The organism is Haloarcula litorea (genome assembly GCF_029338195.1).
Lineage (GTDB): Archaea > Halobacteriota > Halobacteria > Halobacteriales > Haloarculaceae > Haloarcula > Haloarcula litorea.
Window position 1 is genome coordinate 2683733 of record NZ_CP119779.1, and the last position, 56106, is coordinate 2739838.

The 56106-nt window shown below is 71.0% G+C and carries 54 protein-coding genes (2 of these 54 only partly in view); 23 read left to right on the forward strand and 31 right to left on the reverse strand.

All coding sequences use genetic code 11. The annotated features are described in order from the left end of the window. Window positions 1–647, forward strand: the 3' portion of a protein-coding gene (locus P0592_RS14510) for a PQQ-dependent sugar dehydrogenase (protein WP_276271620.1). It extends 670 nt beyond the left edge of the window; 647 of the gene's 1317 nt are visible here — the last part of the coding sequence; its start codon lies beyond the left edge, outside the window; it ends in the stop codon at window positions 645–647. A gap of 24 nt (window positions 648–671) precedes the next feature. Here P0592_RS14510 and P0592_RS14515 read toward each other — a convergent pair whose 3' ends face one another. The 8 genes from P0592_RS14515 to P0592_RS14550 form a co-directional block, all read right to left on the reverse strand. Further along, window positions 672–1262 (reverse strand): DJ-1/PfpI family protein, encoded by a 591-nt coding sequence (locus P0592_RS14515; RefSeq protein WP_276271621.1) that lies wholly within the window; start codon window positions 1260–1262, stop codon window positions 672–674. Window positions 1263–1324: 62 nt separating this feature from the next. Further along, the gene (locus P0592_RS14520; RefSeq protein WP_276271622.1) at window positions 1325–2113 is read right to left on the reverse strand and encodes an HAD-IIA family hydrolase; all 789 of its coding nucleotides are present in this window, start codon (window positions 2111–2113) and stop codon (window positions 1325–1327) included. A 57-nt stretch (window positions 2114–2170) separates the two neighbouring features. After that, window positions 2171–3565, reverse strand: coding sequence for a hypothetical protein (locus tag P0592_RS14525; RefSeq protein ID WP_276271623.1), 1395 nt, complete (start codon window positions 3563–3565; stop codon window positions 2171–2173). Continuing rightward, window positions 3562–4287 carry an ABC transporter ATP-binding protein gene (locus P0592_RS14530; RefSeq protein ID WP_276271624.1) on the reverse strand — a complete coding sequence of 242 codons (726 nt, stop codon included), beginning with the start codon at window positions 4285–4287 and terminating at the stop codon, window positions 3562–3564. The genes P0592_RS14525 and P0592_RS14530 overlap by 4 nt, the downstream gene beginning before the upstream one ends. Before the next feature lie 27 nt (window positions 4288–4314). After that, a complete protein-coding gene (locus tag P0592_RS14535; protein WP_276271625.1) occupies window positions 4315–4962 on the reverse strand; it encodes a DUF998 domain-containing protein in 648 nt (215 codons plus the stop codon). A 159-nt stretch (window positions 4963–5121) separates the two neighbouring features. Then, entirely contained in the window at window positions 5122–5598 is a 477-nt protein-coding gene (locus P0592_RS14540; RefSeq protein WP_276271626.1) for a hypothetical protein, read from the reverse strand. A gap of 118 nt (window positions 5599–5716) precedes the next feature. Continuing rightward, entirely contained in the window at window positions 5717–6409 is a 693-nt protein-coding gene (locus tag P0592_RS14545; RefSeq protein WP_276271627.1) for a DUF2071 domain-containing protein, read from the reverse strand. A 40-nt stretch (window positions 6410–6449) separates the two neighbouring features. Beyond that, entirely contained in the window at window positions 6450–7136 is a 687-nt protein-coding gene (locus P0592_RS14550) for a YqjF family protein (RefSeq protein ID WP_276271628.1), read from the reverse strand. Window positions 7137–7253: 117 nt separating this feature from the next. Here P0592_RS14550 and P0592_RS14555 point away from each other — a divergent pair, with 117 nt between their 5' ends. The 3 genes from P0592_RS14555 to P0592_RS14565 are packed head-to-tail and all read left to right on the forward strand — an operon-like array spanning window position 7254 to window position 8324. Continuing rightward, the gene (locus P0592_RS14555) at window positions 7254–7754 is read left to right on the forward strand and encodes a macro domain-containing protein (protein ID WP_276271629.1); all 501 of its coding nucleotides are present in this window, start codon (window positions 7254–7256) and stop codon (window positions 7752–7754) included. Beyond that, window positions 7751–8026, forward strand: coding sequence for a DUF8145 family protein (locus P0592_RS14560; protein WP_276271630.1), 276 nt, complete (start codon window positions 7751–7753; stop codon window positions 8024–8026). The genes P0592_RS14555 and P0592_RS14560 overlap by 4 nt, the downstream gene beginning before the upstream one ends. Window positions 8027–8081: 55 nt before the next feature. Continuing rightward, complete coding sequence (locus tag P0592_RS14565) at window positions 8082–8324, forward strand: hypothetical protein (protein ID WP_276271631.1); 243 nt, start codon at window positions 8082–8084, stop codon at window positions 8322–8324. Window positions 8325–8335: 11 nt separating this feature from the next. Here the strand turns inward: P0592_RS14565 and P0592_RS14570 are convergent, their stop codons facing one another. From P0592_RS14570 to P0592_RS14590, 5 genes are all read right to left on the reverse strand, one after another. Next, window positions 8336–8758 (reverse strand): DUF7522 family protein, encoded by a 423-nt coding sequence (locus P0592_RS14570; RefSeq protein ID WP_276271632.1) that lies wholly within the window; start codon window positions 8756–8758, stop codon window positions 8336–8338. A gap of 155 nt (window positions 8759–8913) precedes the next feature. Further along, window positions 8914–9891 carry an aldo/keto reductase gene (locus P0592_RS14575; protein WP_276271633.1) on the reverse strand — a complete coding sequence of 326 codons (978 nt, stop codon included), beginning with the start codon at window positions 9889–9891 and terminating at the stop codon, window positions 8914–8916. Between the two features lie 42 nt (window positions 9892–9933). Then, window positions 9934–11019: an ABC transporter permease gene (locus tag P0592_RS14580; protein ID WP_276271634.1), complete on the reverse strand. Its 1086-nt coding sequence runs from the start codon at window positions 11017–11019 to the stop codon at window positions 9934–9936. Next, entirely contained in the window at window positions 11012–12916 is a 1905-nt protein-coding gene (locus P0592_RS14585) for an ABC transporter permease family protein (RefSeq protein WP_276271635.1), read from the reverse strand. Before P0592_RS14585 ends, P0592_RS14580 begins: the two co-directional genes overlap by 8 nt. Next, the gene (locus P0592_RS14590) at window positions 12917–13819 is read right to left on the reverse strand and encodes an ABC transporter ATP-binding protein (protein ID WP_276271636.1); all 903 of its coding nucleotides are present in this window, start codon (window positions 13817–13819) and stop codon (window positions 12917–12919) included. It lies immediately after the preceding gene. 60 nt (window positions 13820–13879) lie between these two features. Here P0592_RS14590 and P0592_RS14595 point away from each other — a divergent pair, with 60 nt between their 5' ends. Next, on the forward strand, window positions 13880–14305 hold the full coding sequence (locus P0592_RS14595) for an SRPBCC family protein (RefSeq protein ID WP_276271637.1): 426 nt from the start codon (window positions 13880–13882) through the stop codon (window positions 14303–14305). 35 nt (window positions 14306–14340) lie between these two features. Here P0592_RS14595 and P0592_RS14600 read toward each other — a convergent pair whose 3' ends face one another. From P0592_RS14600 to P0592_RS14620, 5 genes are all read right to left on the reverse strand, one after another. Continuing rightward, window positions 14341–14574, reverse strand: coding sequence for a transcriptional regulator (locus P0592_RS14600; RefSeq protein WP_276271638.1), 234 nt, complete (start codon window positions 14572–14574; stop codon window positions 14341–14343). 150 nt (window positions 14575–14724) lie between these two features. Beyond that, a complete protein-coding gene (locus P0592_RS14605) occupies window positions 14725–15711 on the reverse strand; it encodes a sensor histidine kinase (RefSeq protein ID WP_276271639.1) in 987 nt (328 codons plus the stop codon). Between the two features lie 48 nt (window positions 15712–15759). Then, window positions 15760–16632 (reverse strand): succinate--CoA ligase subunit alpha, encoded by an 873-nt coding sequence (gene sucD / locus P0592_RS14610; RefSeq protein WP_276271640.1) that lies wholly within the window; start codon window positions 16630–16632, stop codon window positions 15760–15762. Continuing rightward, complete coding sequence (sucC, locus tag P0592_RS14615) at window positions 16629–17777, reverse strand: ADP-forming succinate--CoA ligase subunit beta (RefSeq protein ID WP_276271641.1); 1149 nt, start codon at window positions 17775–17777, stop codon at window positions 16629–16631. Before sucC ends, sucD begins: the two co-directional genes overlap by 4 nt. Window positions 17778–17896: 119 nt before the next feature. Then, the gene (locus P0592_RS14620; protein ID WP_276271642.1) at window positions 17897–18175 is read right to left on the reverse strand and encodes a hypothetical protein; all 279 of its coding nucleotides are present in this window, start codon (window positions 18173–18175) and stop codon (window positions 17897–17899) included. 108 nt (window positions 18176–18283) lie between these two features. On the opposite strand from P0592_RS14620, the gene P0592_RS14625 reads away from it, so the two are divergent. Further along, the gene (locus P0592_RS14625; RefSeq protein ID WP_276271643.1) at window positions 18284–19066 is read left to right on the forward strand and encodes an NAD-dependent deacylase; all 783 of its coding nucleotides are present in this window, start codon (window positions 18284–18286) and stop codon (window positions 19064–19066) included. Window positions 19067–19181: 115 nt separating this feature from the next. Next, the gene (locus P0592_RS14630; RefSeq protein ID WP_276271644.1) at window positions 19182–20702 is read left to right on the forward strand and encodes a PAS domain-containing sensor histidine kinase; all 1521 of its coding nucleotides are present in this window, start codon (window positions 19182–19184) and stop codon (window positions 20700–20702) included. Between the two features lie 78 nt (window positions 20703–20780). Here P0592_RS14630 and P0592_RS14635 read toward each other — a convergent pair whose 3' ends face one another. After that, on the reverse strand, window positions 20781–21212 hold the full coding sequence (locus P0592_RS14635) for a DUF5793 family protein (protein ID WP_276271645.1): 432 nt from the start codon (window positions 21210–21212) through the stop codon (window positions 20781–20783). 119 nt (window positions 21213–21331) lie between these two features. Between P0592_RS14635 and P0592_RS14640 the strand changes: the two genes are divergently transcribed. The 6 genes from P0592_RS14640 to P0592_RS14665 all read left to right on the forward strand — a co-directional run bounded on the left by P0592_RS14640 (window position 21332) and on the right by P0592_RS14665 (window position 29521). Further along, the gene (locus P0592_RS14640) at window positions 21332–21832 is read left to right on the forward strand and encodes a DUF7549 family protein (protein WP_276271646.1); all 501 of its coding nucleotides are present in this window, start codon (window positions 21332–21334) and stop codon (window positions 21830–21832) included. A 93-nt stretch (window positions 21833–21925) separates the two neighbouring features. Continuing rightward, window positions 21926–23548 (forward strand): type II/IV secretion system ATPase subunit, encoded by a 1623-nt coding sequence (locus tag P0592_RS14645; protein WP_276271647.1) that lies wholly within the window; start codon window positions 21926–21928, stop codon window positions 23546–23548. A gap of 1 nt (window position 23549) precedes the next feature. Further along, window positions 23550–25988: a type II secretion system F family protein gene (locus P0592_RS14650; RefSeq protein WP_276271648.1), complete on the forward strand. Its 2439-nt coding sequence runs from the start codon at window positions 23550–23552 to the stop codon at window positions 25986–25988. 50 nt (window positions 25989–26038) lie between these two features. After that, window positions 26039–27694 (forward strand): ATP-dependent DNA ligase LigA, encoded by a 1656-nt coding sequence (gene ligA / locus P0592_RS14655; protein ID WP_276271649.1) that lies wholly within the window; start codon window positions 26039–26041, stop codon window positions 27692–27694. A gap of 76 nt (window positions 27695–27770) precedes the next feature. Next, a complete protein-coding gene (locus P0592_RS14660) occupies window positions 27771–28661 on the forward strand; it encodes an EamA family transporter (RefSeq protein ID WP_276271650.1) in 891 nt (296 codons plus the stop codon). Between the two features lie 113 nt (window positions 28662–28774). Continuing rightward, window positions 28775–29521 (forward strand): MBL fold metallo-hydrolase, encoded by a 747-nt coding sequence (locus tag P0592_RS14665; protein WP_276271651.1) that lies wholly within the window; start codon window positions 28775–28777, stop codon window positions 29519–29521. A gap of 15 nt (window positions 29522–29536) precedes the next feature. Here the strand turns inward: P0592_RS14665 and P0592_RS14670 are convergent, their stop codons facing one another. Then, window positions 29537–30868, reverse strand: a complete 1332-nt coding sequence (locus P0592_RS14670; protein WP_276271652.1) for a hypothetical protein — start codon at window positions 30866–30868, stop codon at window positions 29537–29539. Continuing rightward, entirely contained in the window at window positions 30865–31446 is a 582-nt protein-coding gene (locus tag P0592_RS14675) for a hypothetical protein (protein ID WP_276271653.1), read from the reverse strand. The genes P0592_RS14670 and P0592_RS14675 overlap by 4 nt, the downstream gene beginning before the upstream one ends. Window positions 31447–31558: 112 nt before the next feature. Here P0592_RS14675 and P0592_RS14680 point away from each other — a divergent pair, with 112 nt between their 5' ends. Continuing rightward, on the forward strand, window positions 31559–32266 hold the full coding sequence (locus P0592_RS14680) for a DUF8071 domain-containing protein (RefSeq protein ID WP_276271654.1): 708 nt from the start codon (window positions 31559–31561) through the stop codon (window positions 32264–32266). Between the two features lie 33 nt (window positions 32267–32299). Here P0592_RS14680 and P0592_RS14685 read toward each other — a convergent pair whose 3' ends face one another. The 3 genes from P0592_RS14685 to P0592_RS14695 all read right to left on the reverse strand — a co-directional run bounded on the left by P0592_RS14685 (window position 32300) and on the right by P0592_RS14695 (window position 34840). Beyond that, entirely contained in the window at window positions 32300–32968 is a 669-nt protein-coding gene (locus tag P0592_RS14685) for an AIM24 family protein (protein ID WP_276271655.1), read from the reverse strand. Between the two features lie 70 nt (window positions 32969–33038). Further along, the gene (locus P0592_RS14690; RefSeq protein ID WP_276271656.1) at window positions 33039–33455 is read right to left on the reverse strand and encodes a type IV pilin domain-containing protein; all 417 of its coding nucleotides are present in this window, start codon (window positions 33453–33455) and stop codon (window positions 33039–33041) included. Window positions 33456–33520: 65 nt separating this feature from the next. Then, complete coding sequence (locus tag P0592_RS14695; protein WP_276271657.1) at window positions 33521–34840, reverse strand: MFS transporter; 1320 nt, start codon at window positions 34838–34840, stop codon at window positions 33521–33523. Between the two features lie 132 nt (window positions 34841–34972). On the opposite strand from P0592_RS14695, the gene P0592_RS14700 reads away from it, so the two are divergent. Further along, a complete protein-coding gene (locus P0592_RS14700) occupies window positions 34973–35200 on the forward strand; it encodes a HalOD1 output domain-containing protein (RefSeq protein WP_276271658.1) in 228 nt (75 codons plus the stop codon). 5 nt (window positions 35201–35205) lie between these two features. Here P0592_RS14700 and purB read toward each other — a convergent pair whose 3' ends face one another. Genes purB through P0592_RS14715 form a run of 3 tightly spaced genes read right to left on the reverse strand, consistent with a single transcriptional unit; the run spans window position 35206 to window position 38188 of the window. Beyond that, window positions 35206–36597: an adenylosuccinate lyase gene (purB, locus tag P0592_RS14705; RefSeq protein ID WP_276271659.1), complete on the reverse strand. Its 1392-nt coding sequence runs from the start codon at window positions 36595–36597 to the stop codon at window positions 35206–35208. 39 nt (window positions 36598–36636) lie between these two features. Beyond that, on the reverse strand, window positions 36637–37596 hold the full coding sequence (locus P0592_RS14710; protein WP_276271660.1) for a PrsW family intramembrane metalloprotease: 960 nt from the start codon (window positions 37594–37596) through the stop codon (window positions 36637–36639). A gap of 43 nt (window positions 37597–37639) precedes the next feature. After that, on the reverse strand, window positions 37640–38188 hold the full coding sequence (locus P0592_RS14715) for a hypothetical protein (protein WP_276271661.1): 549 nt from the start codon (window positions 38186–38188) through the stop codon (window positions 37640–37642). Between the two features lie 147 nt (window positions 38189–38335). Between P0592_RS14715 and purH the strand changes: the two genes are divergently transcribed. From purH to P0592_RS14730, 3 genes are read left to right on the forward strand one after another with little or no spacing between them, the layout of a single operon-like run. Next, complete coding sequence (gene purH, locus P0592_RS14720; protein ID WP_276271662.1) at window positions 38336–39916, forward strand: bifunctional phosphoribosylaminoimidazolecarboxamide formyltransferase/IMP cyclohydrolase; 1581 nt, start codon at window positions 38336–38338, stop codon at window positions 39914–39916. A gap of 25 nt (window positions 39917–39941) precedes the next feature. Then, window positions 39942–40898 (forward strand): formate/nitrite transporter family protein, encoded by a 957-nt coding sequence (locus tag P0592_RS14725; protein ID WP_276271663.1) that lies wholly within the window; start codon window positions 39942–39944, stop codon window positions 40896–40898. A gap of 39 nt (window positions 40899–40937) precedes the next feature. After that, window positions 40938–41459: a hypothetical protein gene (locus tag P0592_RS14730; protein ID WP_276271664.1), complete on the forward strand. Its 522-nt coding sequence runs from the start codon at window positions 40938–40940 to the stop codon at window positions 41457–41459. Here P0592_RS14730 and P0592_RS14735 read toward each other — a convergent pair. After that, the gene (locus P0592_RS14735) at window positions 41456–42061 is read right to left on the reverse strand and encodes a hypothetical protein (protein ID WP_276271665.1); all 606 of its coding nucleotides are present in this window, start codon (window positions 42059–42061) and stop codon (window positions 41456–41458) included. The two genes, P0592_RS14730 and P0592_RS14735, sit on opposite strands and share 4 nt — an antisense overlap. Before the next feature lie 140 nt (window positions 42062–42201). Between P0592_RS14735 and P0592_RS14740 the strand changes: the two genes are divergently transcribed. Continuing rightward, on the forward strand, window positions 42202–43116 hold the full coding sequence (locus P0592_RS14740; protein ID WP_276271666.1) for a prolipoprotein diacylglyceryl transferase: 915 nt from the start codon (window positions 42202–42204) through the stop codon (window positions 43114–43116). 39 nt (window positions 43117–43155) lie between these two features. Then, complete coding sequence (gene folP / locus P0592_RS14745; protein WP_276271667.1) at window positions 43156–45603, forward strand: dihydropteroate synthase; 2448 nt, start codon at window positions 43156–43158, stop codon at window positions 45601–45603. Window positions 45604–45652: 49 nt separating this feature from the next. On the opposite strand, the gene P0592_RS14750 is transcribed toward folP, so the two are convergent. Genes P0592_RS14750 through P0592_RS14760 form a run of 3 tightly spaced genes read right to left on the reverse strand, consistent with a single transcriptional unit; the run spans window position 45653 to window position 49356 of the window. After that, the gene (locus P0592_RS14750) at window positions 45653–45814 is read right to left on the reverse strand and encodes a hypothetical protein (RefSeq protein WP_276271668.1); all 162 of its coding nucleotides are present in this window, start codon (window positions 45812–45814) and stop codon (window positions 45653–45655) included. 39 nt (window positions 45815–45853) lie between these two features. Further along, the gene (locus P0592_RS14755; RefSeq protein ID WP_276271669.1) at window positions 45854–46957 is read right to left on the reverse strand and encodes a DNA topoisomerase IV subunit A; all 1104 of its coding nucleotides are present in this window, start codon (window positions 46955–46957) and stop codon (window positions 45854–45856) included. Window positions 46958–46959: 2 nt separating this feature from the next. Beyond that, window positions 46960–49356: a DNA topoisomerase VI subunit B gene (locus tag P0592_RS14760; RefSeq protein WP_276271670.1), complete on the reverse strand. Its 2397-nt coding sequence runs from the start codon at window positions 49354–49356 to the stop codon at window positions 46960–46962. Between the two features lie 152 nt (window positions 49357–49508). Between P0592_RS14760 and P0592_RS14765 the strand changes: the two genes are divergently transcribed. The 3 genes from P0592_RS14765 to gyrA all read left to right on the forward strand — a co-directional run. Then, the gene (locus P0592_RS14765; RefSeq protein ID WP_276271671.1) at window positions 49509–53402 is read left to right on the forward strand and encodes an outer membrane protein assembly factor BamB family protein; all 3894 of its coding nucleotides are present in this window, start codon (window positions 49509–49511) and stop codon (window positions 53400–53402) included. A 116-nt stretch (window positions 53403–53518) separates the two neighbouring features. Then, window positions 53519–55447, forward strand: a complete 1929-nt coding sequence (gyrB, locus tag P0592_RS14770) for a DNA topoisomerase (ATP-hydrolyzing) subunit B (protein WP_276271672.1) — start codon at window positions 53519–53521, stop codon at window positions 55445–55447. After that, on the forward strand, window positions 55444–56106 hold the 5' portion of the coding sequence (gyrA, locus tag P0592_RS14775; protein ID WP_276271673.1) for a DNA gyrase subunit A. It continues 1779 nt past the right edge of the window; only the first 663 of its 2442 coding nucleotides appear in the window; it begins with the start codon at window positions 55444–55446; its stop codon lies beyond the right edge, outside the window. The genes gyrB and gyrA overlap by 4 nt, the downstream gene beginning before the upstream one ends.

Genomic DNA, 56106 nt, shown 5'->3' on the forward strand with positions numbered 1-56106 from the left:
AGAACCTGCTGGGGAGTATCCTCCGGATCGACGTCGACCGCGAGGGTGACGGCGGGCGGCCCTACGGAGTGCCCGCCGACAACCCCCTCGTGGGGACGGAGGGGCTGCCCGAGCAGTACGCCTGGGGCCTGCGCAACCCCTGGCGGTTCTCCTTCGGACCCGACGGCGACTTCTTCGTCGCGGACGTCGGCCAGTCCCGCTACGAGGAGGTGAACGTCGTCGAGGCCGGCGGGAACTACGGCTGGAACGTCCGCGAGGGGACGGCCTGTTTCGGGGCCGACTCCTGTCCGAGCGAGACGCCGGACGGGACGGAACTGTCCGGCCCCATCGTCCAGTACCCCCACAGCGGCGGCCCCGTCTCGGGCGTCTCCGTCATCGGGGGGTACCGCTACGCCGGGAGCGACCTGCCCGAACTACAGATGCGGTACGTCTTCGCCGACTGGCGCGCCGAGGGCGACCTGTTCATCGCGACGGACAGCGGTGCCGAGCAGTGGCCGGTGACGACCGTCCCGGTCTCGGGCGAGGACGTCGGGCCGATGGTGCTCTCGTTCGGGGAGACCGGTGAGGGGGAACTGCTCGTCTGCACGACGGAGAGAGGGCGAGTCTCGGGATCGACCGGGGCCGTCAACCGGCTGCGACCGGCCTGAGACGGCCGCGAGAGGCCGACGCGGTCAGTCGTCGGCGGCCACGGCCGCCTCGTGGGACACCTCGTCCCCGAGCAGGTCCATGAACCCGGCCAGCCACTCGGGGTGGTCCGGCCAGGCCTGGCCGGTCACGAGATTGCCGTCCGTCGTCACCTCGTCGACCCACGAACAGCCGGCGGCCTCACACTCGGCCCGGACCGCGGGGTAGGCCGTCATCTCGTAGCCGTCGAGGACGCCGGCGGCCGCGAGGATCTGCGGGCCGTGACAGAGGGCGGCGACCGGCTTGTCCGCGTCGAAGAAGTGCCGGACCGCGTCGAGGACCTCGTCGTAGGTACGGAGGTACTCGGGGGCACGCCCGCCCGGTACCACCAGGGCGTCGTAGTCGCTCGGTTCGATCTCGGCCATCGTCGCGTTCAGTTCGAAGTCGTGACCGCGCTCCTCCAGGTAGGTCTGGTCGCCGCGGAAGTCGTGGACGGCCGTCTTGACCGTCTCGCCGGCCTCCTTGTCCGGACACACCGCGTCCACGTCGTGTCCGACCATCTGGAGCGCCTGGAACGGGACCATAATCTCGAGGTCTTCGCCGAAGTCGCCGACGATCATCAGGATGGACTTGCTCATCGGTAACACCGTCCGGACGTAGGGCTGGCGGTCGTTTAAAGATATAGGACAGACAACAACAATCACTCGGCGGGGAGCAGGTCGGGCACGTCCGCCAGCGAGTCGACGACGTGGTCCGGCGTCACGTCGCTCCCCTCGATCGCCCGCCGGTCACCGACGCCGGACCGGACCAGCACCGTCGTCATCCCCGCCCGCTCGCCCATCGCGACGTCCGTGTCGAGGCGGTCGCCGACGACGAGGCAGTCCTCGGCGGGGCAGTCGACCCGTTCGAGGGCCGCTTCGACGGCCCACTCGGAGGGCTTGCCCAGCACGGCGTCGGGGTCCCGCTCCGTGACGCCGGCGATGGCCCTGACGACCGCCCCGGACCCCGGGACCGGGTTCCCGTCGCCGTCGGGGAAGGTCACGTCCGGGTCCGTGCCGAGGAAGGCGGTGTCCTCGTCGAGCGCCCGCAGCGCCGCCAGCATGTCCCGGTAGTGGAACTCGTCGGTCCAGGAGGCGAGCAACACGTCGGCCTCCCGCGGCTCTTCCGTCACGGTCGCCTCCGTCCGGTCGATCCGCTCCCGGACCGAGTCGTCCCCGACGACGAACACCGCGTCGTCCGCGTGGTTCTCGTCGACGTAGCGCCGAGTGACGGTCGCCGACGAACACGCCTCCCCCGCACGGGCGTCGATCCCCAACGTCTGCAGGCGCTCGACGTACTCCGCGCCGCCGTGCAGGGGGTTGTTCGAGAAGAAACAGATCGAGAGGCCGCGGTCCCGCAGCCGGTCGACCGCCCGGCTCGCGCCGGGCAGCGGGGAGTCGCCGTGGTAGACGGTGCCGTCGAGGTCGAGGATCGCGCCCCGCAGTGTCATCGTCGATCCCTACGAACGGGGTCGGCAAAAGCCCACGCAGTCCGCTCGCTCGTCGACTCAGGCCGCGAGACGGCGCTGCCAGCGCGGGCCGGCCCGGCGGGCGAGCCACCACCCGGCCGCGCCCGCCACCGCCGAGAGCGCGACGGCCCCACCGACGGCCAGCGTCGGGGCGACGGCGACGACCAGTGCCGCGACCAGCAGCGGGACCGCGAGCGCCGCCAGCGCCGCGCCGAAGGCGGCGAACAGCGCGGTGTCGAACAGCAGTTCGTTCGGGGCCAGCCCCGTCAGGTACGCCGACACCCCGAAGACGTAGCTCGCGACGCCGGGGGCCACGAGCGCACCGACGGCGAGGTCCGCCGGCGGGTACCACAGCGCCGCGACGGCGAGGTAGGCCAGCGCCGTCGGCACCGACAGCGCCAGATGGGCCCGCAGCGCCCCGCGGAAGACGGCGTCGTAGCCAACCGGGAACCGCAGGTACTCCCGCTGCCCCTCGAACTGCGTCACCCAGCTGTAGGTGGTGAACGCCCCCAGTCCGAGCAGCGTCCCGAGCGCGACGCCGGCGTGGGGGTCGATTCCCGTCGCCGCGGCGACCCGCGCGAGCAACAGCGCCGTCACGGCGAACAGCACGCCCATCGAGAAGACGACCTTGCCGACCGAGCCCGAGGAGCGGGCCACCGAGAGCAGCGGCCGCCGCGTGAGCGGGTCCTCGACGCCGGTGAACAGCCGCTCGGTGGTGCGGTGTCGGCCCGACCCGCCGTCGTCGACCGGTTCGAACAGCGCGACGCCGGCCACCGCGAGCGCCGCGGTCGGGACGAGTCCCCGTGCGACCGCGTCGAGCGAGCCGCCGGCGTACAGCGCGTAGGGCGTGTACGCCACGGGGTCCAGCGCCCCGGCGACGGCGGCGCTGGTCCCGCCGGCCAGCGCGACGAGCAGGACGGCCCGACTCCGGGCGGCCAGCGCGATCAGCGCGAGGCTCAGGGACGCGCCGAACGCGAAGGCGGTGACGGCGGCCACCCAGAGGCGGGCGACGGCCGCCGGAGCCAGCCCCGACTCGGCCGCCACCACGCCGACGCCGACGACGGCCGGCGTCAGCACGAACCCGGTGTAGTAGCAGACGTCCTTGACGAGGAACGTCGCCAGCAGCCGTCGCCACGAGAGCGGCAGCGTCCGCGCGGAGAACACCAGCAGCGTCACGTCGCCCAGCACGTCCCGCAGGGCGTCCCGGCCGACGAGCCCGATGGTGCCGACCTGCAGGCCGAAAAAGCCCACGAGCGCGACCAGCCCGCCGGCCACGTCCGCCGGCGGCGTCCCCGTGTAAGCCAGCAGCCACGTCCCGGCGGCCGCTAGCGCGGCGATCAGGAGCGGGAACAGGGCGAACCGCCGGCCCCCGAACAGGTGGCTGTGGAGCCGCCACTCCTCGCGGAGCAGCCTGCGGAACAGCCCGCCGGTCACGCCCGGACCCCCGCCGCGTCGCCGCCGACCTCGGCGACGAAGTAGTCCAGCAGGTCGGCCTCGGTCATCTCGCGGGGGTCACACTCGGCGACGAGGCGGCCGTCCTCGACGATGCCGACGTGGGTGCAGAGCTCGGCGGCCACGTCGACGTAGTGGGTCGAGAGGAACAGCGTGTTCCCGCGCTCGCAGTAGCTCGCGAGCTGGGACTTGACCTCCTCCTGCATGATAGGGTCGAGGTTGACCAGCGGCTCGTCGATGAACACGAGGTCGGGGTCGTGGAGGAACGCGGCGGCCAGCATCACGCGCTGTCGTTCGCCCTCCGAGAGCCCGGTCGCGAGCGCGTCGAGGACGCCGGCGAACCCGAGCCGGTCGGCCCACTCGTCGATGCGGGCCTCGTGGTCGGCCACGTCGCGAACCTCCGAGACGAAGGTGAGGTACTCCCGCGGCGTGAGGAAGCTCGGCGGGTCCTCGCGCTCCGGGAGGATGCCGATGGCCGACCGGACGGCGAGCGGTTCCGCTGCGGGGTCGCGCCCGACGACGCTGGCCGAGCCGCCGGTGGGCTCGCGCTGCCCGGTCAGCAGCTCGATGGTCGTCGTCTTTCCCGAGCCGTTCGGCCCCAGCAGGCCGAAGACGGCCCCCTCCTCGATCGACAGGGAGAGGCCGTCCAGCGCGGTCACGTCGCCGAAGTCGCGGCGGAGGTCCGTCGTCTCGATGGCTGCCATCTCGTCGGTGACTGTCGGTGCAGTCCCTTAGCCCTTTGTCCGTGCCGTGGACGACGGGGCCGTGGGCGCGGCCGCGCCGGCCCGTTCGCCGGCGAGGTGCCAGCGGGCCGTCCAGACGACCCAGCCGCCGAACAACAGCGCGCCGGCGAACTCCGGCACTGCGAGCCCGCCGCGGGTGAACGCGCCGCCGGTCGCCCACCAGTACCAGACGGCGACGTGGACGCCGACGAGCGCGAGCGTGACGGCCCCGCGCACCCGAGCCCCGGCCAGGGCGTTCCCGACGGCGTAGGCGGCCATCGCCACCATCGACGCCAGGTAGAACGTCACCGCGGCCGGCGCGTGCAGCGCCTGGCTGTACGGGAACACGCCGACGCCCGCCAGGCCGATCAGCGCGACCACGAACGGCAGGGCGGCGACGCGTTCGACCGGGTGGCCGGCCCCCCGGGACAGTGTCAGCGCGAACGCCAGCCCGACGACGGCACCGACGACCAGTCCGCCGTCGAACAGCAGCGTCGTCACCGGCGTCGCCGCGGCGTCGCCCGGCTGGCCCAGGTCCGACAGCGCGTCCCCGGTCCACCGGAACGTCGGCGACGCCACCGTCGCCGCGAGGATCGCCAGGTCCGTCAGGCCGACCGACGCCACCCCCGCCCACGCGCTCGCCCTGTCAGTCTCCATCGTGTGAACCCTGACCGCGCGGTCGAGGTAAACCTGAGGGTGGTCGACGACCGTTCCCCGTCCCACCGTCGCCCCCGCGTGCGCGTGTCCGTGTTCGCGGGTCCGGGCCGACGCTGGACCGACGCCGGTCGGACGGAACCACGCGGCCGCTCGGCGGCACTACACGGTCGACGGCGGCGTCCCCGCCGTCGGCTGGTCGTGCCCTCGCCCCAGTCGTCGCCACCCGAGCACTCCGGCGGCGACGAGGAGCAGTCCGCCGACGACGAGCAGGAAGGGTTCGGCTCCGAGGACGAACACGACCGGGTCGCCGTCGTACATCGTCGTCTCGGCGTACAGGGTCGTGTTCCGAACGTGCCAGTAGACCGCCCGGAGCGCGTAGAACAGCACGACACCGCCGCCGGCGATCGGTACGACGGCGGCCCGTCGCCACCGGAGCGTAGCGACGGTGCCGACGACGCCGACGGCACCGACGCCCGCGAGCAGTCGCTCGCTCCGATTGAGTCTCCCGCCCCACCCGGTCACGATCGTCCCCTCGTACCCCGGAGCGACGTGAACGAGCCCCTGGTGGACGCCGACCACGATGGCCGCGAGTCCGCCGACGGCGAGGGCGACCGGCAAGACGGTGCTGTATCGCACGACGACCGTTTCCGAGCGGCGTGACTTAGTCGTTCCCCCGAAACGCCGGTGGATCGGTGCCCGTCGGTTCCGCTCCGCCGTCCGTCGCTCGGACGGCCACAGCCCCACACGGCGGCCCTCAGTCCAGCCACACCGGGACCGGCGGCGCGAGCGAGAGCGTCTTCCCCGGGCTGTAGTGGACGACCGGGTCGCCCTCGGCCGGCGGCAGCGACAGCGCGTCGAGCGGTGCGGCCCCCGCGTCGGCCGCGACGGGTGCCAGCGGCCAGTCGTCGCCGCTGACGCTCCCGACCAGCCGCGTCCCCAGCGCGTCGCTGGCGAAGTACCGCTCGCGCTCGACGAGGAATCGGGCCAGCGAGTCCGGCGGAGCCGATCCCGGGTCGCCGTCGCCCGGCGTGTACCGGACGTCGAACACCCGCCGGCCGTCGGCGGTGAGGGTGCGTCGTCGCCGGCCACTCCCCTCGTCCGCCCGCGTGACCTCGCCCTCCCGGATCGGGAGCCCCAGCCCGGGGCCGCCGAGCGCCGACGCCACCTCGTCGGCGGTGTAGACGGCGAGGAAGCGGACGCCGCGCTGGCCGTCGGGACCACGGACCGGCGTCCGGACGTTGACCCACTCGGCCGGCCGGGTCAGCGAGACGCCGAAGGTGTCGGCGCTCGCGACGGTGTGGGCGAGGGCCGTCACCCACGCGGTCCCGTCGAACCGCTCGACTGTGAGCCAGTCGGGAACCGCCGCGGCGAGGGCGTCCGCGTCGACCGGCCAGTGGCAGAAACAGGCGTCCTCGACGGTCACGTCGAGCGGACGGAGCGTGCGCATAGCGAGGGGTTCGACGCCGAGCGACGTGAGTGTCACGCCCTCAAGCCCGGTGGAGGCGGCCGGCGGTCACGTCGATGGCGGGACTGTAGTGGACGACCGGGTCGCCGACGGGGTCGTCGAAGCCGTTGGCCTCGAACAGCTCGTTCCGGCGGACCTCGACGCGGCCGGCCTGGAGCGGCCAGGGCTCGTGGTCGATGTCGGCGTAGTACACGCGGCCGTCGCGGTCGGCGACGTAGAAGCGGTACCGCGACACGAGGAACGCCTCGCGCGAGCCCGGCTCCGGCGTGCTCGGCTCGCTGTCGGCGGCGGGGCCGTACGTCGCGTCGAAGTCCGCCGGCGGCGCGCGACCGTCGGTCCGCTGGCTCCGGAACCGGACGTCGTCGCCGCGCCGGCGGACGGTCATCGACGCGCGGTAGTACGGCAGCTCGAACAGCCGGCGGGCGACGGAGACGCCGAGCCTGTCGTCGGCGTCGAGGTTGTAGAAGTAGACGCCGGGCGTCGTCCCGTCGGTGACGTAGGTCCGGAGGTTCAGCTCGCCGAACGACCGGCCGAGGGGACTCCCGCGCGGTCGGACGTCCGCCATCTCGAAGGGCACGACGCCGAGCCAGGCCCGCCCCTCGTGGGTGTCGACCGAGAGCCCGTCGGGGAGCGTCGCCGCCACGACCTCGGGCTCGACCGGCCAGTGCAGGAACCCCACGTCCCGCCACGCCATCGTGAGCAGGTCCATACCTGGCGTAGGGATCGGACGGTTTTCGGCCTGGCGTGGCAGGCCCTGGCACGAACCGTGACGCGGGGGCGGCACGCCCCCAGTGGTTCTATGGGCGCGGCGCTCCCAGCCCCGCGTATGGAGTTCGAGGTGGTCCAGGGCGACATCGCCGCACAGTCGGCCGACGCGCTCGTCAACGCCGCGAACACGAGCCTCCGGATGGGGTCCGGCGTCGCCGGTGCGCTCAAGCGCGCCGCGGGGTCGGGCCTGCCCGACGAGGCCGTCGCGAAGGGACCCGTCGATCTGGGCGGCGTCGCGACGACGGACGCCTACGACCTCGACGCAGAGTACGTGATCCACGCCGCCGCGATGCCGCCCGGCGGCGAGTCGACGGCGGAGTCCATCCGCGACGCCACCCGGAACGCGCTCGCCGAGGCCGACGCGCTGGACTGCGAGTCCGTCGTCCTCCCGGCGATCGGGTGTGGCATCGCGGGCTTCGACTTCGAGGAGGGCGTGCGGCTCATCTGCGAGGTGATCCGCGACTTCGAGCCGTCGTCGCTGACCGACGTGCGCCTGATCGCCTACGACGACGACAGCTACGAGACGATCCGCCGGGTCGCCGACGAGGTGCGGTCGTGAGCGGCGACGGCGAGGACGGACCGGAGACAGAGTCGGCGGCGTCCCCCGCCGCCGACCGCCCCGTTGTCTGTCCGGTCTGTGGGGCCGACTTCGAGTCGGTGTCGGTCCACGACGAGGGCGTGATGGTCAATCTGCTGGACAACGAGGTGTTCCGCCGCGTCTGCTTCCAGCCGGCCGGCGAGGGCGGGACGCCCGTGGTCCGCTTCTTCCACCACACCCACGAGCAGGCGGGGACCGACGATCCCGGGACGCCGGGCGGTCGGGTCCCCTGAGTCCCGGCGCGGGCGCTACCGAACGTTTTTGTCGTCCGCCGTAACAGTCGGAGGTATGGCCCTCCACCCACTGCAGTTCGGCGTCCCCGGTGGCATCGAGATCCTCGTCCTCCTGATCGTGATGTTCCTCTCGGTCGTGGTGCCACTGATCGCCGCCGTCCTGATCTACCGGGACGCGGACCGACGCGACAGCGGCCACGCCCTCGCGTGGGCCGCCGGAGCGTTCTTCGGCAGCGTCGTCGTCTGGATCCTCTACCTCGTCGTCCGGGACGAGGTGGGGCCAAGCGGCGCGGCGTAGCCGGCCGCCGATCAGTCTTCGAGTACCGCCGTGATGGCGACGGCGGCCTCCTCGAAGTCGTCAACGTCGATACCGTCGGTCGTGAGCAACACGCCCGCGTCCGGGCCGAGGACGCGGACCACGAACCCCTCCCCGTGGACCCGCACGGTGAACTCGTAGGGACCGATGCTCTCGTCGGCGGCGGGGACCGCCAGCGCTGTCCGGACCGGGGCCTCAGCGAAGCCGACGCGCTCGAACTCGACGAGTCGGGCCTTGACCTCCAGGGCAGTCTCACGGGTCTCGTAGAGGTCCGAGCGAACGTACAACAGGTCCATCTCGGAGGGCGTGAAGTACACCACGCTCCGGAGCGTGTCGCCGATGCTGGTCCGGGCCGCAGTCACGATGCTATCGGCGAACTGCGTGTCGATACCGGTGTCGAATGGGACATCGTACATACGACGAGTACGACGCCCCGGATATTAGCTGTGCGCGCCAGTTTTCGGGCGTGGGGAGCCACCCCGGTCTGCACTGGCTCTCGGTCGTTGTTCGACCGCTCTGTCGGCACCCCGATTCGGGGATCGGTTCGCTCCCCCGCTCGTTCTCGGATGGCCTACTCGTGTCCCGACACCGGCACCGGCTCGTAGGGCTCCTCCAGCCACGCCACGTCGCTCTCGGCGAGGTCGATCTCCAGCGCCTCGACGGCCTCTTCCAGGTGCTCGACGCTGGAGGTGCCGACGATCGGTGCGTCCACCCACTCCTTGTCGAGGACCCACGCCAGCGCGATCTGTGCCATCGTGGCGTCGTACTCCTCGGCCAGTTCCCCCACGCGCTCGTTGACCTCGCGGCCGTTGCCCTCGAAGTAGGGGTGTTCGCGGGCGTGGCTGTCCGTCTCGCCCCGCGTCGTCGCGTCGAACTCCTCGTGGGGCCGCGTGAGGTAGCCCCGGGCCAGCGGGCTCCACGGGATGACGCCGATCCCCTCGCGGTCACAGAGCGGCAACATCTCCCGCTCTTCCTCGCGGTAGAGCAGATTGTAGTGGTCCTGCATCGTCGCGAACCGTTCGAGGTTCCGCAGGTCGCTCACACGCAGCGACTCGGCGAGCTGGTAGGCCCACATCGACGACGCGCCGACGTACCGGGTCTGCCCGCGTCGGACGGCGTCGTCGAGCGTCCGGAGCGTCCCTTCGATCGGGGTGTCGTAGTCCCAGCGGTGGATCTGGTAGAGGTCGACGGTGTCCATCCCCAGCCGATCGAGGGAGTTCGACAGCTCCTGCTCCAGGGCCTTCCGCGAGAGCCCCCCGGAGTTGGGGTTCCCGTCGTCCATCTGGAAGTACCCCTTGGTGGCGACGACCTGCTCGTCGCGCTCGTAGTCGTCCAGCACGTTCCCGAGCACCCGCTCGGACTCGCCCCGCGAGTACATGTTGGCGGTGTCGAAGAAGTTGATCCCGAGGTCGATCGCCCGCTCGATGACCTCCCGGCTCTCCGACTCGTCGAGTACCCACTCGCGCCACTCCGGCGTGCCGAAGCTCATACAGCCCAGGCAGAGTCGGCTGACCTCCATCCCGGTCGAACCCAGTGTCGTGTACTCCATACCGGAGGGCAGAGCGGCGACGGCAAAAAGCCACCTCCCAGTTCAGAGCGCGCTCGGGTCGACGCCCGCGATATACTGGCGCGCGGCGGCGTAGGCGGCGACCGCGAGGACGACGAACCCGCCGACGTGGCCGTAGGTCAGCAGCGACGGGCTGTCGACGGCCAGCTTTGCGACGGTCGTCGCGGGGTGTTCGGGGAGCAACACGGCGGCCCCGAACACCACCAGCGTCAGCACGGAGTAGAGCAACTGCGCCGGCCGCCGTCGCCCCGTCGCGACGCCCAGCGTCACCCCGATGGTGACGACCAGCGTCGCGACGGCGGCGACGAACACCAGCAGCGCGAGGACGTTCGCCACGCGGATGCCGTTCGCCGACAGGAGCAGGACCCACAGCAGCGACTGCGCCGGGGCCAGGGCCGCCATTCCCAGCGCCTTCCCGTCGACCACGTCCAGCAGCGAGACGGGCGCGACCCGCAGGAGTTCGAGCGTCCCGCGCTCCATCTCCTCGGTGACGGTGTCGACGGCGACGGAGCCGCTGATGAACGCCGGCAGGAACAACAGCAGCGGGATCAGGACGGTGTAGGTGAACCCGAAGTACGGGCTGGCCGACGCCTCGGGCGGCAGCGGGACCGGATCGTCGTCGAGGTAGCCGGACCGCTCGATCCGTTCCTGCCGCTCCAGCGCGTTCAGGACGCCCCGGACCTCGACGACGACGAGCGTCGATCGGACGCTCCCCTCCGGAACGCGGGCCGTCACCGCGATCCGCTGTCCGCCGTCGGGGCTGTCCGCGTACTCCGCGGCCAGCAGCGCGTCGACGCGCCCCTCCTGGAAGGCGAACCGCGCCGCCTGCGGGTCTTCGAACGCCACGGCGTCTGCCCCGTCGCGCTCGTCGGCCGCCCGCAGCAACTCCTCGCGGGCCTCGCCCGTGACGGCCATCTCCACCTCGCCGGCGGAGACGGAGCCGGGGTCGTACAGCGACGTGAGCCCGACGACGAGGAACGACGAGAACCCCGCGACGAACAGCTGGATGAGCAGGGCCAGCACGATGGTCTTCTCGCGGGACAGCGACGCCACGTCCCGGCGGGCGACGACGAGCCGCGGGTCGCGGTACCACGGGCGGTCCTCAGGCAAGCCCGACCACCACCGCGAGGTTGTACGCGAAGTGGACGAGGACGGCGGCGACCACCGCCCCGACGTAGGCCCGCCGGCCGCGCTGTGCGCCCACCGAGGAGATGGCGGCCGTCACCGAGTGCAGGAGGAGCGGCGCGAACAGGAACAGCAGCGCCACGGCCCAGACGGGGACGCCGGCCGGCGGCGTCGCCCCGCTGAGCGCGGCGTTGCCGATCGGCAGGTCCTCCAGGTTCGACAGCCGCGCGATGAGCAGCCCCTTCTCGGCGACGAAGAAGCCGGCCCCCGAGAGGACGCCGAGCCCGACGGCCGACCGGAGCCCGCGCTCGTAGCTGGCGTGGGCGTAGCCCGCGTAGAGGTGGACGCTCTTCGCGACCTCCTCGATGCCCGCCACGACGACCAGCACGAGGACGATGCCAAGCGACTGGTTCGTCCCGAAGACGTTCAGCGTCACCGAGTCCAGCACGAACAGGAACGCGACGGCCGCCAGTTCCGCGACGACGACGAACGGCAGCAGGATCGCGCTCAGTTTCAGCGCGCTCTTCCGGGACGTGATCCGGCCCGCGAGCGCGTCGAGCACCTTCAGCGGGATGGCCCGCTGGGTGAACATGTCCTCCTCGCGGTAGAGGCCGGCCCCGAGCCCGAACAGCACGAGCGCGGTCAGCGTCGGCGGCACCGTCGAGAACGCGAACTCGCCGAGCGCGATCGACTGGCCGGTGAGGTCCTTCACGACCAGCGTCAGCGGCGAGATGAGCGCGATCGGCGTCACGTCGGTGAAGATGGCCGGGACGAAGGCGTAGGAGGTCAGCGTCACGGTCACCGTCACCGTGACGAAGGTGAGTTCCTTGAACGAGCGGGCGAACATCGCGCCACAGAACGTCGCCGCGAGGAAGAGCCCCGCGATCGGGAGGATCGCCAGCACCGCGACGGGGCTGCCCGTCGGCGCGATCCCGCTGACCCGCAGGACGCCCGTGATGGCGGCCGCGACGCCGACGGCCCCCGCGAAGTACGGCAGCGTCTTGCCCGCGATGATGTCGCCCCGGGACGCGGGCGTCACCAGCAGGAGTTCTCCCCGGCGGTTCAGCCGCTCGGACAGCATCGAGGAGCCGTACGCCTGGATGACGAAGTTCATCGGGACGACGTAGAGGAAGGCGAGCACGAGCGACTCGAAGGGGAACGGCGGCGAGATGTCCGCCGGCGTCCCGCCCTGCACGTCGCCGGTGAGCCGCGCGCCGAGCGCGCCCAGATTCGCCCCGCCGCTGCCGCCGGCCGTGCCGCCGCCGGAGCCGCCGACCGCGCCGCCGGTACCGGTCGCTCCGTCGCCGGCGCTTCCGTCACCGGTCGTCCCGTCGCCACCGTCGGTGCCAGCCGCTCCGCCGCCACCGCTCCCGTCGCTCGTCCCGCCGTCACCGGTCGTGCCGCCACCGCTGCTCGACCCCAGTTCCACGCCGTCCTGCTCGGCGTAGACCAGCGTCACGGCGACGGGGAACCCGGCGGTCCCGTTCACGCCCGGCCGCGCCATCAGCCGATCGTTGTACCGGCCGGTCGTGTCCCGCAGTTCCGAGAGCGCGGCCGACTGCTTCACCGTCTGCGGGGGCGTCAGCAGTCGCGCCCCCTCGAAGGCAAGCTCCTGTTCGCCCCGGCGGACCGCGCCCACGTCCGGCGGCTGGGTCCGGAAGCTCCCGTCGCCGCGCGCCACGTCGTAGTAGGGGTTCGTCTCCGCGACGCCGATGCGGTAGATGTCCGCCTCGACGCCGGTTCCGCCCGCGACGGCGACGCCAGCGACGCCGCCCATCGCCACCAGCGCGACCGCCATAACGGCGAGCGTCCGCTTGTCGAGGCCGCCGGCGTTCTTCGTCACCTCCCACTTCGCGACCCGCAACAGCTTGTCCCACTGCATCTACGCCGCGTCCTCCCCGACGTAGCGGGTCCCCTGAGTCTCCGTCTCGGCGACGTTGAGGAACACCTCCTCGAGGCTGGACTCCTCGGTCCGGATGTCGACCACCTCGCCGCCGGCCGCCTCGACGGCCGACCGGGTCTCCTCGACGGCGTCCATACTCTCGACGACCCGCCGGTAGTGGCCGTTCTCCCGGACCGCGCCGTCGACCTCGACGGTGGTGTAGACGTGGTACTCCGTCCGGCCGTACTCGGACTGCAGTTCCGAGAGGTCGCCGCGGGCGACGATCCGGCCCTCGTTCATGATGGCGACCCGGTCGCAGATCGACTCGACGTGGAAGAGGTTGTGCGCCGAGAAGACGATGGTCTTGCCCTCCGCCGCGAGCTGTTCGGTGAACTCGATGACGTAGTTCGTCGTCAGCGGGTCCAGGCCCGAGGCGGGCTCGTCGTAGATCAGCACGTCGGGGTCGTTGATGAGCGAGCGGGCGATGGCGACCTTCCGCTTCATCCCCTTGGACATGTCGCCGAGCTTCCGGTCGCGGTGTTCCAGCTCGAGCTCGTCCAGCGTCTCGTGCATCCGCTCCTCGGCGACGTCGCCGGGGACGTCGTAGAGGTCCGCGAAGAACTCCAGGTAGGAGATCGGGGTCATCTCCTCGTACAGCGGCGACTCCTCGGGGAGGAAGCCCAGCCGCTGGCGCATCGCCGTCTCGTCGGTGTCGTAGCCGGCGACCTCCGCCTCGCCTTCGGTCGGTTCCAGCAGGCCGGCGAGCATCTTCAGCGTCGTCGTCTTCCCGGCCCCGTTGGGTCCGATGACGCCGAACACCTCCCCGGCGTCGACCGAGAACGAACTCCCCTCGACGGCGACGAAATCGCCGTACTCCTTGCGCAGCTCCCGTGCCTCGATCATCTGCCGGCGTGTTGTGACCGGACCAAGGTATACCTTCCCTCCGTCCTATCTTCGATGATAATGGTCCGCCTCCCCGGAGATACGGACGTCTCGCTGACGGACACGCCGGACGGACGACGGCTGTTCGTCTCCCGCGTCGTCGACGCCCCGGCCGACGCCGTCTGGGACGTCCTCCGTGACACCGAGCGGTGGCCCGACTGGGGGCCGTCGGTCCGGTCGGTCGAGTCGCCGACGCGGTACGTCGAGCGGGGGACGACCGGGCGCGTCCGGACGGCGGCGGGCGTGTGGGTCCCCTTCGAGATCACCGCCTGCGAGAACCGCCGGTGGACGTGGGACGTGGCCGGACTGACGGCGACCGGTCACGTCGTCCGCGAGACGGACGCGGGGACGGTCGTCGGCTTCGAGATCCCGCTCGCGGCGAGCGGCTACGCGCCCGTCTGTGCCCTGGCGTGCCGGGACGTCGCGACGCTCGTCGAGCCGAAGTGAGTTCCGGGGCGGGGAGCGGTCGGCGGCGTCGGGTCTTACTGTTCGACGCGGGCGTCCGATACCCTGTGGATGTCGTCGTCGATCCCGGAGCCGTCGCAGTCGTCTGTCGGGCAGCGATAGTGCCAGCCGTCCTCCGTGGCGGCTCGCTCGGTGAACCGCTCGCCGCACTCGTCGCAGTAGAGCTGGCCGGCCTCGCAGGTGTCGAGGTGGAGCTCGAGTTCGAGTTCGGTGCCGAACGTCCGCTTGCAGTTCCGGCAGGTGTGGGGCATATCCAAACGTTGAAATCCGTTCCTTATAGCTACACCGGAACGTTCACGCCGTCCGATCGGCGGTCCCGGAATCGAACGCCGTCGGTCGATCCACCCGCGGATCGGGTCCCCGAGACGCCCGTGGTCTCGCAGTTCGCTCCGCCTACCGGGTCACTCGACCGTGACGTCGATCCGCGCCCCGCCCGCGTCGCTCTCCCCGACCGTCACGGTCCAGTCGTTTCTCGCCGCCAGTCGGTCCACCACGAACAGGCCGTACCCCTCCCGCTCGTGGGAAGTCGCGTACCCCTGTTCGAACACCCGCTCCCGGTCGTCGGGGTCGATCCCGGGGCCGTCGTCGGCCACGGCGAACCCGTCCTCGGTCCCCGTCACCGTGACGGTCACGTCGTCGCCGGCGTGGACGAGCGCGTTCTCGAGGAGGCGTCTGAGAAGCTCTCGAAGAGATTCACGAGGGGCCGAGACGGTCCGGTCCGTCGCCACGTCCAGCGTCGCGTCGACGGTGTCGAACTCGCCCCAGACCTGTTCGGCCAGGCCCGCGAGCGAGACCGGCTCGGACTCGTCGGGGAGCCTGGAGACGGACCCCAGCGTCGACAGTTCGCTCAGCAGCGTCTCGACGCTGTCGACGGACCGGTCCAGCGCGTCGGCGTGGGTCTCGTCGACGTCGAGCAGTTCCAGCCGGCCGGCGATGACGTTCAGCGGGTTCTTGGCGTCGTGCGAGAGGTCGCTGGCGACGTCGGCCCACCGCCGGCCCTGGGCCGCCCCGTCGAGGGTCGGGACGCGAGCCAGGGCCTCGACCCGGGCGCGCAGTTCCGCCGCACCGTCGCCGTCCCGCCACAGGACGGCGTCGCTGACACCGGCCGTCCGGAGCGACGCGACCCGGTCGGCTCCCCCGGTCGTCACCGCCAGGACCGGCCGGAGCGAGCCCGCGCTTCGGACGGCCTCGAACACCTCGACGGCGTCTCGCTCCGGTGGGCTGTCGACGACCACCACGGCGTCGGTGTCTCTGTCCACCCGGCCCGCGACCGCGTCCGGGTCGGCCCGTTCGACCGACACCTCAGTCGCGAGGGCGTCGGCGACCGCGTCACTCGTCGGTCCGTGGCCCACGACGAGGACGTCGCGTGGGCGGCCCTGCTCGGTCATCGGGGGCACGTACGGCGACGGGGGCAAAGAAACCGCGGGGTCGGACCGCTACAGCAGGTCCTCGACGTGGTCGGCGACCTCCTCGGGGGTGTCGCCGACGGGCACGCCGTTGTTCTCGAGGGCGGTGATCTTGGACTCGGCGGTGCCGGTCCCGCTCCCGGAGACGATCGCGCCGGCGTGGCCCATCCGCTTGCCCGGCGGGGCCGTGCGGCCGGCGATGAAGCCGGCGACCGGCGTGTCCATGTGCTCGCCGATGTAGCGGGCGGCCTCCTCCTCGTCCTCGCCGCCGATCTCGCCGCACATCACGACGGCGTGGGTGTCGGGGTCGGCCTCGAACAGCTCGAGCGCGTCGACGAAGTCCGTCCCGATGATGGGGTCGCCGCCGATGCCGATGGCCGTCGTCTGGCCGAGCCCGCGCTCGGTGAGGTTGTCGACGACCTGGTAGGTCAGGGTCCCGGAGCGGGACACCAGGCCGACGTTGCCCGACGAGAAGATGTTGCCCGGCAGGATGCCGAGCTTGGCGACGCCGGGCGTGATGACCCCGGGGCAGTTCGGCCCGACGAGGTGGGTGTCGGTCTCGCCCAGCCGGCGGTAGACCTTCGCCATGTCCTGCGTGGGGATGCCCTCGGTGATCGTCACGACGAGGTCGAGGTCGTCGACGTCGAGCGCCTCGAAGCAGGCGTCGCCGGCGAAGGCCGGCGGGACGAACACGACGGAGGCGTTGGCGTCCTCCTCGCGGGCGGCCTCGTGGACCGTGTCGTAGACCGGGACGCCGGCGACCTCCTGGCCGCCCTTGCCCGGCACCGCGCCGGCGACGACGTTGGTGCCGTACTCCATCATCTGCTCGGTGTGGAACTTCCCCTCACCGCCGGTGATGCCCTGTACCACGACGCGCGTGTCCTCGTCGACTAACACACTCATGCTTCGACCTCCTGTGCGTACTCGACCGCACGCTGGACGGCGTCCTCCAGCGTGTGCTCGACCGTCACCAGGTCCTCGTTCAGGATCTCCATCCCCTCCTCGGCGTTGGTCCCCGCCAGTCGGACGACGACGGGCTTGGGGATCTCGTCGAACTGCTCCAGCGCCTGGTTGATGCCGTTGGCGACCTCGTCACCGCGGGTGATGCCGCCGAAGATGTTGAAGACGACGGAGTCGACGTTGTCGTCGGAGAAGACCATGTCGAGCGCGTTCGCGATGCGCTGGGCCTTCGCGCCGCCGCCCACGTCCAGGAAGTTCGCCGGCGACCCGCCGTAGTGGTCGACCAGGTCCAGCGTCGTCATCACGAGGCCCGCGCCGTTGCCGATGATGCCGACGTTGCCGTCGAGTCGGACGTAGTCGAAGCCGTACTCGTCGGCCTTCCGTTCGAGCTCGTCGCCCTCCGCGGCCTCCTCGCCCATCCCGGCGATCTCGGGCTGGCGGAACAGGGCGTCGTCGTCGACGTTCATCACGGCGTCGGCGGCGACGACCTCGTCGTCGCTCGTGATCATCAGGGGGTTGACCTCGACGTCGCTGCCGTCGCGGTCGTCCCAGAGGCGGTAGAGCGTGGTCAGCACCGAGGCGACGTCGTTGGCCACGTCGCGGTCGACGCCGGCGTCGTAGACGACCTTCCGGGCCTGGTAGGGGTGCATCCCGAAGGCGGGGTCGACGTGTTCCCGCGCGATGGCGTCGGGGTCCTCCTCTGCGACCTCCTCGATGTTGACGCCGCCCTTCGTCGAGACCATCGCCACGGGCTTGCCCGCGCCGCGGTCCATCGTCACGCCGACGTACAGCTCGTTGACGAAGTCGACGGCCTCCTCGACCAGCACCGTCGAGACGTGGTATCCCTTGAGATCCATCCCGAGGATGTCCTCGGCCGCCTCGCGGGCCTCCTCGGCGTCCTCGACGAGCTTGATGCCGCCGGCCTTCCCGCGGCCGCCGACGTGGACCTGTGCCTTGATGGCGACCGGGTAGCCGATCTCCTCGGCCGCGTCGACGGCCTCGTCGACCGTCTCCGCCAGCTGTGACGCGGGTGTGGGGACGCCCGCATCGGCGAAGACCTGCTTCGCCTGGTACTCGTGTAATCGCATATCATACGGACAGCCGAGCGGCCGCCGTTTAAATCCGTCTGTCTCGGTCGGGCTGGCCGGCACTCGCGGACGGGCCCCTCCCGACGGCCGCTCGACCGGCGTTCGGCGGTGCCGGCCGATCAGGTGTCCGTCGCCGCCGCGGGGCCGACCCGGTCCCGGAGGCGGAGGACCGCCGTCCCAGTCAGCAGGACGGTCTGGTGCAGGACGGTGCCGAGAGCGACGGCACCGAGGACGCTCCCGGCCACGAGCCACGCCGGCACGCCCCGGACGAGCAGTACGACGAGGACGATCACCCCCGCCAGTGCCCCGTTGCGCACGGCGCAGAACAGCTCGGCGCGCAACAGCGACGGGACGCGCTGCTCGGTCACGTCGCCGTTCACGAGGCGGTCGTAGCACATAGCGACCCCTCGGGACGCTCCGAGTATAAATCGGTCGGCCACCGGAACGGGACGCCGGCGTCTGACCGAACCGACAGAGCCACGGCCGCCCCGCGCCGACGGACTCGTATGGACGACTCGACAGCGGAGCACGACCGCGCGATCGGGTCGGTGGCCGACGCCGTGCGGGCGGCCGAGTCGACGGTCGCGCTCACCGGTGCGGGGGTCTCGACGGCCTCCGGCATCCCCTCGTTCCGCGGCGAGGACGGTCTCTGGAACGAGCGCGACCCGACGGACTTCCACCGGCGGCGGCTCGACGCCGACCCCGAGGGGTTCTGGCGCGACCGCCTGGAACTGCGCGAGGAGCACTTCGCCGGCGTCGATCCCGAACCCAACGCCGCCCACGAGGCGCTGGCGGCGATGGAGGCCGCCGGCCACCTCGACGCCGTCGTCACCCAGAACGTCGACGGCCTCCACGGCGACGCCGGCAGCGACCGGGTCGTCGAACTCCACGGCACGAACCGCCGGATCCGGTGCGACGACTGCGCGGAGCGGCGGCCGGCCGGGGAGGTGTTCGATCGGGCCGCGAGCGGCGACCTGCCGCCCCGCTGTGACTGTGGCGGCGTCTACCGGCCCGACGTGGTGCTGTTCGGGGAGTCGCTGCCGGACGCCGCGATGAGCGAGGCCCAGCGACTGGCCCGCGAGAGCGACGTCTTCCTCGCCGTCGGGTCGTCGCTGTCGGTGCGCCCGGCCTCGCTCCTCCCCCGGATCGCCGCCGAGTCGGGCGCGACGCTGGTGGTCGTCAACTTCGAGCAGACGCCCCGGGACGGGGACGCGGAGCACGTGCTCCGGGCGGACGTGACCGAGGTGCTCCCGGCCGTCGCCGACCGGGTGCGGTCCTCGACGCCCTAGCCGCCCGACTCCCGAGTCGGGTCGGCCCCGGTCGGATACCGAAACGTGGACGCAGACGCTCTCAGCGCCGCATACATATCGCCATTCCTATCCGTCGTGGCCGATCTTACGTACTATGACTGACGAGGCTCCAGTTCAGACGGAGCACGCCGACCCGCAGACGATCCTCGGTCGGATGGGGGACGGCTTTCTGGCGTTAGACGGCTCTTGGCGTATCACCTATGCGAACGCCGAGGGACAGGAGATTCTCCGAGCGAGTACGTCCGATACTATCGACGACATCGAGGGACGGAACCTCTGGGACTCGATCCCGGAGTCGCGGGACACGATCTTCTTCGAGAAGTTCACAGAGGCGATGGCGGCACAGGAGCCGGTCGCGTTCGAGACCCACTACCGGCTCGTCGACGCGTGGTTCGAGGTCCGAGCCTTCCCGTCCGAGTCCGGGCTCTCCGTTTACTTCCGCGACATCTCGGACTACAAGGAGCTCGCGCAGGAGCGACAGGACAGCCTCTACGCGCTCCAGCAGCTCTACTCGATCTCGTCGGACGGGTCGAAGGACCTGGCCACCAAGGCGAACGAACTGCTCGCCCTGGGCTGTGAGTACCTCGACCTCCGGAACGGGTTTATGACGAGGATCGAACAGGGCGAACAGTACGTCGTCCACTCGGCCGCGACACACCCGGAAGTCCAGGAGGGGAGTTCCTGCCCGCTCTCGGAGGCCTACTGCAAGCGCACGATCGAACTCGACGAGCTGATGACCGTCGTCAACGCCTCGGACGAGGGCTGGCGCGACGACCCGGCGTACGACCGCTTCGAGTTCGAGACCTACATCGGCGGGCGATTGTCGGTCGACGGTGAGTTCTACGGCACGCTCTGTTTCGCGGACACGAGTCCACAGCGGGACGGGTTCACCGACACGCAGCGGACCTTCGTGGAACTGCTGACGCGCTGGCTCGGCTACGAACTCGAACGGAACCAGGCGGCGGAGCAGCTCAAGCGGGAGCGGGACCGGCTCGACGACTTCGCACAGGTGGTCTCGCACGACCTCCGGAACCCGTTGAACACGGCCACCGGTCGCGTCGAGTTGCTGCGAGAGGACACGGACAGCGAACACCTGCCCCCGATCGAGCGCTCGCTCGACAAGATGGAACAGCTCATCGACGACCTGCTCACGCTGGCCCGCGACGGGCAGAAGGTCAAGGAGACGTCGGCGGTCCGGTTGGCCCGAACCGCACGGACGTCGTGGACTGTCGTCGAAACCGACGGTGTCGAGTTCACGGTCACGGCCGAGGGGACCGCCGTTCTCGCCGACGCGGAGCGTCTGCAACAGGTGTTCGAGAACCTCTTTCGGAACGCGTCCGAACACGGCGAGACCGTGGCGGAGGTCGAGGTTGGCGTCCTCGACGACGAGCCCGGCTTCTACGTGGCCGACGACGGCGTCGGCATCCCGACGGGAGAGCGAGAGCAGGTCTTCGAACCGGGCTACACGACCCAGAACGACGGGACCGGATTCGGACTGAACATCGTCGAAGACATCGTCTCCGCCCACGACTGGCACATCGACGTCACGGAGTCGGCGGCCGGCGGGGCGCGGTTCGAGATCAGCGGCGTCGAGTTCGTCGACGGCTCCCAGTGAGGGTGACAACGCGTCGAGCGGGCCGGGAAGCGGCCCGACGGGGTGGCGACGCGTCCACGGCCGTCCCCGAAGACGGCCCTACAGTTCGACGCCGCCGGGGATGAGGCTGCGCTGGCGCAGCAGGTCGCCGTCGTGGTCGTAGACCAGCAGCGTCGACTTCTCGTAGACCAGCGACTTGCCGTCGCCGTCGGTCAGTCGCACCTCGTAGGAGCCGTCCCCCTCGCGGCGCTCGGCGGCGTCGACCAGCGCCGCGAGGTCGTCGGTCGCGGCCTCGACTTCGAGGACGAACTCGCCGGTCAGCCGGTTCGTCAGCGAGAGGACGCCGGCGTCGGAGTCGGCCTGCCGGCGGAACGCCACGTCGACCTCGCTGGCGTCGAGGGTGCCGCCGGTCGCTGTGGTGAGGCGCTCTCGCAACGCACTGTCCGGCCCGTCGTAGTCGATACTGACGGTCGGGGTGCCCTCGTCGTCGGGGTCGTGCTGCACGTCGATGGTGAAGTAGTCGCGCCTCATTCGGCTACCCACTGCTTGGGTGTCCGTCACAATGAACGTAACGGCGACGGCACGACCGCCCCTCCTGCCCGTCGCCTTCCGGGAGCTTTTACTCCCCCGGCGCGGGGCCTACACACAGGATGGCCTGGGTCAAGTCCGAGTACGCCGGCGAACTCGCGGTGCTCTCGACGTGGCTGGTCGGGCTCGCCCCGTGGTCCGTCTCGGTGTTCAGCCAGCGCGGCTTCTCCGTCGCCGCGCTGCGCTTTCTCCCCTTCCGGTTCCAGTTCATCTTCGGCGCGCAGTTCACCGGCGAGCGGCCGTTCCTCTGGACGTGGGAGGTGCCCGGTTTCGTCGCCTCCGGCGAGCTCACGCTCGGCGCGACCCTCGGTGCCGTCGCCTTCGGCGTCTACGCCGTCGCGTTCGCGCTGAGCCTGTTCTACTACGTCGAGGAGGAACGCCTCGAGGCGCGGTCCCCCGTCGACCCGGTGCGCCTGTCCGGCGGCCTGCTGGGGGCGGTGGCACTGCTCACCCTCGCGGCGACGGCGCTGTTCGTCCTGTACTTCCCCGGCGTGACCCTCCCCGTGGGTGCGGCCGTCGCGGCCGTCCTCGCAGCGGTCCTGCTGCGTGTCGATCGGGCCTGACCGTGACGAGCGCCGATCCGGAGAGCGAATTTAAGTAGGTGGCCGAGTAAGGGGTGACAAACCGGGCGCGTCTGCGCCCCGCTCTCTCTATCGATGTCCGACCCCGAAACACCCGACGCCGGCGACGTCGTCCGCGACCCGCTGGAACACATCCGCTCGTGGCTCTCTCGGACGGCGACGGTCCTCTCGGGCTCGGCGGCCCCGGCGTCGAACTACGACCCCAGCAGACACGGTCGGCTCGTCGAGTTCGACGGGCTGGCGGGCTACGAGGAGGTCGAGCGCTACTGGCTCAACGCGCCCTTCGCCTTCGTCTCCATCAACCGCGATCCGGAGAACGACGAGTTCCTCTATCACATCGTCGAGCCGTCGCTGAGCGACATCGAGACGGAGCTCCTCGACCGCCTGTTCGACGACATCCGCGGCCCGCTCATCTACCGGGACGACGTGGACACCGACCCCGAGACGGCACTGGCCGAGGAGCTTCGCCGCCGGCTGGAGGAGTACGGCGTCGTCGTCGAGGCCGAGACGTTCTACCGGCTCTACTACTACCTCTACCGCTCGTTCCAGGGGTACGGCCACATCGACCCGCTGATGCACGATCCCGACATCGAGGACATCTCCTGTGACGGCTCGAACCTCCCCATCTTCGTCTACCACGACGACTACACGGACATCGAGACCAACGTCGTGCTGGGCGACGAGGAACTCGACAGCTTCGTCATCCAGCTGGCACAGCGGTCGGGGCGACACATCTCAGTCTCGGACCCCGTCGTCTCGACGACGCTGCCGGACGGCTCCCGCATCGAACTCGCGCTCGGCGAGGAGGTCACCCCGCGCGGCTCGGCCTTCACCATCCGGAAGTACGCCGAGGAGCCGTTCACGCCGATCGACCTGCTTGAGTACGGCACCTTCTCGCTGGAGATGCTGGCGTACCTCTGGCTCGCCATCGAGTCCAACAAGTCGCTCATCTTCGCCGGTGGGACGGCGGCCGGCAAGACCACCTCGATGAACGCGCTGGCGATGTTCATCCCGCCCCGCTCGAAGGTACTCACGATCGAGGACACCCGCGAGCTGTCGCTGTACCACGACAACTGGCTCTCCGCCGTGACGCGGGAGCGGCTGGACGACTCGGACATCACGATGTACGACCTGCTGCGGTCGGCGCTGCGCCACCGCCCCGAGTACATCGTCGTCGGCGAGGTCCGCGGCGAGGAGGCGATCACGCTGTTCCAGGCGATGAACACCGGCCACACCACGTTCTCGACGATGCACGCCGACTCCGTCCAGACGGTCATCAACCGCCTGGAGAACGAGCCCATCAACGTCCCGCGGCCGATGGTCCAGAGCCTCGACATCCTCTGTGTGCAGGTGCTGACTCGCTCGGGCGACGAGCGGGTCCGCCGCGCGAAGACGCTGGCGGAGATCGAGGGGATCGACCAGCGGACCGGCGAACTCGACTACTCGACGAGCTACTCCTGGCAGGCGACCGCCGACGAGTTCACCGAGAGCAACAGCGAACTGATGGACGAGATCCGAGAGGAACGTGGGTGGAGCCAGTCGGAACTGCTCCGCGAACTCAAGGATCGCCAGCGGTTCCTCCGGTACCTCCACGAGGAGGGGGTCGGGGACTACCGGCGGTTCACCTCGATGGTCAACAAGTACTACGCCGACAAGGACGCCGTGATGGCCCGCATCGGGTCCGACGTGACCGTCTGAGATGGCGCTGAACCCGCTCGGTCTGGCCCCGCTCGCCGTCGTCCTCGTCGTCGGTGCCGTCGTCGCCGCCAGCGCGGTCCACGAGGGGTTCGACCGGCGACTGACGCGGGTCTCGCGGCGGCTGTTCGGGCGCTACGTCAAGCCCTCGCCCGAGCGCGAACGCCAGCTCGAGGCGGCCTACATCACTCAGACCTACCGCGGGTACGCCGCACGGACCTACCTGTTCACGGGGGCGGCGGCGGTCGCCGGCGCGATCCTGGGGCAGTACCTCACCGGCGGCTTCCTCCTCGCCGTGCCGACGCTGGTCGAGCTGTCGATGGGCCTCCCGCGGACGATGACGGCCGCACTCGGGCTCCGCGGGTTCGAGCTCGTCCTGACGCCACGGCAGACGCTGTGGATACTCGTCGGGAGCGGCGTCGGCTTCGGACTCGCCGTCGCGGGCCTCACCTACACGCTGCGGTGGGAGCTCCCACAGAACACGGCGGAGGTCCGCCGCCGCAACATCGACGAGGGGATGCCACGGGCCATCGCGTTTATGTACGCGCTCTCCCGGGGCGGCACGTCGTTCCCCGACACGATGCGGACCCTCGCCGCGAACGACGAGATCTACGGCGACGTGGCCCGGGAGTTCGGCGTCACCGTCCGCGAGATGGACCTGTTCGGCCGGGACGTGATCTCGGCCATCGGACGGATGACCAGACGCACGCCGAGCGAGGAGTTCAAGACCTTCTCGGAGAACCTCTCCAGCGTCCTCCAGAGCGGTCAGTCGCTGTCGTCGTTCCTCCACGACCAGTACGAGCGCCACCAGGAGGAGGCCGAGGAGCGCCAGGAGGACCTGCTGGAGTCGCTCGCGACCATCGCGGAGGCGTACGTCACCATCTTCGTCGCCGGGGTGCTCTTCCTCATCACCATCCTGCTCGTGTTCGGCCTGACGACGACGGACACGCTCGCCTTCCTGCAGATGCTCGCGTACCTCGGCATCCCGCTCGCGAACGCCGGCTTCATGCTCTACCTGGGGCAGAAGCTCGATCAGCTCGGGATCGGCGACATCGGAACGACGGCCGTGCTGGAACGTATCGAGACGGCCACGCTCGGTAAACCCGCACCCGAGCGGACCGCGACGGGCGTGACCGACGGCGGCGTCGTCGCGGGCGAGGACGACAATCGGGTGCGCCTCCGCTTCTTCGACCGCGCGAAGCGAGTCCGTCGGCTGCTGTCGTCGCCGGTCGAGTCGGTCCTCTGGAACCCGCCGTCGGTGCTGTACGTCGCCGTCCCCGTCGCGCTCGTGCTGTTCGCCGTCCGGGCCCCGGCGGCGTTCCAGACGCAGACGGTGAACGTCCGCTTGCTCGACGACTACGTGGTCCAGTCGCTGCTGCTCGTCCTCGGCTCCTTCGCAGTCGTCCGGACCGTCTACAGCCGCCGAATCCAGCGGATCGAAGCCGCCACGCCGGAACTGCTGGAGCGGCTCGCGAGCCTCAACGAGGCGGGGATGACGCTGGTCGAGAGCCTGCGTCGCGTCCGCGGGAGCGACGTCGGGGTGCTGTCGACGGAGCTCGACCGCATCTGGAGCGACATCAGGATGGGGGCGAACGTCGACGACGCGCTCGTCAGGTTCGGCCGCCGCATCCGGACCGTCTCGATCACGCGGGTCGTGACCCTCCTCACGAAGGCGATGCGGGCGTCGGGACAGCTCGGTCCCGTGCTCCGCATCGCCGCGACGCAGGCCCGGGCCGATCGCCGCCTCCGCCGGCGTCGCCGCCAACAGATGCTCACCTACCTCGTGGTCATCTACGTCTCCTTCTTCGTGTTCCTGGTCATCATCGTCGCGGTCCAGGCGGTGCTGGTGCCCGCGCTCCCGTCCTCGGTCCCGACGCCGGAGTCCTCGAACCGCCTCGGCGTCGGGGTCAGCCAGTTCGCCCGCCTCGGCCAGGTGGACAAGGCGGCCTACACGCTCGTGTTCTTCCACACCGCCCTGGTCCAGGCCGTCCTCACCGGGTTCATCGGCGGCCAGCTCGGGGAGGGAACGCTGAAAGACGGGGCCAAACACGCCGCGGTCCTGCTGACCATCGCCTACGTCGCGCTGGTGTTGCTGTCGGCCCCGGTGGCGTCGATGACGGTCACCGACGCCTCCGTCGACGGGGGCGAACTGACCGTCGACTCGGCGTCGCTGTCGAGCGGCGGGTTCCTCGTCGTCCACGCCTACGAGCCGGGCGGCGAGGTCATCGGGACCTCGGCGTACCTCGAACCCGGCACGCACGACGGCGTCACGATCCAGGTCGACAACCCCCCGCCGGAGGGGGCGACCGTCGTGGTCGTCGCCCACCGGGACACCGACGGCGACGAGCGCCTGGACTACTTCGAGACGGGCGGGGCGGTCGACCAGCCCTACGCCGCGTCCGGCCAGCGGGACGCGACGCTCGTCGAAGTCGAACTGGAGTGAGCTGCTCCGGATGACAGCCCTTACGGTCGCCGGCGCGTGAACCGAGAGCGATGGAGTTCGCCGCCTTCGCCGACCGCGCCGCGGCCATCGAGGCAGAGAGCGCCGACACCGCGATCACCGAGTCGGTGAGCGCGCTGCTCGCCGACGCGGACGACGACCTGGCGACGCTCGCTCGCTTCGTCCAGGGCCGGGTGTTCCCCGCCCACGAGTCCCGGACGCTGGACGTCGGCCCGCGGCTCTGCTACGAGGCCATCGCGCGGGCGGCCGGGCGGAACGTCGACGCCGACGACGTGGAGGCGCGGCTGGCCGAGACCGGCGACGTCGGCGAGGTGGCGGCCAGCTACGAGTTCGGCGGCCAGCGGGGACTGGGCGCGTTCGGGAACGGCGGCGGGGCCGACGGCCTGACGGTCGCGGCGGTGGCCGACGACCTCGCGACCCTCGCGGCCGCCAGCGGCGACGGGAGTCAGGAGACGAAGGTCGACCTGCTCTTTGGGCTGTTCAACCGCTGTGAGCCGACGGAGGCGAGGTACCTCGCCCGGCTCGTCCTCTCGGAGATGCGCATCGGCGTGGGGGACGGGACCGTCCGGGACGCCGTCGCCGACGCCTTCGACGTCCCCGTCGACGCCGTCGAGCGAGCGGTCCAGGTGTCGAACGACTACGGCCGCGTCGCCGAGGTCGCCCGAGCCGACGGCGAGTCCGGGCTCGCGGCCATCGATCTCGCCGTCGGTCGCCCAGTGCAGGCGATGCTAGCGCAGGCGGGGACGGTGAGCGAGGCGCTCGACGACTGGGAGGCGGCCGCCGTCGAGTGGAAGTACGACGGCGCGCGCGTCCAGATCCACTTCGACGGGGAGTCGGCGCGACTGTTCTCCCGGAACATGGAGGACGTGACCGACCCGCTCCCGGAGGTCGTCGAGACGGTGGAGTCGGCCCTCGACGCGCCCGCCATCCTCGACGGCGAGGTGGTCGCGATCGACGACGACGGGGACCCGCTCCCCTTCCAGGAGGTGCTCCGGCGGTTCCGGCGCAAGCACGACGTGGCCGCCGCCCGCGAGGACGTGACGGTCCGCGCCCGCGCCTTCGACTGCCTGCACGCCGACGGCGACGACCTGCTGGACGCGCCGCTGACCGAACGCCGCGACCGGCTCGACGCGCTCGCGCCCGACGACCTGGTGTCGGAGTGTCGGTTCACGACGGACCCCGACGAGGTGGGCGACGTCGAGCGACGCGCACTCGACGCCGGCCACGAGGGGATTATGCTCAAGGACCCGGACTCGGCGTACTCCCCGGGGAAGCGCGGCAAGCACTGGCGCAAGCGCAAGCCCGACGTGGAGACGCTCGACTGCGTGGTCACCGGTGCGGAGTGGGGCGAGGGCCGCCGGGCGACCCTCCTCGGGAGCTTCGAGCTGTCGGTCCGGACCGACGACGGCTACGCGACCGTCGGCAACGTCGCCACCGGCATCACCGACGCGGAGCTCGAGGAGCTGACAGCTCGGCTCGAACCCCACGTCGTCGACACGGACGGCCGGGACGTGACCCTCGATCCCGCCGTCGTCTTCGAGGTCGGCTACGAGGAGATCCAGACGTCGACGACGTACGGGTCGGGCTACGCGCTCCGGTTCCCGCGGTTCGTCGCGGTCCGGGACGACGTCTCGCCCGCCGACGCCGACTCGCTGGCGCGGGTCGAGCGGCTCGCGGACGCGCGGTGATTGACCGACCGGCCCACCCTCTCCCAGAGGGGGTTTCAAGAGTCGCTGCCCCGTGGCTCGACACGGGACGAACCCGATGCCGGGACTCGCGCTGGGGATCGGACTCGCGACGCTCGCGGCGCTCGCCCTCGCCGTCCAGAGCCTCGCGGTCCGGTTCAGCACCGAGCGGCAGTCGGTCTGGAGCCTGACGGCGACCGTCTTCGTCGTCAACGTCGCGCTGCTCGTCCCGGTCACCCTGGTCCGGCACTTCCCCGACCACGGCCTGACCGGCCGCGCGGTCCTGGCGTTCGCCGCGGGCGGACTCCTCGGCTCGCTGCTGGCGCGGGCCGCGCTGTTCGTCGGTATCAGTCGGCTGGGGGCGAGCCGCGCCGAACCGCTGAAGTCGACGTTCCCGCTGGTCGCCGTCGTCTCGGCGGTCCTCGTGCTCGACGAACCGCTCACGCCGCCGCTGGTGGTGGGCGTGGTCCTGCTGGTCGGCGGTGCGGTGGCCGTCTCGCTGGACGCGAGGACCAGCCGAGTGACCGGCTCGGGGCGGCGGCTCCTGGTGGACCTCTCGTTTCCACTCGCCGGAGCGCTGCTGCTCGGCGTCGATCCGGTGTTCACGAAGGTGGGACTCGGGGAGGGGACGCCGGCACTCGTCGGCGTGACGGTCCGGGTCGTCGCCGCGGCCGTCGGGTTCGGCCTGTTCCTCTGCTGGCGGTGGCTTCGGGACGACGCCGTCGCGCTGTCGCGTCCCTCCCGGTGGACCGTCGTCACGGGCCTCGCGAACACCGGGTACCTCGGACTGTACCTGGCGGCCCTCGCCCGAGCCCCGGTGTCCCTCGTCGCCCCGATCCTCGGCACGAGCCCGCTGCTCGTCGTGGTCGGTTCGGCGCTGTTCGCCCGGCGGCGGGAGCGGGTGACCCTCCGTCTGGCCCTGGGAGTGACCGTGCTTGTCGCGGGCGTCGCGTTGATCGTGCGTGGCTGAGGGCTCGCGCCTCGGTGGATCGCCGGTGTCGCCACTGGCCCGCCGTCGACCGCCCCAGTGCCGTGCTCCGAGCGACCGACAGTCGTAAGCCGCCGGTGGCGCTACCCCGGCGTATGACTGTCAGGCACGACGGCATCACCGCCGAGTGGCTCGGCTACGCGACGCTCCGACTCGAAGGCGAGGACACCGTCGTCTACCTTGACCCCGGCCGGTACGGCGTCCTGACCGGGGAGTGGGAGCCCGACACGCCGGGCGTCGGCCACCCCGAAGCGCGCGACTACGCCCCCCAGGACGGCGACGTCGTCTGTGTCACCCACGTCCACCACTACGACCCGGACGGCATCCGCCGGGTCGCAAAGCCGGACGCGACGGTCGTCGCGTTCGAGGGGATCGACGTCCACCGGACGGACCGCGACCTCGACCGCCTGGCCGACCTCGACTACGAGGTCCGCGAGGTGTCGATGGAGGCCGACCTCCTCGTCGACGACGTGCCCGTCTGGACGACGCCGGCGTACAACGACCCCGACGGTCCGAACACCGACGCGAACGGCCAGCCGTACCACCCGGAGGGGATCGGCTGTGGGTTCCTCCTCTCGGTGGACGGGACGCGGGTGTTCTGGCCCGGCGACTCAGACGCGCTCGACGGCCACGCCGAGCTGGACGTCTCGCTGTTCGTCCCCTCGATCTCCCAAAGCTTCACGATGGACCGCCACAGCGCGGCCGACCTGGCGGAGCGGATGGACCCCGACCTCGTGTTGCCCATCCACTACAACACGTTCGCCGCGCTGGAGGCCGACGACGAGGCGTTCGCCGCCGACGTGGCGAGCAGGCGGGTGCCGGTCGTGCTGGACCGGGACTGACGACGGACGGTCGCCTCAGTCGGCCGCCTCGCGCAGGAGGAACACGACCTCGTCGACCGCGTCGACGGCGGCGGCCGCGAAGCGCTCCGCGTACAGGTACGCGGCGTAGGCCCGAGCGGGCGTCCCGCTCTCGCCGCGCTCCAGTTCGTCGCGGGCCTCGCGCAGCGCCGTGAACGAGGGGGACAGCGCCGACGCCATCACCCCCGTCGGCCCGCGGTCGAGCGCCGACCCGACCGACTCGCGAGCGCGACGCTGCATCTCCTCGATGCCCCTCGGCGAGAGGTCGACGTCTTCCGGTCCGGACGTGACGGCCTCGACGGCCCCGGCGAACGCCTCGACCGCCGCCCGCCGGGTCGTCGCGAACAGGACCCCGCTCGCGTACTGCTCGGGCCGGATCAGCTCCTGGAGCCGGCCGTTGTCGTACTCCCGGACCGTCTCGCGCGCCAGGTCGAACCGGTACCGGGCGACCGACTCGCCGAGGTCGCGGTCGAACGCGGCCCGCCCGTCCTCCAGCGGTCGCTCGTTGGCGTAGGCCCGCCGTCTCGCCCGTCGGTCGAGCCACATCGCCGCCGCCATCAGCGCCGGCCGGTACCCGTCGGTGTCCTCGCCGACGACCTGTCGGCGGTACCGTTCGAGGTCGTCGAGCGTCGCGGCGGCCTCCTCGACCTTCCCGACGAGGTACCCGACTTCCTCGGTCCCGGCGGCGGGGTCGTCGGGGAACTGGGGCCACGGCGCGAGCGCGTGCTCGATCCCGTCGACGAGGCCCTCGAAGTGGTCGTGGACGAGCGTCGCCCGGACGGGTCCGCTCGCTCGGTAGCTCCAGTCGGCGCGGAACGCGGCGAGGCGGTCGCGCTGCTCGTCGCGCCGGTCCGCGACGCCGCGCTCGGAGACGTCGCCCGTCGCCGCCCGGTAGCGACCCCACAGCGTCGCCGCCTCCTGCCGGTGTTGCCGAGCGTGGACGAGCCGCCGGTCGGGCGGCTCCGCCGCCGTCGCCTCCGCCGACTCGGTCGCGGTGCCCGCCGGTTCCGTGTGCGGCGCGAGCAGCTCCGCCAGGCGTTCGCGCTCGTCCGCGAGCCGGTCGGCGATCAGTTCGTTCTCGACGTCGGGCGATTCGGGGACGCTCTCCAGCAGCGTCCGGGCTCGTTCGTAGTGGGCCGCGATCATCCCGTCCGGGACCGCGAGCGGGTGCGGATAGGGCCGCTCGACGCGTTCGACGTCGGCGAGCCGGCGGAGGTCGCCGCCGCGGTCGCTCCCGGTGTCGCCGACCGAGAACGAGCAGCCGGCCAGCGCCGCGAGGCCGCCGACCGCTCCCGTCAGGACCCGCCGGCGCGAGGGATCGGCCGTCATCCCTCGCCCCCGCTCCGGCGTGGCCCGTACCGCGACTCACACCGGGAGCTCTTCACGACCGACAGCTCGGCCGGCGGGTCACCGGCGACGGGCACCCTGATCGCCAGCGCGGTCGAGCGCCGCTCGTCGGTGCTGCAGGCCACGTCCGCGGGCCGGGGCTCCCGGCAGATGTGGACCCGGAGGGCGTCGGGCCGTCTGGTGAGGCCGAAGGTCCCGAGCCGCCGGCAGGCGTCGTGTCGACGCTGGAACAGCGCGACGACGGCCCCCTCGAAGTCCGTCTCGTTCACGAAGGCCGCGACGGGGCTCTCGCCGTCCGTCTCGAACGACAGCTTCGACCGCTCGTCGCCCGTCGTCACGAGCAGGTGGTTGTCGGACTTTGCCGCCTCCCCGGTCCAGCGGAACAGCGATTGCTCGCCGTCGACGACGTGACTGGCCGTCTCGTAGTCAGTCACCGCCTCGCCGGTCCCCGGGGCGGGCGTCGACCGACCGCCGCCACCGGAGAGGGACTCACAGCCCGCGAGTGTCGCCGCCAGCGCCCCTGCGGCCGCTCCGAGGAACCGTCTGCGTGTGGAGGGCATCGGCCGGACCGTCACGCGGCCCGAATAAGTGCCTTCGGGACTCGGGAGCGGGTGCCGACGGGCAGCCGACGTGTCGAAAGAGTATTGAGACGGCCGGCTGAAACGCCACGTGATGTCCCCGACCGCCCCCTCCTCCCTCCGCTCGGCAGTCTCGACTGCCGCGACGCTCCTCGCGGGCCTGTGTTGGATCGCCGTCGAAGCCGCCCGAACGGGACTCGAACTCCTGTTCTCGCTCGCGCGCCGCAGTTGGACGGCCGTCGCGTCAGCCGGCGCGGTGATCGCGCGGCGCACCGACGCGCTCCTCCGCGGCCCCGTCCGCGACGCGCTGACCGGCCCCGTCCGACGGGGCCTGCTCGGCCGCCGGCTCGACGTGTCGGCGGTGGTCGTGCTGCTGGCCCCGGTGGTCGCGATCGCGACCGCGTGGTGGGTCGGCTCGACCGTCGGCTACCACACGCTCGAACAGTGGGTCCGGGGCACCTGGACCGGGACGGACCCGGCCCTGCTCGTCTTCGTCGCCGTCGGCGCGCTGCTGGCGCTGGCCGCCCTGTGTGCGGCGCTGAACGACGGACTGCTCCCGACGGTCGTCCTGTCCAGCGCCCCGGTCGTCGGCGCGACGGTCACCCGCTACGGCACCGACGCCGCCTACTGGGGAACCGATGTCGTCTCGCTGCCCGAGGCCGTCACCATCGCGGCGCTCGTCGGCCTCGCGGTCGGCGTGCCGGTCGCCGTGGTCGGGTCGCTGGTCGGTGTCACGCTCCGCCGTGTCGCCGGCGTGCTCGGGCGACCGCCGGGCGGCCTGTCGCGACCGGAAGAGAGCTAGGCAGAGATCGGTCAGATCCCGACGAGAGTCCGCTCAGGCGCGCTGGGCGGTCTCCTCGTAGGGCTGGACGACGACGAAGCCGCTCGTCCCGTCGAAGGCCATCTGGTAGGTCTCGCCGGAGGACTGCCCGATCGCGTCGCCCAGGCTCCGGTCCGTCTCGATGCTCGGCGACAGATCGCTGGACCACGCCACGGTGGCGTCGGGATCGGTCCGGACCGGCGGTTCGAGGACGAGCGGGTCGCCGTGGGTCGTGATCGCGACCATCCCCGGCCCCGAGAGGAAGACGTTCGTGAGGCCGGCCGCGGACGCACCGCCGACGCTCCCGATCGTGCCGATCTCGTAGTCGACCCCGTCCTCGAAGGCCAGCACGTCGTTGCCGTTGACAGAGATCGACTCACCCTCGTCCAGCGAGAGGATCTGGATCCGCTTCTCCTGGTCGGCGACGTAGACGTGGCCGTCGCCCTCGACCTGCATCACCGGGGTCCCCTCGCTGGAGACCTGGTCTTTGATGAATCCGGTGAGCCCGCCCTCGGCGGAGGACTTGCCGGTGAAGGTGAGGTCGCCCTGGTAGGCGACCATCGCACCGGCTTTCGTCATCACGCTCCCGTCGACGTCGATGTCGAGGAGCTTGCTGTTCTCCAGTTCGAACGCGTCCCGGCTCTCGTCGGGCGCGTTCTCGGAGACGAAGTCTTCGAGTTCCATCGTGTATCAGGGCTTTCGGAGGGCCCACGCGGGGGTTGGGCCGGACCGTGTGATAAACCCACGGACCGGCTCAGACCGTCGTCCGGAACAGCACCGCCTCCGATGCGTCGCCGATCCAGCGGACCCGAACCGTGTCGCCGGCGGCGACCCCGTCGAGCTCGACGCTGTCGCCGACCTCGACGCCGGCACCGCCGTCGCTCAGTTCGCCCCACGTCCCCCGTCGCTCCTCGTTCACCGAGAGGACGAGTCGGTCGGCGTCGACGCTGTCGCCGCCCGCGTGGGTTATCGTCACCGTCCCCTCGCCGGTCGTCACCTCGAACTGGACCCGCGGGGTCGTCTCGCTGCTCGCGTCCCCGACCCCGAGGACGAACGACCCGACCACGGCGGCGACGATCACCGCGAGGGCGAGGAGCACGACGCCCCCGACGACGACCGCGACGAGGATCAGTACGACGTTCCGGTCACTGCCGGACTCCGATCCTGACATTACTCCGAGGTCTCGGGGGGCGAATATAACGGTTTTCCCCGCTCGCCGGACCGGCGGGCGCGACCCTACGCGCTGCGGTCCTGTGGGGCCGATCGCGCGCCCTCGCCGCCGGTGTCCAGCGTCTCCGTGACCTGCGAGTAGGTCAGGACGAGCGCGAACAGCGCAAGCGCCGCGCCGGCGGTGAAGGGCGCACTGAAGCCGCCGAGGTTGTACAGGACGCCCGACGCCAGCGGGCCGACGGCCACGCCGAGGCCGAACGCCATCGTCAGGACCGACAGCGTCGTCCCGGAGCCGCGCTGGCCCGCGAGGTCGCCGGCCAGCGCGAGCGACGGCGCGAACACGAGCGCGACGGCGATCCCCTGGACGAACCGTGCCGCGAGCATCAACAGCGGTTCGGTGACGACGCCCTGCGCGTAGACCGCGGGGACGAGGACGACGAAGCCGGCGACGATGAACGGGCGGCGACCGATCCGGTCGCTCGCGCGTCCGATCGGCACCTGCAGGAGGACGTTCGCGATGACGACGGCGGCGAACTGGACGCTGAACATGAACGTCGACTCGTCCAGCCGCGTCCGGATGGGACCTTCCAGCGTGGCAAACAGCGCGATGGTCGTGGCCATCATGAAGGTCCCGACGCCCAGCACGAACACGGAGTCGAGGCCGCGACCCTTGGGGCTCAGGACCGCGATCGAGAGGTCCTTGCTCGCCGCGTCCTCGGCGGCCGGCGGGTCGCTGATGTAGACGGTGACGAGGGCGAAGCTGACGATCGCACCCAGCACCGCGACGGCGAAGGCGGCGACGAACCCGGAGACGGTGAGGCCGCTCACGGCGTAGCTGACGACGTCCTGGCCGTCGATCCCGCCGGTGACGAGGATCCCGGCGACGATGGGACCGAAGCCGAAGCCGATCAGTCGGAACGTGTTGAACACGCCGAAGTTGCCGCCCCGCTCCGTGTCGCTCTCGGCGTAGTCGTTGACCAGCGCGACCGTCGCGGGGACGGTGAAGGCCGCGCCGACGCCCTGTAGCCCCCGGGCCGCCAGGACGGTCCAGTACGAGGAGAGGAACGGGTAGGCGGCGCTGCCGATACCGAACAGCACCAGGCCGACCAGGACGAACGCCTTGCGCCGGCCCAGCCGGTCCGAGAACCGCCCGGTGACGGGCTGCCCGAAGGAGTTCAGGAGGCCGAACAGCGAGAGGACGAGGCCGATGAGCGTCTCCTCGCGCAGGACGAACCCGAGCAGTTCGACCCCGACGAGGCCGTCCAGCGAGATCTGGCCGCTGGCGATGTACAGCGGGAGGACGATGATGAGAAATGAGTTGCCCAGCGCGTCCGCCATCCGCGCGAACGCCAGCGTCAGGATACGCCGGTCGGTGCCGAGAACCATTACCGCACCGTTGGGCGGGAGCGCCCTGAGGGTTGTGATTCGTCACGGCCCGACGGACCCTCGTCCGGTTCGCGACGGTAATGCCGGCTTTCGGCCACCAGACATTCACCGCCGGAATCCGACTGGTCGTCTATGGCTCCCGACAGCACGCTGAGTCTCGCGGTCGCGGAGGCCGTCGCCGAGGCCGAGGACGTCGATCCGACGGAGCTCGGAACGCCGCTGTTCCCGGCGGTCGACGGGGACGCGCTCGACGAACTGTTCCGTCAGTCCTCGGGCCACGTCACCTTCGAGTACGCCGGCTACGAGGTGACGGCGGCGAGCGACGGCGACGTCTCCGTCGCACCCCTGACGGACACCTGAGCGGACTACTCGCCGTCGACGCCGTCGGCCAGGTCCCCGGCGATCCCCGTGTAGCTGGCCGGCGTGATCGCACGGAGTTCCGCCTTGACCGACTCCGGAACGTCCAGCTCCTCGTACATCGCCCGGAAGTCCTCCATCGTCACCGCTCGGCCGCGCGTGGCGCTCTTGACCCGCTCGTAGGCGTCGTCGAGGCCCTCCCGGCGGAGGATGGTCTGGACCGCCTCGCCGACGATTTCGGGCGTGTCCTCGAGGTCCGCGCGCATCACCTGCTCGTTGGGCACCACCTTCGACAGCCCGTTCTGGCACTTGCCGTACCCGACCAGACAGTGGGCGAAGGCGGCTCCGACGTTGCGCTTGACCGTCGAGTCCGAGAGGTCCCGCTGCAGGCGGGAGGTGGTGACGTAGTCCCCGAGGAAGACCAGGTCGGAGTTGGCCTTCGAGAGGTTCCCCTCGCTGTTCTCGAAGTCGATCGGGTTGACCTTGTGCGGCATCGTCGAGGAGCCGGTCTCGCCCTCGACGGCCTCCTGGCCGAGGTAGCGGTCCGAGACGTACAGCCACACGTCGAGGTCGAGGTCCAGCAGGACGTTGTTGGCTCCCCGCAGCGCGTCGAACAGCGTCGCCAGGTCGTCACAGGGGTTGACCTGCGTCGTCAGCGGCTCGTGGTCGAGGCCCAGCGAGTCCACGAACGACGCGGCGAACGCGGGCCAGTCCACGTCGGGATAGGCCGCGTGGTGGGCGGCGTAGGTGCCCGACGCGCCGGCGAGCTTGCCCGACAGATCGCCGGCCGCTCGCTCGATCCGTCCGATCGCCCGCCCCAGCCGCGAGGCGTAGACGGCCATCTCCTTGCCGAAGGTGGTCGGCGTCGCGGGCTGGCCGTGCGTGCGGGCGAGCATCGGCACGTCGCCGTAGTCGTGGGCCATCTCGACCAGGGTGTCCCGGATCTCGCGGAGTTCCGGCACCAGCACGTCCTCGACGGCGGGCTTGACGAGCAGCCTGTGAGCGAGGTTGTTCACGTCCTCGCTGGTCAGTCCGAAGTGGATCCAGTTGTCGGCGTCGAGGCCGTCGGGCGACCGCAGGCGGATGAAGTACTCGACGGCCTTCACGTCGTGGTTGGTCGCGCTGTACTCGCCGTACCCCTCGGTCTCCAGGGTCTTGACGACGCTCGCGTCCTCGTCGTCGAACGACTCGTAACAGTCCCGCAACGCTGCGCGCTGGTCGGCGGTGACCGTCAGCGGCGTCGCGTCGAGGTCGGCCAGCGCGAGCAGGTACTCGACTTCGACCTGCACGCGGGCGCGCATCAGCGCCCGCTCGCTTGCGTACGGGACGAGCGGCTCGGTGTAACGGGCGTACCGGCCGTCGAGCGGCGAGACGGCGGTGAGTGGCCCTCGCTCTGTCATACGAGGGGGTCCGCGGACCCGGCGAAAAAGGGTGTCGCTCTACGCTTCGCTGCCGTTGGCCTCGTGGTAGTGGGACTGGTAGCGCTGCAGTTTCCGGTAGAGGACGTAGCCGACGCTGGCGTCGAAGACGATCACGAACCCGACGAAGACGAGCCCGTTCCAGAACGGGAGGAGCTGTGGCAGGTACGTCACCGACGTGTTGTAGAACGCGTGGATGACCGCCGCGATCACCAGACCCTTGACGACGATTGGGCCGGCGTCGTCTGGGTTGAACTTCGCCAGGCCGAGGTAGTAGCCCGCGAACGCCGAGTAGAGGACGTGACCGGGGCCGACGAACGCTCTGCTGGTCGCCGTCCGGAGCGCAGCGCCGATCGGGCTGGCGTCCTGCGCCGAGACGGCCTGCGTGTACCCCTGTGAGATGTACAGCGCGTTCTCGATGGTGGCAAAGCCCAGGCCGGCGACGGCACCGTAGACCATCCCGTCGACGACGGCGTCCATCGTGTCGAAGGCCCCGATCCGGATGCCCAGCCACTTCACCGTCTCCTCGATCGGGCCGACGACGAGGAAGAAGTACAGCACCATCCCGACGACGGGGACCCAGGAGAACACCGGCCGCAACAGCGTGTTCACGAGCGCGGCGATGCTGGCGAACAGGATCGAGAGGATGAACACGATCGCGAGTGTCTCGACCGGTTCGCGCATCGTCGGGTCGTCGTACCAGACGTACCCGACGATGGCGAGCGCCGGGAGCGCAGACAGCAGGCCGAGGACGCCGAGTTCGGGCTGTCGGACGGCCAGGAAGACGGTTCCCGCGAGCTGTGCGACGAACAGGACCAGCGCCAGCAGGACGAGGAGCCACCGCCGGGAGGCGTGGAGGAGCCCGTGGAGGCTCACCGCCGCCCGATCGAGCGCCGAGCGCGGTTCCCACTCCGCCACGTCGTAGAGGTCGGTCGAACCGGACAGTCCAGCTGCGACCGGATCGGTGTTGTCGTCGGACACGCCCGGACTCTCTCGATCCGCACAATTTAGCGTTTCGGGACCGCTACCCGAGCCAGCCGTAGTCCGCCCGTGCGTCGCCGAACCGTCCGTCCGGCGGGTCGTGGCGGTAGACGTCCTGGCCGAGCGCGACCCACGCCAGGCCGTAGGTGAGCGCCGCCCACGCCGAGATGTCGAACCCGAGGAAGGCGACGGTCCCGACGGCGAGCAGGACCCCCAGCCACGGCGGCTGGATGCGGGTCCGGAGCAGCCCGACGCTCACGAGGGCGGACCCCGCGACCAGCGCCAGCACGCCCAGCCCGACGACGGCCTCGCCGCCGCCCCCGACCACGCGGAGGACCTGTCCGGCGGCGAAGCCGACGCCGCCGAGCGCGCCGAGCCACGCCCCGCCGGTCCCGGGCCGCTTCAGCCGCGCGCCGTAGAACGTCTCGACGGCGTAGTGGCCGGCGACCACGCCGAGCGCGGAGAGTGCCACGGCGAGCCGGATCGCGTCGGTCTCGCGGCCGGTGACCCCGAGCGCCACGGCCCACCCGACCCAGACGAGCCCGCCGACGGCGGCGACCGCACCGGCGCGCTGGCTACGGAGCTTCGACATAGGCGTGACTGGTGGGGCCGCCTACATAGGCACACCGAAGCGGGCACGGACCCCACCGCCCTGGCAGTGTGCAACGGCTGTGAGCCCCGCGCTCGTCACCACACCCGTTTCGCAACTACTTTGCGCACCGGCCGCCCGCTCTCCGATATGAAACTCGCTGGGATGGCCAGCAACCGTGGCCGGAACCTGCTGAACATCGCCGACCGGAGCCCGGGTGGGGCGGAGTTCGCGGTCGTGCTGACGAACGACGCCGACGCGCCCGTCCTGGAGGACGCGGCCGAGCGCGGCATCCCGACGGAGGTCGTCGAGCGCGACGAGGACGAGAGCCGCGCGGCCCACGAGGAGCGCGTCCTGGACGCGCTCGCGGGGTACGACTTCGACCTCGTGACGCTGGACGGCTACATGCGGGTCCTCGGGGAGACGTTCCTCGACGCCGCGCCGACGACGCTGAACGTCCACCCGTCCCTGCTGCCGAACTTCGCCGGGATGGACCCTCACGAGCAGGTCCTGGACGCGGGCGTGAAGGTGACCGGCTGCACGGTCCACGTCGTCGACGAGACGGTCGACGGCGGGCCGATCGTGACCCAGGAACCCATCCCCGTCTTCGAGGGCGACGACACCGACGACCTGAAGCACCGCGTCCTCTACGAGGGCGAGTTCACGGCCTACCCGCGTGCGATCACGTGGTTCGCCGAGGACCGCGTCGAGGTCGACCTGGACGACGGGACCGTCGCGGTCGACGGCGACGAGGGTGGCAACTTCCCGGCCCGACGGCTGGTCTCCAACGACCGGGCGACGACGCTGCGATACGGGGAGAACCCCCATCAGGACGCGGCGCTGTACACGGACACCACCGTCTCCGAGGCCAGCGTCGTCCACGCCGATCAGCTCAACGAGGGCGCGAAGGCCCTGAGCTACAACAACTACAACGACGCCGACGGGGCGTTGAACCTCATCAAGGAGTTCGACGAGCCGGCCGCGGCGGTCATCAAGCACACCAACCCCGCGGGCTGTGCGACCGCCGACACGCTGGCGGCCGCCTACGAGAAGGCCCTCTCGACGGACCCGATGAGCGCCTTCGGGGGCATCGTCGCGCTGAACCGCGAGTGCGACGCCGCTACCGCCGAGCAGATCATCGACTCGTTCAAGGAGGTCGTCGTCGCGCCCGGCTACACCGACGCCGCGCTGGACGTCCTCTTCGAGAAGGAGAACCTCCGCGTGCTGGACGTCGACGGGGAGTTCGCGGTCACTGACCCGATGACGGAGAAGCCCCTCGTCGGCGGCCGTCTCGTCCAAGCGCGTGACACCCAGCACCTCACGGCCGACGACCTCGAAGTGGTCACCGAGCGCGAGCCGACCGACGAGCAGGTCGAGTCGATGCTGTTCGCGTGGCACACGCTGAAACACGTCAAGTCCAACGGCATCCTCTTCGCGACGGGCACCGAGACGGTCGGCATCGGGATGGGGCAGGTCTCCCGGGTCGACGCCGTCCGGCTCGCCGCGATGAAGGCCGAGGAACACGCCGAGGGCAAGAGCGCCGAGGGGGCCGTGATGGCCTCGGACGCCTTCTTCCCGTTCCCCGACGGCATCGAGGTGGCCGCCGAGGCCGGCATCGAGGCGGTCGTCCAGCCCGGCGGCTCGAAGAACGACGAGAGCGTCGTCGAGGCCGCCGACGAGCACGACATCGCGATGGCGTTCACCGGCCAGCGATCGTTCCGCCACGACTAAGCGGCTCTGGAGCGGCGTCGCTACCATGAGCGACGGACCAGACCGCGAGACGGCGGTTCGGGACGCCGTCGATCGGTCACAGAGCGGTGCTCCCGCGGGCGGCCACGTCATCAGAGACCGGTTCTCGGCCGACGAGATCTTCCAGCGCATCATCGTCGCCGCCGACCACGAGGTGACGGCGACCCGGCGCGAACTCCTCGCCAGCGGCCTCGCGGCGGGGTTCGCCATCACCGTCACGTTCCTGCTGTACGCGTCGCTGTACGCCGCGACCGGCGGGGACCCGATCACGAGCGCGTTACTGTACCCGCTGGGGTTCGTGTTCATCATCCTCGGGGACTACCAGCTGTACACCGAGAACACGCTCCCGCCGGTGGCACTGACGCTAGAGCGACTCGCCAGCCTCCCGGCGCTGTTTCGCATCTGGGGGCTGGTGCTGGTGGCGAACCTCGCGGGCGGGGCCCTCGGGGCGCTCGCGCTCGCTTCGACGGGCGTCCTCTCGGCCGAGGCCGCGCTGGCCGCCGAGGGGTTCGCACGGAAGGCCATCGAGACCCCGTGGTGGACGCTGTTCTCGAAGGCGGTGTTCGCCGGGCTCATCGTCGCCGGCGTCGTCTGGGTGGACTTCTCGCTGCGGGACAGCGTGTCGCGGCTCCTGCTGGTGTACGTCGCCTTCCTGGCGATCCCCTTCGGGAACCTCTATCACGTCGTCGTCTCGGCCACCGAGATGCTCTACCTCGTCCTCGCCGGGGACCTCGGGCTGGTCGTCGGGATCACCCAGTTCGTCCTGCCGGTGTTGCTGGGCAACTCGCTGGGCGGCGTGGTGCTGGTCACCGTCGTCAACTACTTCCAGACGACCGAGCGACGGCTGGAGAACGCCCGCCAGGCCGGGAAGAAGCGCCAGCTCACCGTCCGCGAGTGGCTCCTCGGGCCGATCTCCGACTCCGGGCGCTCGTACGTCCCGGTCGACGGTCACGAGCGCGACTGAGGACGGAACGCATATCCGCCGCCTGCGACTACTCGGACCGTGAGCTGGCTCAGGGAGAACCGCCACTGGCTCCTGTTCGCCGCGACGGTCCTGTCCGGGCTGGGGGCCGCCGGCGTCGCGTTCGTCGGCGTCGTCGCCACCGTCGTGACTCTCGTGACCGGCGGGCCGATCCTCGGCATCGTCGCCGGCTCCGTCCTCGGGACGCTGCTCCTCCTCGGTGTCGCCGTCGTCGCCGGCACGAAACTGGCCTCGACGCTCGCCGGGATGGCGTCGTTCCCGACGAACCGTCGGGCCGCCGACGCCCTCGCGCGCGCCGAGCGGCTCGTCCCGCCGCTGTCGCGGCTCGGACTGGCCGACCGCCTCGCGCCCTCAGTCGAGGAGCGCCGCGCGGAACTCACCCAGCGGTACGTCGACGGCGACCTGACGGAGGCGGCGTTCGAGCGCGAACTGCGGGACCTGCTCGAAGACGCCGACGAGGACGGATCGGGGATGCCGGACCGGGAGGTCGCCGTCGACGCGGCCGACGCCGACGAGCGCGAGGTCGAGGCCGAGAAGCGCTAGTCGCCGGCGACGGTGAACGTCCGGCCGTCGGTGCCGGCCGCGGACCCCTCGAACGACTCGCGGGAGCCGCGCTCGGCCCACCACCGCACGGAGAGGGTCACGTCGTCGTCTCGCCGGTCGGCCTCGCGGACCGCGACGAAGCCGCTGTCCGCGCCGAACCGCTGCCCGATGCCCCGCACCACGCCCCGCTCGAACGCGGGCGGGTACGGGGTCGAACAGCGCAGTCGGCCCGCGAGCGGGCCGGTCGCCGTGAACTCGTAGCCGCCGGCATCGCCGCGGTGAAGCGATCGGTGGAGGCCGTCGAGTCCCGCGAGCGCGTCCCCGACGCCGTCGACGTCGGCCGGCCAGTCGACCGTCCGCGCGAGGGTGACGCCGATGCGCTCGACGATGTTGTGCCCGGTGGTCGCCAACAGGTCGTCGTAGACGGCCCGATAGTCGGCGACGGCGTACCACTCGTCCTCGCTCGGGTCGGCCAGCCCGTTGCGAGCGAGCAGCGACCGTGTCCGGTCCTCGAAACAGCCGCAGGTCCGGACGACGCCGTCGACGATCGCTCGGACCGCTCGGCCGGAGACCGCCGCGGCGGACTGTGATCCGTTCTCCATAGGGGACGATCCCGCCCCCGGCGGTTGGAACGTTAGCCAAACGAGTTAGGTGTCGAGTTCGGCGGACGACCGGTGTGGCGTCGGTGGCGCGGTCACGCCCGGGGCACGGCTTTAACCACACGCCCCCCGACAGTCGAGGTATGGCAGACTACACGTTCCTGCGGGTCGAGGTCGAGTCCCGTCTCGTCGGGCGGGTCCTCGACGCGCTCCCCGGCGTCGCGGTGGTCGACGATCTGACGGCCGACGAGGGAGCGGACGACGACGAGACGGACGACACCCGAGCGACAGGTGGCACCGCGACCGCGTCCGACGCCCGGCCCGGCCCCGCCGAGGTCGAAACGACGGTCGAGGCGACAGCGACGGACACGGACGAGGAGCCGTCGGCCTTCCGGGAGTGGGGGCTGCTCGGGGTCGGCCTCGCCTTCGTCGTCCTGGGGCTCGCCACCGTCGGCATCTGGTGGTACCGGCGACGCTCCGACGGCGACGGCGAGCCGGAGACGCCGCCGCCGACGCGACCCGAGACCGACGTCTCGGACTCGCTCGGGCGGGACGCGACCGGGTTCGGGGGGGACGAGCGGGCTGTCGACCGGTCGACGGCCGACGCGGACGAGGAAAGCGACGAAGACGCCGATCCCGATACCGGGGCGTCGTCGGGGCCGACGGACGCGACCGACCGGGACGAGGCGACGGCCCGCGGAGCGGAACCGACGACGCCCGAGACGAAACCGAGCGAAGGAGACGAGACGCCCGAGGGAAGCGAGGCGGCCGAACCGACGCCCGACCCGGAGGCGACGAGGCCGGACACCGATATCGGAGCGCCGGAGTCCGAGTTCGAGCGGCCCGACACCACCTCGCGGACGGTCCTCGGCGAGGGCGACGACGGGCGCGCCGACGCCGTCGAGCCGGGGGACGCCGACGAGGACGAGACGGCCGACGCTGCGGCCTCGGAGGACCGCGGCTCCGTCGACCCGGCACCGCTACTGGGCGTCGCCTTCCTCGCGCTGACCGGCGTCGTCGCCCGACGGCTCGTCGGTCGCGAGACGGCGGATCGGTAGGTCCGACAGGCTAAAGCGCACTGCTCAGAGAGTGTCGGTATGGAGTTCCACGAGGCCGCGAACTTCCTCTTCGAGTTGCGCCGGTTCGCGATGCGACCCGGCACCGACGCCACGCGGGACCTGTTGACGGCGCTCGACGACCCCCACGAGGGCCTCCGCTGTGTCCAGATCGCCGGCTCCAACGGGAAGGGGTCGACCGCCCGAATGGTCGAGCGGTCGCTGCGGGAGGCCGGACTGGACGTCGGGCTCTACACCTCGCCGCACCTCGACGACGTCCGCGAGCGGGTCCGCGTCAACGGCCGGATGGTCGCCGAGTCCGCGCTCGTCGAGTTCGTCGAGGGGGTCCGGCCCCACGTCACGGACCGCGGAGCCGACGGGGCCTCGCCGACGTTCTTCGAGACGCTGACGGCCTTCGCGCTCTGGGAGTTCGACCGGCGCGACGTCGACGTGGCCGTCCTCGAGGTGGGCATCGGCGGCCGCTACGACGCCACGAGCGTCGTCGACCCGGTCGCCAGCGCGGTGACGACGGTGACGCTCGAACACACGGACGTCCTCGGGGACACCGAGGCCGAGATCGCCCGCGACAAGGCACACGTCGCGCCCGCCGACGCGCCGCTGGTGACGGCGACGACGGGCGAGGCGCTGGCCGCGGTCCGCGAGCAGGCCGGCGACGTGGTGACCGTCGGCGACGCGAGCGAGGACCCGGACGTGACCGTCACGTACGGCGGTCGCGAGGGGCTGGAGGGGGCCGTGACCGTCGAGGGACCGGACTGGGCCGTCGACACCCACCTCCCGCTGCTGGGCGAGCACCAGGCCCGCAACGCCGGCGTCGCGGCGGCGCTCGTCCGGCAGGTGGCCGCCGTCGACCGCGAGACGCTGGAACGGGGCCTCCGGAACGCCCACTGGCCGGGCCGGTTCGAGGTGATGGGCCGGGACCCGCTGGTCGTGCTGGACGGCGCACACAACCCCGGCGGGCTGGCGCGGACGACGGCCACGCTGTCGGAGTTCGACTACGACGACTGCCACGCCGTCGTCGGCGCGATGGTCGACAAGGATCTCGGGGGTATGGCCGCCGCCCTCGACGGCGTCGACCACGCGATCGCCTGTCGGCCGAACGTCGACCGGGCGGAGTCCCGCGCCGTCGTCGCCGAGGCGCTGCGCGAGGGGACCGACGCCGAGGTCGAGACCCGCTCGGACGTGACCGGCGCGCTGGAGCTGGCCCTCGACGCGGCCGACGAGTGCGACGCCGTCCTCGTCACCGGGTCGCTGTACGCGGTCCGGGAGGCCCGGACCCGCTGGGCCCGGACGATCGTCGAGAAGGACGTCGACTCGATCCCCGCGGCCCGGGAGACCATCGCGGCCGCCCACGTCACCGACGCCGGCGCGTGGCGGATGCGTGGGAAGGCGGTCCACCGCGTCCTCCGCACCCGGGTCCAGCCCCGCCAGGCCCAGTACCTCAAGGAGGAGCTGCTGTCGCTGGGCGGCGAGTGTGCCGTCTCCGGCCTGAACGACCAGGACGAGGAGCCACTCGACGTGGTGCTGATGGCGACGATGGCGCAGTACCGCCGGCTGGCCGACAAGCTCGACGGCCAGCCCTACGGCCTGTCGCCGTTCGCCGACGAACTCCGGGCGGCCCTGGACATCCAGCAGCCCGACGACGAGGGCCGGGGCTACCCCTGGGAGGACGGCACCGCCGTGATGGGCATCCTGAACATCACGCCGGACTCGTTCCACGACGGCGGCGAGTACAACGCCGTCGAGGACGCCGTCGCACGCGCCGAGCGGATGATCGCCGACGGCGCGGACATCCTCGACGTGGGCGGCGAGTCCACGCGACCGGGAGCCGACCCGATCTCCGCCGCCGAGGAGCGCGACCGGGTGGTCCCGGTGATCGAGCGCCTCGCGGAGCTGGACGCCCACGTCTCCATCGACACCCGGAAGGCCGAGGTGGCCCGGGCGGCGCTGGACGCCGGCGCGGACGTGCTCAACGACGTCTCCGGGCTGGAGGACCCCGAGATGCGGCTGGTCGCGGCCGAACACGACGTGCCGGTGGTCGTGATGCACTCCATCGACACCCCCGTCGACCCCGACACCGAGATCGACTACGACGACGTGGTCGAGGACTGCATCGACGAGCTGACCGAGCGCGTCCTGCTGGCCGAGAAGGCGGGTCTCGACCGCGAGCAGATCCTCGTCGACCCCGGGATCGGCTTCGGGAAGACCCCGGCCGAGGACTTCGAACTGCTCGACCGGCTCCCGGAGTTCCGTGCGCTGGGCTGTCCGATCCTGGTCGGCCACTCCCACAAGTCCGTCTTCGGGCTGGTCGGCGAGGAACCCGGCGACTGCCTGGAGGCGACCGTCGCGGGGACGACGCTGGCCGCCGAGCGCGGCGCGGACGTGGTCCGGGTCCACGACGTGGCCGAGAACGCGACCGCCGTCAGGGTCGCCGAGGCCGCCGCGGACCCCGAGCGCTTCGAGGACGCGTGACTCCCGGCCAGCGCCTGCCCGGGACCGGAGCGTTCGCTCGGCCCCGTGCTCACTCGGCCTCCGACAGCGAGTCGAACCGGTCCCAGCACTCGCAGTCGAGGTCGTCGATGCTCGACACCTCGTCGGGGAACGAACTCGTCGGCATCCCGTCCTCGAAGTCGTCGCAGTCCTCGTGGTGCAGCGAGAAGTCGTCGCTGGCCATCACGGGCATACGACCGGCTACCGATCCGAGGCCGAAAAACGTTGCTCCCTACAGCACGCCCATCTCGTCGAGCCGCTCGGGGAGGTACGTGTCGGTCACGAAGTCCAGGCCCCGCGAGGCCAGCGACTGCTGTTCGGCCTTCTTCCCGATGTCGAGCTGGAGCTCGATCTGTTCCTCCCAGAACTCCGTCTGGAAACGGGGGTCCTCCAGCTCGGATTCGAGGGCGTTGATGTCCGAGTCCCCGAGCGGGTCCGTCGGCAGGTCGTACTCGACGATGTCCTCCGGGCGGATGCCGACGAACTCGGCCGCCGGCGTCGCCAGGTACTCCGAGAGGTGCGCGGACTTGATCGAGCCGTAGGCGACCGAGCCGTAGATGCGGTACGACCACGGGTCGCCGTCCGTGAAGACCGTCACCGGGAGGTCGAGCTCGTCGTGCAGCCGCTTGGTGATCCGGCGGGTCGCTCGCGCGGGCTGGCCCTTGAGGTGGACGATGAGGGCGTTGTGGTCCTCGTCGAACCCGTTCTCGACCAGGCGGTCGCGCATCCCGCCGGTCTCCACGCAGAGGATGAAGTCGGCGTCGTTGTCCAGGAACTCGATGGTGTCGGGGTTGTTCGGGATCTGGTAGCCGCCCTCGCCGACGTCCTCCTGGCAGTGGATCTCCCGCTCGCCCCGCCGGGTCTGCTCGCGGAGGTGGAGCGGTCCCATAATCGTCGCGCCCGACTCCTCGGGGCGCATGTGGAAGTCCTCGCGGGTGACGTCCGAGACGATCTCTAAGTCCTCGACGAGGTCGTTGGACTCGTCCTGGCTGTTGAACTGTGCCTCCTCTAAGTCCCACGACTCCGAGAGGTAGTACAGTTCACGCAGGGTCGACGACCGGTCCTCTTCCAGTTGCTGGGCGAGGAAGTCGATGGTGTAGGTCGCCTTCAGGAGCTTCTCCGCGCCGGAGATGGTCTTGGCGCTCCGGGTCGAGGTCCGGTCGCCGTACACCCAGACGTCCTCGTCCTCGTCGTACTCGATGTTGGACTTCGTCCGGGTCGGGATGGACATCGTGGGCACGTCGCCCTCGGCGAACTGGTCGTAGAACTCCGCCGCGAGGTCGATCAGCTTCTCGCGGGCCTCCTCCGTGTCGGGGGTGTCGGTCTCCGTGCTCATTGTCAGGCGTCCACCGTCAGTTTCTCGTCCTCGACGCCGTCGACCGAGACGGTGAACTCGGCCTCGTCGCTCACGCTGTACTCCAGGACCGCGCGGTCACCGGGTTCGACCGTCGGCGACCACTTCACGAACCACTCGCCGTCCATCTCCATCACCGTCGCGCCGTTGGTGTCTCGGGGCTCGGCGGTCACGATGTCGGTCAGGTCCACGTCGGCGTTGACGTCGTCGTTGTTCTCGACGGCCAGCCGGACGGTGCCGTCCTCGACCTCGCGCTCGACCAGGACGTTGTTCATGATGCGGGCCAGCGAGTCGTCGATGTCGAGCTCGCCCTTCTCGGTGACCTGCTCCAGCTTCGCTGCCATCTCGGGGAGGATGGTCCGGAGCTTGTCCTGTTTCTCCCGGCGCTGTTGCATCGAGCGGCGCTTGTTGAGGTAGCTCTTGAGCTCGCGGGCGGCCTCCCGGACGGCCAGTTCGATCTCGTCTTCCATCTCGGGGACGTTCGCGACGGCGTCCTTGGACTCGCTGGTGAAGGGGACGTTCGTCGAGGCGACGTGGATCATCACGACGGCCGGGCCGTTCGGGATGCCCGAGCCCCCGGGCTGGTCGAGGTTGTAGTTGCGCCAGTTGATCGACTTGACCACGTCGGTCGTCGCACAGGCTCCGCGCTGGTAGACCAGCGGCACGCGGTTGGCGAAGCGCATCACCTCGACACTGCCCTCCGATTCGAGTTCGCCGCCGTAGGCGATGCCGGCCTCGACGATGAAGGGGTCGCCGCCGTGGACGGCCGCGTCGCGGGTCGAGGCGGCGTAGAAGTCCGCGTCGAACTCCTTCCGCAGGCCGTCTTCCAGCAGGGCCGCGCCGATGGGGGAGAGACAGTCCGTCGGCGGGGAGATGATGTCCGTCTCCCGCATCGCCGTCAGCAGGTCGCTGGCCGTGTCGCGGTCGTCGGCGACGGCCGAGACGTTCGGCGGGTCGTCCGGGACCCGCTCGGCGGCCGCCCAGAGCTCGTCGACGACGTTCTCGCGGGCGGTGTCGCCGAAGGTGGCGTCGTCGTGGTCCTCCGTCATGTCGGCCGCGCGGTCGACGTACGCCCGGAACTCGTCGCGCGTCAGTCGGTGGCGGTCGCCCTCCTCGCCGTCGAACTTGTCCGCGAGGCGGCTCGCGAGCCCCTCGACGGCGTCGTCGTCCTTCCGGACGGTCGTCGCGGCGTCGACCAGTTCGTAGAGGTCGCCGGACCGCTCGGCCGTGACCGCGCGCCAGGCGGCCGCGACGGCGTTCTCCCGGACCGTCGCGCCGAAGGTGGTGTCGTGGTCGGCCTCGACCGTCTCGGCGGCGTCGGCCACGATCCCCTCGATCTCGTGGTGGGCGACGCGGTCTGCGTCCGCGACGGCCCCGGCCACCGCCGTCGCGAAGTCGTCGGTGGCGTCGGCGGCCTTGTTGGCGACCGCGTCGGCGACGGCGGTCTCCACGTCGGCGTCCTCGTGGGCCTTCGGCGGCGTCCACGCCATCCCGCGGCCGTAGTGGCGGTCGTTGAAGTTCGCGACGATGGAGTCTGCGGTCTTGCCGCCGACGCGGGTGAACTCGCCCTGGACGAACCCGGAGATGGAGTAGGACTCGGTAGCCTCCAGCATCTTCAGCAGCGTTCCGAGCTCGACGCCGTGGGGGTGGGGGCGGATCTCCTCGGTCTCCTCCGGGAGGTCGGCGTCCTCGACCCGCTCGAACTTCAGCGGCTCGTCGAGGCCGGGCTCGTCGAACTCGATGCGGGCGTGTGGGTTGACGACGGCGGTGTCCTGGACGTAGTCGTGGAGGCTCGACCGGGCGCGCATGTTCGCCTCCATCTCCAGTTCGATCCGGGTCCCGTGGGGCCGCTCCCAGGAGGTGGTCTCGTCGACGCTGATCTCCGGTTCGTTCTCGTCGGTGTCGACGATCAGCTCGAAGTACTGGGCGTCGCTCTGGCCCTTCGGGCGGGAGGTGATCTTCGCGGGCTTGCCGGAGGTCAGCTGCGAGTAGAGGACCGCGGCGGAGATCCCGATCCCCTGCTGGCCGCGGTTCTGCTCGCGGGCGTGGAACCGCGAGCCGTACAGCAGCTTCCCGAAGATCTTGGGGAGCTGTTCCTTCGTGATGCCGGGACCGTTGTCCTCGACGATCAGTTTGTAGTAGTCGCCGGCCTCCTGGATCTCGACGTAGATGTCCGGCTTGATGCCGGCCTCCTCGCAGGCGTCGAGCGCGTTGTCGACCGCCTCCTTGACGGCGGTGACCAGCGCCCGGGCCTCCGAGTCGAAGCCGAGCATGTGCTTGTTCTTCTCGAAGAACTCGGCGATAGAGATGGCCCGCTGGGACTCGGCCAACTCCTCGGCGATGCCCTCGCCCTCGCCGAGTCGTGACTGATACGAGGTCATTTCGTGGCGTAGGGTACCGGCGTCGGGGTTATAAGATAATCGCCACCGCAGTGGAAGTGAAACCCCCGGTCGTCGCCGTCGGATCGCCGTGTCGACGGCCGAACCAGTCGGAACGTTGATTAGGTATCACTTGCACCTCAGTATATCGCTCGATGGTACGCAGATTCGACCGACGGGAGTTTCTCCGGACCGTCGGTCTCGGCGGAGTCGGGTCGCTGGGGATCGGTGCCGTCGCCGAACCGGTCGCAGCCGACGCGGCGCAGTGGGGCCAGTCACGGGCCGACGCCGCGCGCTCCGGGGCACGCCCGGACGCGGACGGACCGAGGGCGGTCCCGCGCGGCCGGTGGCGGCGCTCGCTGGACGAGACGCTCGGCGCGCCGGTCCTGACGGACGACGCGGTGTTTTCCGCCTCGTGGGAGACCGTCTACGCCCTCGGTCGGGCGGACGGGACCCGGCGCTGGTCCGCGCCGGTCGGCTTCAGCGGCCGCCAGGCCATCGCGACCGACGGGACCACCCTCTACGTCGGGTCGGACCGGGACGGCGAGGCGGCCGTGCTCGCACTCGACACCGCGACCGGTCGGGAGCGGTGGGCTGTGACACTCGGGGGCGGCACCGTCGAGGCGCTCACGCTGTTCGAGGGGACCGTCTACGCGAGCGTCGGCGGCGAGCCGGGGCCCCGGATCGCCGCCGTCGGCGACGGGACGACCCTGTGGAGCAGCCGCCTGACCGCGGGCGACCGGCCCGTCACCGGCGTCGTCAGGGCGCTCCCGGTCGTGGGCGGGACGGCGGTGGTCCCCGTGGACCACGAGGACACCCACGGGCTCGTCGGCGTCGGGCCGGGCGGCGACCAGCTGTGGCACCGCGTCGTCGACAGTTACCCGGACAACGTCGTCGGGTCGGCGGCCCGGTCGACGGTGTACGTCTCCGACTGGGACCGGACGACGGCGCTGTCGGTCGCCGACGGGAGCATTCGGTGGCGGAACGACGAGTCGGCGGGCGACGGCTCGCCGGCCGTGGTCGGCGACCGGTTGCTGGGTCCGGACGGCGCGCTCTCGCTCGACGACGGCCGCCGCGTCGCCGACTGGGACGTGGGGCACTGGAGCGTCAACACCAGCGTCTACGCCGGCGGGGTCCTCTACGTCGTCAACGACGGCGGGAAGATACTCGGCTACGACACCGAGGCGCGGTCGCTCCTGTTCCGGTACTACCTCGGCGGCGACCCGCGCTCGCCGCCGGCGGTCGACGGCGGGGACCTGTACGCCCCGACACGGCGGGGGACGCTGTTCGCCGTCGAGGCCGCCGACGCCGAGCCGCCGGAGGCCGAACTGGCCTACGACGGGGACGTCGTCTCCGCCGAGTCGGCCCGACGGGACGAGGTCGTCGCGGACGTGCGTATCGAGAACGGGACCGAGCTGACGCTCGACGCCAGCGAGTCGACCGACCCCGACGGGACCGTCGCGCGCTACGAGTGGTACGGGAACTTCGAGTCGGAACCGGCGACCGGGGCCGTCGTGAGGAAGACGTTCGACGAGCTGCCCGACAGCGGCGGGGCGTTCCGTGCCGTCCACCTGGTCGTCCGGGACGACGACGGCGCGACCGACGGGAAGCGACTCGACGTCCAGCGGGCCGGCGACGGGGCGACGACCGCCGACCCCTCGCCGCCGGAGCCCGCGATGGCCGTGACGCCGAGCGAACCGACCGTCGGCGAGACGGTCACGTTCTCGGGGGCGGAGTCGACCGCGCCCGCGGGCAGCGTCACCGGCTACGAGTGGGCGTTCGGAGCCGACGCACCGTTCGGCGCGAGCGGCGAGGAGGTCACTCACACGTTCGAGTCGGCCGGCGAGACCACGGTCCGCCTGCGGGTGACCGACTCCGACGGCCAGTCGGCGACGGCGTCGCGGACGGTGTCGGTCGCTCCCGCACCCGAGCCGACGGCGGCGGACTGGCCGATGGCGCGGGGGAACGCGGCAAACGCCGGCAGGGCAGACGCGCTGTCCTCGACGGCGGGCGTGACCGAACAGTGGCAGACGAGCGTCGGCGACTCGCAGCACCTCTTTACGTCACCCCCTGTCGTCGCCGACGGGACCGTCGTCTTCGGTGCGGACCGGAACGACGGGAGCGCGGTGTACGCCTGCGACGCCGAGACCGGAACGCGGCTGTGGGAGACCGCGGGCTACGAGGGAGACGGTGCGGCCGCCGTCGCCGACGGTGTCGTCGTCGTCCCCGACTACGGGTCCGTCCACGCGCACCGGCTCGACGACGGCGCGGACCAGTGGCTCGTCGAGGTCGACGAGTACTCGTCCGCGGTCACCGTCACTGACGGCGTCGCACACGTCGGGGACTCCGGCGGGACGCTACACGCCGTCGACGTTCGCGATGGGCGGCGGCGCTGGCGGTGGACCGCAGAGACCGACGTAACACTGGACAACTTCGTGCCGGCCGTCGACGGCGACCGCGTCTATTTCACCGGCTTCGACGGCCCGCTGTTCGCCGTGAGCCGGGGGGACGGCACGCTCAGCTGGCAGTTCGACAGCGCCAGCACGATCCACACGCCGGCGGTCCGCGACGGCACCGTCTACGCCGCCGACCGCGGTCGGTCGCTGTACGCCCTCGACGCCGACACCGGCGACGAGCGCTGGGCCGCGTCCCTCCCGGGGCCGTCCTACGCCGCGCCGGCCGTCGACGACGCCGGCATCTACGCCGTCGCGGAGGACCACGTGGTCGCAGTCGGCCCCGACGGCTCGGACCGGTGGCGGCGCTCGCTCGCCGGTGCGGGGTCCGAGGCTCCCGTCGTGGCCGGCGAGAGCCTGCTCGTCCCCGCGGGGCAGTTCCTCGTGGCGCTCGACGCGACCTCCGGGGCGGAACAGTGGCGCTTCCGGGCGCTAGACCGGGTCTCGTCGCCGGCCGTCGTCGGGAACCGCGTCCTCGTCACCGCCGGGAACCGCCTCTACGCGATCGAACCGGCAGAGGACGGACAGGGGGTCCTGACAGCTGGGCTCGTCGTCCCCGGCGTCGACGCCCACGTCAGCGAGTCCCTCGCCACCCGCGGCGGCGGGGCCGCGGTCGGCGCGCTGGCCCTCGGTGCCGTCGCGCGACGCCGGTGGCGGGGTGGTGACGACTCGTCGGCCGCCGCGGGCGGCGCTGACACCGCGGCCGACGGCGACGACGGTGACGAGACCCCCGACGACGGCGACGAGGAGACCGACGCTGACTCCGGGAGCGGCGGGGCCGGCGACACGGCCGTGGACGACGCGTCCGCCGAGACGGGTCCGGCAGCGGCGTTCGCTGCCGACTGCGGGGCGGTCGAGACCGTCGAGACGATCGACGACGGCGATCCGATCCACGTCTACCGGGGACGGCTCGCCGACGGGAACCGACCCGTCAGAGTGCTCGCCCTGTCGCCGGCGCGGTCCGACGACGAGGCGACTGCGGCTGCGTTCGAGCGGACCGTCGAGCAGTGGGCGGGCATCAGCCACAACCCCCACATCGCCGACGTCTACGACGACGGTGCCGAACCGCGCCCCTGGGTCGCCGTCGAACCCGGGGTGGAGCGGCTCGCCGACCTCGTTGACGACCTCTCGCGTCAGGACCGACTGGAGGTGCTGGCCGACGTCACGGAGGCCCTGAACACCGCCGGGCTGTACAACGTCGCCCACGGCAGCGTCGGCCCGGAGACCGTCCTGGTCGACCGGGACGACGAGGTCGGCGCTCGCCTCGGCGACTGGGGGCTGGAACGGGCCGCCGGCGACGCCGCGGTGACGCCGTACACCGCGCCCGAGCAGATCGCGGGGCGACAGACAGCGACGACCGACGTCTACCGGACCGGTGCGCTCGCCTACCGGCTCCTGACCGGTCACGAGCCGTTCGAAGCGGCCGACGACCTGCCGACGGCCGTCGAGCGCGGCGAGCCGCGACCGCCCTCGGCGGTCGCCGACTGCCCGACCGAACTCGACGGGGTGGTGGCCCGCGCGATGGCGGCCGACCCCGACGAGCGCCACGGTTCGGTGTCGGCGCTCTGGGACGCGATCCGGCTCGCGATGTCCTGACCGTCGATCCCGGGACGCCGCTCGGGTAGGACGGTCTTACCGTCTCTTCGGCTGTGCGCGCGTGTGCGCGTGCGGGGGTTTTATCAACCCACACCGACTAACGGGAATCAATTCCTATGTCAGGAGAGGCTGATGAGTACGGCGCAAAGTCCATCCAGACCCTCGAAGGGCTGGAGGCCGTCCGCAAGCGGCCCGCGATGTATATCGGGTCGACGGACGCGCGCGGACTCCACCACCTCGTCTACGAGGTGGTCGACAACGCCATCGACGAAGCGTTGGCCGGGTACTGTGACAACATCGACGTGACCATCCACGAGGACGGCTCCGTCTCCGTCAGCGACGACGGCCGGGGCATCCCCGTGGACGAACACGAGGAGCACGGCCGCCCCGCCGTGGAGGTGGTGATGACCATCCTCCACGCCGGCGGCAAGTTCGACAACAAGTCCTACCAGGTCTCCGGCGGCCTCCACGGCGTCGGGGTCTCGGTCGTCAACGCCCTCTCGAAGTGGCTCGAGGTCGACGTCAAGCGCGACGGCGCGCTCTGGAGACAGCGCTTCGACCACGGCGAGCCCGAGTACGAACTGAAGAGGGTCCGCGATCTCGAACCCGGCGAGGAGACGGGCACGACCGTCCGGTTCTGGCCGGACGACGACATCTTCGACGCCACTGAGTACTCCTTCTCCACGCTCGAGTCCCGGCTCCGGGAGCTGGCTTTCCTCAACTCCGGGGTCGCCATCACCATCTCGGACGAGCGCGACGGCACCAGCGAGACCTTCGAGTACGACGGCGGTATCCGCGAGTTCGTCGAGTACCTCAACGAGACGAAGGAGCCGCTCCACCGCGACGTGGTCTACTTCGAGGACGCGGAGGAAATCGCAGAGGGGACCGTCCAGGTCGAGATCGCGATGCAGGGGACCGACGACCTCCAGGGGTCGATCCACGCCTTCGCGAACAACATCAACACCCGCGAGGGCGGCACCCACCTCACGGGGTTCAAGACGGCGCTGACCCGCGTGGTCAACGACTACGCGACGGACAACGACCTGCTGGGTGACCTCGACGACACGCTCAAGGGCGAGGACATCCGCGAGGGGCTGACCGCCGTCATCTCCATCAAACACCCCGACCCGCAGTTCGAGGGACAGACCAAGACCAAGCTGGGCAACGGCGAGGTCCGTGGGATCGTCGAGTCCGCGATGCACGACGGGCTGGCGACGTACTTCGAGGAGAACCCGGACACCGCCGAGGCGGTCGTCGCGAAGGCCGTCGAGGCCGCGAAGGCCCGCCTCGCGGCGAAGAAGGCCGAGGAGGTCACCCGTCGGAAGTCGGCCTTGGACTCGACGGCCCTGCCCGGCAAACTGTCCGACTGTCAGACGCGGGACCCCGACGAGGCCGAACTGTTCGTCGTCGAGGGCGACTCCGCCGGCGGCTCCGCCAAGCAGGGCCGCAACCCCGAGTTCCAGGCCATCCTCCCCATCAAGGGGAAGATCCTCAACGTCGAGAAACACCGGCTGGACCGCATCCTCGAGAACGACGAGATCCGGAACCTCATCACCGCCCTCGGGACGGGTATCGGCGACGAGTTCGACATCGACGACCTCCGGTACAGGAAGATCATCATGATGACCGACGCCGACGTCGACGGGGCGCACATCCGCACGCTCCTGTTGACGCTGCTGTACCGGCACATGAAGCCGCTCATCGAGGCCGGCTGCGTCTACGCCTCCCAGCCGCCCCTGTACCGGATCCGGTACCGCGGCGAGACCTACGACGCGATGACCGAGGCGGAGCGGGACCGCATCGTCGCGGAGCAGTGCGACGGCAACCCCACGCAGGTCCAGCGGTTCAAGGGCCTGGGCGAGATGAACCCCCAGCAACTGTGGGAGACGACGATGGACCCCGACAACCGCATCCTCAAGCAGATCACCATCGAGGACGCCGCGGCCGCCGACAAGATGTTCAACGTCCTGATGGGCGACGCCGTCGAACCGCGCAAGGAGTTCATCAAGGAGCACTCGCCCGAGGCGGAGTGGGTCGACATATGAGTTCGGACGTCCCGGACGACGCGACCGCGCCGGCGGACCGCGTCAAGCACGTCCGCATCGAGGACGAGATGGAGCAGTCCTACATCGACTACGCGATGAGCGTCATCGCGGGGCGGGCGCTCCCGGACGTCCGCGACGGGATGAAGCCGGTCCACCGGCGCATCCTCTACGCGATGCACGAGATGGGCGTCTCGTCGGGCTCCAGCCACCGGAAGTCCTCCTCGATCGTCGGCGAGACGATGGGGAACTACCACCCACACGGCGACTCGCCCATCTACGACGCGATGGTGCGGATGGCACAGGACTTCTCGATGCGGTACCCGCTGGTCGACGGCCAGGGGAACTTCGGCTCGATGGACGGCGACCCGCCGGCGGCGATGCGGTACACGGAGGCCCGGATGGCCCCTATCGCCGAGGAACTGCTCGCCGACATCGAGAAGGACACCGTCGACTTCTCCAGCAACTACGACGACCGCCTGACCGAACCGGACGTCCTGCCGGCGAAGGTCCCGGGCCTCCTGCTGAACGGCTCCTCGGGCATCGCCGTCGGGATGTCGACGAACATCCCGCCCCACAACCTCGGCGAGCTCGTCGACGCGACGGTCCACCTCATCGACAACCCCGACGCGACGGTCGAAGACCTGATGGAGCACGTCACC

Excerpts from the sequence above, each read along its gene's own strand:
- P0592_RS14765 (WP_276271671.1), top strand. The coding sequence starts at position 49,509 with ATGGTACGCAGATTCGACCGACGGGAGTTTCTCCGGACCGTCGGTCTC.
- purH (WP_276271662.1), top strand. The coding sequence starts at position 38,336 with ATGAAACTCGCTGGGATGGCCAGCAACCGTGGCCGGAACCTGCTGAAC.
- P0592_RS14545 (WP_276271627.1), bottom strand. The coding sequence starts at position 6,409 with ATGCGCACGCTCCGTCCGCTCGACGTGACCGTCGAGGACGCCTGTTTC.
- P0592_RS14700 (WP_276271658.1), top strand. The coding sequence starts at position 34,973 with ATGGCTCCCGACAGCACGCTGAGTCTCGCGGTCGCGGAGGCCGTCGCC.
- P0592_RS14750 (WP_276271668.1), bottom strand. The coding sequence starts at position 45,814 with ATGCCCGTGATGGCCAGCGACGACTTCTCGCTGCACCACGAGGACTGC.
- P0592_RS14645 (WP_276271647.1), top strand. The coding sequence starts at position 21,926 with ATGTCCGACCCCGAAACACCCGACGCCGGCGACGTCGTCCGCGACCCG.
- sucD (WP_276271640.1), bottom strand. The coding sequence starts at position 16,632 with ATGAGTGTGTTAGTCGACGAGGACACGCGCGTCGTGGTACAGGGCATC.
- P0592_RS14670 (WP_276271652.1), bottom strand. The coding sequence starts at position 30,868 with ATGACGGCCGATCCCTCGCGCCGGCGGGTCCTGACGGGAGCGGTCGGC.
- P0592_RS14630 (WP_276271644.1), top strand. The coding sequence starts at position 19,182 with ATGACTGACGAGGCTCCAGTTCAGACGGAGCACGCCGACCCGCAGACG.
- P0592_RS14650 (WP_276271648.1), top strand. The coding sequence starts at position 23,550 with ATGGCGCTGAACCCGCTCGGTCTGGCCCCGCTCGCCGTCGTCCTCGTC.
- P0592_RS14550 (WP_276271628.1), bottom strand. The coding sequence starts at position 7,136 with ATGGACCTGCTCACGATGGCGTGGCGGGACGTGGGGTTCCTGCACTGG.
- P0592_RS14620 (WP_276271642.1), bottom strand. The coding sequence starts at position 18,175 with ATGTGCTACGACCGCCTCGTGAACGGCGACGTGACCGAGCAGCGCGTC.
- P0592_RS14535 (WP_276271625.1), bottom strand. The coding sequence starts at position 4,962 with ATGGAGACTGACAGGGCGAGCGCGTGGGCGGGGGTGGCGTCGGTCGGC.
- purB (WP_276271659.1), bottom strand. The coding sequence starts at position 36,597 with ATGACAGAGCGAGGGCCACTCACCGCCGTCTCGCCGCTCGACGGCCGG.
- P0592_RS14740 (WP_276271666.1), top strand. The coding sequence starts at position 42,202 with ATGGCAGACTACACGTTCCTGCGGGTCGAGGTCGAGTCCCGTCTCGTC.
- P0592_RS14605 (WP_276271639.1), bottom strand. The coding sequence starts at position 15,711 with ATGACCGAGCAGGGCCGCCCACGCGACGTCCTCGTCGTGGGCCACGGA.
- P0592_RS14675 (WP_276271653.1), bottom strand. The coding sequence starts at position 31,446 with ATGCCCTCCACACGCAGACGGTTCCTCGGAGCGGCCGCAGGGGCGCTG.
- sucC (WP_276271641.1), bottom strand. The coding sequence starts at position 17,777 with ATGCGATTACACGAGTACCAGGCGAAGCAGGTCTTCGCCGATGCGGGC.
- P0592_RS14755 (WP_276271669.1), bottom strand. The coding sequence starts at position 46,957 with ATGAGCACGGAGACCGACACCCCCGACACGGAGGAGGCCCGCGAGAAG.
- P0592_RS14660 (WP_276271650.1), top strand. The coding sequence starts at position 27,771 with ATGCCGGGACTCGCGCTGGGGATCGGACTCGCGACGCTCGCGGCGCTC.
- P0592_RS14640 (WP_276271646.1), top strand. The coding sequence starts at position 21,332 with ATGGCCTGGGTCAAGTCCGAGTACGCCGGCGAACTCGCGGTGCTCTCG.
- P0592_RS14695 (WP_276271657.1), bottom strand. The coding sequence starts at position 34,840 with ATGGTTCTCGGCACCGACCGGCGTATCCTGACGCTGGCGTTCGCGCGG.
- P0592_RS14685 (WP_276271655.1), bottom strand. The coding sequence starts at position 32,968 with ATGGAACTCGAAGACTTCGTCTCCGAGAACGCGCCCGACGAGAGCCGG.
- P0592_RS14680 (WP_276271654.1), top strand. The coding sequence starts at position 31,559 with ATGTCCCCGACCGCCCCCTCCTCCCTCCGCTCGGCAGTCTCGACTGCC.
- P0592_RS14625 (WP_276271643.1), top strand. The coding sequence starts at position 18,284 with ATGGACGACTCGACAGCGGAGCACGACCGCGCGATCGGGTCGGTGGCC.
- P0592_RS14635 (WP_276271645.1), bottom strand. The coding sequence starts at position 21,212 with ATGAGGCGCGACTACTTCACCATCGACGTGCAGCACGACCCCGACGAC.
- P0592_RS14530 (WP_276271624.1), bottom strand. The coding sequence starts at position 4,287 with ATGGCAGCCATCGAGACGACGGACCTCCGCCGCGACTTCGGCGACGTG.
- P0592_RS14585 (WP_276271635.1), bottom strand. The coding sequence starts at position 12,916 with ATGCAGTGGGACAAGCTGTTGCGGGTCGCGAAGTGGGAGGTGACGAAG.
- P0592_RS14520 (WP_276271622.1), bottom strand. The coding sequence starts at position 2,113 with ATGACACTGCGGGGCGCGATCCTCGACCTCGACGGCACCGTCTACCAC.
- P0592_RS14565 (WP_276271631.1), top strand. The coding sequence starts at position 8,082 with ATGGCCCTCCACCCACTGCAGTTCGGCGTCCCCGGTGGCATCGAGATC.
- P0592_RS14555 (WP_276271629.1), top strand. The coding sequence starts at position 7,254 with ATGGAGTTCGAGGTGGTCCAGGGCGACATCGCCGCACAGTCGGCCGAC.
- P0592_RS14575 (WP_276271633.1), bottom strand. The coding sequence starts at position 9,891 with ATGGAGTACACGACACTGGGTTCGACCGGGATGGAGGTCAGCCGACTC.
- P0592_RS14665 (WP_276271651.1), top strand. The coding sequence starts at position 28,775 with ATGACTGTCAGGCACGACGGCATCACCGCCGAGTGGCTCGGCTACGCG.
- P0592_RS14590 (WP_276271636.1), bottom strand. The coding sequence starts at position 13,819 with ATGATCGAGGCACGGGAGCTGCGCAAGGAGTACGGCGATTTCGTCGCC.
- ligA (WP_276271649.1), top strand. The coding sequence starts at position 26,039 with ATGGAGTTCGCCGCCTTCGCCGACCGCGCCGCGGCCATCGAGGCAGAG.
- P0592_RS14570 (WP_276271632.1), bottom strand. The coding sequence starts at position 8,758 with ATGTACGATGTCCCATTCGACACCGGTATCGACACGCAGTTCGCCGAT.
- P0592_RS14600 (WP_276271638.1), bottom strand. The coding sequence starts at position 14,574 with ATGCCCCACACCTGCCGGAACTGCAAGCGGACGTTCGGCACCGAACTC.
- P0592_RS14515 (WP_276271621.1), bottom strand. The coding sequence starts at position 1,262 with ATGAGCAAGTCCATCCTGATGATCGTCGGCGACTTCGGCGAAGACCTC.
- P0592_RS14595 (WP_276271637.1), top strand. The coding sequence starts at position 13,880 with ATGGTCCGCCTCCCCGGAGATACGGACGTCTCGCTGACGGACACGCCG.
- P0592_RS14725 (WP_276271663.1), top strand. The coding sequence starts at position 39,942 with ATGAGCGACGGACCAGACCGCGAGACGGCGGTTCGGGACGCCGTCGAT.
- P0592_RS14760 (WP_276271670.1), bottom strand. The coding sequence starts at position 49,356 with ATGACCTCGTATCAGTCACGACTCGGCGAGGGCGAGGGCATCGCCGAG.
- P0592_RS14690 (WP_276271656.1), bottom strand. The coding sequence starts at position 33,455 with ATGTCAGGATCGGAGTCCGGCAGTGACCGGAACGTCGTACTGATCCTC.
- folP (WP_276271667.1), top strand. The coding sequence starts at position 43,156 with ATGGAGTTCCACGAGGCCGCGAACTTCCTCTTCGAGTTGCGCCGGTTC.
- gyrB (WP_276271672.1), top strand. The coding sequence starts at position 53,519 with ATGTCAGGAGAGGCTGATGAGTACGGCGCAAAGTCCATCCAGACCCTC.
- P0592_RS14735 (WP_276271665.1), bottom strand. The coding sequence starts at position 42,061 with ATGGAGAACGGATCACAGTCCGCCGCGGCGGTCTCCGGCCGAGCGGTC.
- P0592_RS14715 (WP_276271661.1), bottom strand. The coding sequence starts at position 38,188 with ATGTCGAAGCTCCGTAGCCAGCGCGCCGGTGCGGTCGCCGCCGTCGGC.